Origin of the sequence: Dyella ginsengisoli LA-4 (assembly GCF_000334915.1) — a bacterium.
Classification (GTDB): Bacteria; Pseudomonadota; Gammaproteobacteria; order Xanthomonadales; family Rhodanobacteraceae; genus Dyella_A; species Dyella_A ginsengisoli_A.
Genome location: NZ_AMSF01000033.1, coordinates 110,282 through 167,281 on the forward strand (window position 1 = coordinate 110,282; position 57,000 = coordinate 167,281).

The 57,000-nt window shown below is 68.3% G+C and carries 54 protein-coding genes (2 of these 54 only partly in view); 32 read left to right on the forward strand and 22 right to left on the reverse strand.

All coding sequences use genetic code 11. The features are described 5' to 3' along the window. A protein-coding gene (gene zwf, locus C693_RS0109680; RefSeq protein WP_017462070.1) for a glucose-6-phosphate dehydrogenase crosses the window boundary here: on the reverse strand, window positions 1–760 show its 5' portion. It extends 662 nt beyond the left edge of the window; the window shows 760 of its 1,422 coding nt (coding positions 1–760); it begins with the start codon at window positions 758–760; its stop codon lies beyond the left edge, outside the window. A 189-nt stretch (window positions 761–949) separates the two neighbouring features. On the opposite strand from zwf, the gene C693_RS0109685 reads away from it, so the two are divergent. Further along, window positions 950–1,852: a cytochrome b/b6 domain-containing protein gene (locus C693_RS0109685; RefSeq protein ID WP_017462071.1), complete on the forward strand. Its 903-nt coding sequence runs from the start codon at window positions 950–952 to the stop codon at window positions 1,850–1,852. Beyond that, window positions 1,845–2,600 carry a molybdopterin-binding protein gene (locus C693_RS0109690; protein WP_017462072.1) on the forward strand — a complete coding sequence of 252 codons (756 nt, stop codon included), beginning with the start codon at window positions 1,845–1,847 and terminating at the stop codon, window positions 2,598–2,600. The genes C693_RS0109685 and C693_RS0109690 overlap by 8 nt, the downstream gene beginning before the upstream one ends. A 54-nt stretch (window positions 2,601–2,654) precedes the next feature. On the opposite strand, the gene C693_RS0109695 is transcribed toward C693_RS0109690, so the two are convergent. Then, window positions 2,655–3,128: a GNAT family N-acetyltransferase gene (locus C693_RS0109695; protein WP_017462073.1), complete on the reverse strand. Its 474-nt coding sequence runs from the start codon at window positions 3,126–3,128 to the stop codon at window positions 2,655–2,657. Window positions 3,129–3,135: 7 nt separating this feature from the next. After that, the gene (locus C693_RS0109700; RefSeq protein ID WP_017462074.1) at window positions 3,136–4,752 is read right to left on the reverse strand and encodes an alpha-glucosidase family protein; all 1,617 of its coding nucleotides are present in this window, start codon (window positions 4,750–4,752) and stop codon (window positions 3,136–3,138) included. 879 nt (window positions 4,753–5,631) lie between these two features. Here C693_RS0109700 and C693_RS0109705 point away from each other — a divergent pair. Continuing rightward, complete coding sequence (locus C693_RS0109705; RefSeq protein WP_017462075.1) at window positions 5,632–8,544, forward strand: TonB-dependent receptor; 2,913 nt, start codon at window positions 5,632–5,634, stop codon at window positions 8,542–8,544. A 109-nt stretch (window positions 8,545–8,653) separates the two neighbouring features. After that, window positions 8,654–10,165, forward strand: a complete 1,512-nt coding sequence (locus tag C693_RS0109710) for a tryptophan halogenase family protein (protein WP_017462076.1) — start codon at window positions 8,654–8,656, stop codon at window positions 10,163–10,165. Window positions 10,166–10,174: 9 nt separating this feature from the next. On the opposite strand, the gene C693_RS0109715 is transcribed toward C693_RS0109710, so the two are convergent. Further along, window positions 10,175–11,398 carry a cation:proton antiporter gene (locus C693_RS0109715; RefSeq protein ID WP_017462077.1) on the reverse strand — a complete coding sequence of 408 codons (1,224 nt, stop codon included), beginning with the start codon at window positions 11,396–11,398 and terminating at the stop codon, window positions 10,175–10,177. A 205-nt stretch (window positions 11,399–11,603) separates the two neighbouring features. Between C693_RS0109715 and C693_RS0109720 the strand changes: the two genes are divergently transcribed. The 4 genes from C693_RS0109720 to C693_RS0109735 all read left to right on the forward strand — a co-directional run bounded on the left by C693_RS0109720 (window position 11,604) and on the right by C693_RS0109735 (window position 19,878). After that, complete coding sequence (locus tag C693_RS0109720) at window positions 11,604–13,181, forward strand: alpha-amylase family glycosyl hydrolase (protein ID WP_017462078.1); 1,578 nt, start codon at window positions 11,604–11,606, stop codon at window positions 13,179–13,181. Window positions 13,182–13,216: 35 nt separating this feature from the next. Continuing rightward, entirely contained in the window at window positions 13,217–15,598 is a 2,382-nt protein-coding gene (locus tag C693_RS0109725) for a TIM-barrel domain-containing protein (RefSeq protein ID WP_026107310.1), read from the forward strand. A gap of 133 nt (window positions 15,599–15,731) precedes the next feature. Continuing rightward, window positions 15,732–17,765, forward strand: a complete 2,034-nt coding sequence (locus C693_RS0109730; RefSeq protein WP_017462080.1) for a glycoside hydrolase family 13 protein — start codon at window positions 15,732–15,734, stop codon at window positions 17,763–17,765. A 112-nt stretch (window positions 17,766–17,877) separates the two neighbouring features. After that, window positions 17,878–19,878, forward strand: coding sequence for a glycoside hydrolase family 13 protein (locus C693_RS0109735; protein ID WP_017462081.1), 2,001 nt, complete (start codon window positions 17,878–17,880; stop codon window positions 19,876–19,878). 58 nt (window positions 19,879–19,936) lie between these two features. On the opposite strand, the gene C693_RS0109740 is transcribed toward C693_RS0109735, so the two are convergent. Then, a complete protein-coding gene (locus C693_RS0109740) occupies window positions 19,937–20,644 on the reverse strand; it encodes a LuxR family transcriptional regulator (RefSeq protein ID WP_017462082.1) in 708 nt (235 codons plus the stop codon). 431 nt (window positions 20,645–21,075) lie between these two features. Here C693_RS0109740 and C693_RS0109745 point away from each other — a divergent pair, with 431 nt between their 5' ends. From C693_RS0109745 to C693_RS0109770, 6 genes are all read left to right on the forward strand, one after another. Beyond that, window positions 21,076–23,283: a Six-hairpin glycosidase-like protein gene (locus C693_RS0109745; protein ID WP_017462083.1), complete on the forward strand. Its 2,208-nt coding sequence runs from the start codon at window positions 21,076–21,078 to the stop codon at window positions 23,281–23,283. Further along, the gene (locus tag C693_RS0109750) at window positions 23,280–24,749 is read left to right on the forward strand and encodes an MFS transporter (protein WP_017462084.1); all 1,470 of its coding nucleotides are present in this window, start codon (window positions 23,280–23,282) and stop codon (window positions 24,747–24,749) included. The genes C693_RS0109745 and C693_RS0109750 overlap by 4 nt, the downstream gene beginning before the upstream one ends. Window positions 24,750–24,882: 133 nt before the next feature. Next, complete coding sequence (locus C693_RS0109755) at window positions 24,883–26,574, forward strand: alpha-amylase family glycosyl hydrolase (RefSeq protein ID WP_017462085.1); 1,692 nt, start codon at window positions 24,883–24,885, stop codon at window positions 26,572–26,574. Window positions 26,575–26,728: 154 nt separating this feature from the next. Beyond that, the gene (locus C693_RS22635) at window positions 26,729–27,292 is read left to right on the forward strand and encodes a tetratricopeptide repeat protein (protein ID WP_017462086.1); all 564 of its coding nucleotides are present in this window, start codon (window positions 26,729–26,731) and stop codon (window positions 27,290–27,292) included. 351 nt (window positions 27,293–27,643) lie between these two features. Beyond that, window positions 27,644–27,982 carry a zinc ribbon domain-containing protein YjdM gene (locus C693_RS0109765; RefSeq protein ID WP_017462087.1) on the forward strand — a complete coding sequence of 113 codons (339 nt, stop codon included), beginning with the start codon at window positions 27,644–27,646 and terminating at the stop codon, window positions 27,980–27,982. A 63-nt stretch (window positions 27,983–28,045) separates the two neighbouring features. Continuing rightward, window positions 28,046–28,549 (forward strand): YegJ family protein, encoded by a 504-nt coding sequence (locus tag C693_RS0109770; RefSeq protein WP_017462088.1) that lies wholly within the window; start codon window positions 28,046–28,048, stop codon window positions 28,547–28,549. A gap of 150 nt (window positions 28,550–28,699) precedes the next feature. Here C693_RS0109770 and C693_RS22640 read toward each other — a convergent pair whose 3' ends face one another. From C693_RS22640 to C693_RS0109785, 3 genes are all read right to left on the reverse strand, one after another. After that, window positions 28,700–29,854, reverse strand: a complete 1,155-nt coding sequence (locus C693_RS22640) for a GGDEF domain-containing protein (protein ID WP_017462089.1) — start codon at window positions 29,852–29,854, stop codon at window positions 28,700–28,702. Between the two features lie 143 nt (window positions 29,855–29,997). Beyond that, window positions 29,998–30,735, reverse strand: a complete 738-nt coding sequence (locus C693_RS21490) for an alpha/beta hydrolase (protein WP_017462090.1) — start codon at window positions 30,733–30,735, stop codon at window positions 29,998–30,000. Window positions 30,736–30,850: 115 nt separating this feature from the next. Then, the gene (locus C693_RS0109785; RefSeq protein ID WP_017462091.1) at window positions 30,851–31,858 is read right to left on the reverse strand and encodes a zinc-dependent alcohol dehydrogenase family protein; all 1,008 of its coding nucleotides are present in this window, start codon (window positions 31,856–31,858) and stop codon (window positions 30,851–30,853) included. 116 nt (window positions 31,859–31,974) lie between these two features. On the opposite strand from C693_RS0109785, the gene C693_RS0109790 reads away from it, so the two are divergent. Next, window positions 31,975–32,823 carry a LysR family transcriptional regulator gene (locus tag C693_RS0109790; protein WP_017462092.1) on the forward strand — a complete coding sequence of 283 codons (849 nt, stop codon included), beginning with the start codon at window positions 31,975–31,977 and terminating at the stop codon, window positions 32,821–32,823. Between the two features lie 12 nt (window positions 32,824–32,835). Here the strand turns inward: C693_RS0109790 and C693_RS0109795 are convergent, their stop codons facing one another. Both C693_RS0109795 and C693_RS0109800 read right to left on the reverse strand, forming a co-directional pair. Next, window positions 32,836–33,591: an anti-sigma factor family protein gene (locus C693_RS0109795; protein WP_017462093.1), complete on the reverse strand. Its 756-nt coding sequence runs from the start codon at window positions 33,589–33,591 to the stop codon at window positions 32,836–32,838. Next, window positions 33,588–34,103: an RNA polymerase sigma factor gene (locus tag C693_RS0109800; RefSeq protein ID WP_017462094.1), complete on the reverse strand. Its 516-nt coding sequence runs from the start codon at window positions 34,101–34,103 to the stop codon at window positions 33,588–33,590. Before C693_RS0109800 ends, C693_RS0109795 begins: the two co-directional genes overlap by 4 nt. A 134-nt stretch (window positions 34,104–34,237) precedes the next feature. Here C693_RS0109800 and C693_RS0109805 point away from each other — a divergent pair, with 134 nt between their 5' ends. The 5 genes from C693_RS0109805 to C693_RS0109825 all read left to right on the forward strand — a co-directional run bounded on the left by C693_RS0109805 (window position 34,238) and on the right by C693_RS0109825 (window position 37,647). Further along, window positions 34,238–35,326, forward strand: coding sequence for a catalase family peroxidase (locus tag C693_RS0109805; protein ID WP_017462095.1), 1,089 nt, complete (start codon window positions 34,238–34,240; stop codon window positions 35,324–35,326). 2 nt (window positions 35,327–35,328) lie between these two features. Next, on the forward strand, window positions 35,329–35,922 hold the full coding sequence (locus tag C693_RS0109810; protein WP_430536805.1) for a cytochrome b: 594 nt from the start codon (window positions 35,329–35,331) through the stop codon (window positions 35,920–35,922). Window positions 35,923–35,969: 47 nt separating this feature from the next. After that, on the forward strand, window positions 35,970–36,344 hold the full coding sequence (locus C693_RS0109815) for a hypothetical protein (protein ID WP_017462097.1): 375 nt from the start codon (window positions 35,970–35,972) through the stop codon (window positions 36,342–36,344). 64 nt (window positions 36,345–36,408) lie between these two features. Then, complete coding sequence (locus tag C693_RS0109820; protein ID WP_017462098.1) at window positions 36,409–36,921, forward strand: OsmC family protein; 513 nt, start codon at window positions 36,409–36,411, stop codon at window positions 36,919–36,921. A gap of 201 nt (window positions 36,922–37,122) precedes the next feature. Further along, a complete protein-coding gene (locus tag C693_RS0109825; RefSeq protein WP_198506856.1) occupies window positions 37,123–37,647 on the forward strand; it encodes an SRPBCC family protein in 525 nt (174 codons plus the stop codon). Between the two features lie 41 nt (window positions 37,648–37,688). On the opposite strand, the gene C693_RS0109830 is transcribed toward C693_RS0109825, so the two are convergent. From C693_RS0109830 to C693_RS0109845, 4 genes are all read right to left on the reverse strand, one after another. After that, entirely contained in the window at window positions 37,689–38,402 is a 714-nt protein-coding gene (locus C693_RS0109830) for a phytanoyl-CoA dioxygenase family protein (RefSeq protein WP_017462100.1), read from the reverse strand. Further along, complete coding sequence (locus tag C693_RS0109835; RefSeq protein ID WP_017462101.1) at window positions 38,399–38,734, reverse strand: hypothetical protein; 336 nt, start codon at window positions 38,732–38,734, stop codon at window positions 38,399–38,401. Before C693_RS0109835 ends, C693_RS0109830 begins: the two co-directional genes overlap by 4 nt. Window positions 38,735–38,745: 11 nt before the next feature. Next, on the reverse strand, window positions 38,746–39,210 hold the full coding sequence (locus tag C693_RS0109840; protein WP_017462102.1) for a DUF1348 family protein: 465 nt from the start codon (window positions 39,208–39,210) through the stop codon (window positions 38,746–38,748). Window positions 39,211–39,280: 70 nt separating this feature from the next. After that, window positions 39,281–40,210, reverse strand: coding sequence for an AraC family transcriptional regulator (locus C693_RS0109845; protein ID WP_017462103.1), 930 nt, complete (start codon window positions 40,208–40,210; stop codon window positions 39,281–39,283). 129 nt (window positions 40,211–40,339) lie between these two features. Here C693_RS0109845 and C693_RS0109850 point away from each other — a divergent pair, with 129 nt between their 5' ends. Continuing rightward, entirely contained in the window at window positions 40,340–40,876 is a 537-nt protein-coding gene (locus tag C693_RS0109850; RefSeq protein ID WP_017462104.1) for a carboxymuconolactone decarboxylase family protein, read from the forward strand. A 69-nt stretch (window positions 40,877–40,945) separates the two neighbouring features. Here C693_RS0109850 and C693_RS0109855 read toward each other — a convergent pair whose 3' ends face one another. Continuing rightward, a complete protein-coding gene (locus tag C693_RS0109855; protein ID WP_017462105.1) occupies window positions 40,946–41,695 on the reverse strand; it encodes an SDR family oxidoreductase in 750 nt (249 codons plus the stop codon). A gap of 117 nt (window positions 41,696–41,812) precedes the next feature. On the opposite strand from C693_RS0109855, the gene C693_RS0109860 reads away from it, so the two are divergent. Then, entirely contained in the window at window positions 41,813–42,727 is a 915-nt protein-coding gene (locus tag C693_RS0109860) for a LysR family transcriptional regulator (protein ID WP_017462106.1), read from the forward strand. A gap of 711 nt (window positions 42,728–43,438) precedes the next feature. Here C693_RS0109860 and C693_RS0109865 read toward each other — a convergent pair. Next, a complete protein-coding gene (locus C693_RS0109865; RefSeq protein ID WP_017462107.1) occupies window positions 43,439–44,233 on the reverse strand; it encodes an SDR family NAD(P)-dependent oxidoreductase in 795 nt (264 codons plus the stop codon). 274 nt (window positions 44,234–44,507) lie between these two features. Here C693_RS0109865 and C693_RS21495 point away from each other — a divergent pair, with 274 nt between their 5' ends. After that, window positions 44,508–46,070, forward strand: a complete 1,563-nt coding sequence (locus C693_RS21495; protein ID WP_017462108.1) for an ankyrin repeat domain-containing protein — start codon at window positions 44,508–44,510, stop codon at window positions 46,068–46,070. A gap of 58 nt (window positions 46,071–46,128) precedes the next feature. On the opposite strand, the gene C693_RS21500 is transcribed toward C693_RS21495, so the two are convergent. The 3 genes from C693_RS21500 to C693_RS0109885 form a co-directional block, all read right to left on the reverse strand. Continuing rightward, complete coding sequence (locus C693_RS21500) at window positions 46,129–46,443, reverse strand: antitoxin Xre/MbcA/ParS toxin-binding domain-containing protein (RefSeq protein WP_017462109.1); 315 nt, start codon at window positions 46,441–46,443, stop codon at window positions 46,129–46,131. Window positions 46,444–46,464: 21 nt separating this feature from the next. Further along, the gene (locus C693_RS0109880) at window positions 46,465–46,722 is read right to left on the reverse strand and encodes a hypothetical protein (protein ID WP_017462110.1); all 258 of its coding nucleotides are present in this window, start codon (window positions 46,720–46,722) and stop codon (window positions 46,465–46,467) included. Between the two features lie 175 nt (window positions 46,723–46,897). Next, entirely contained in the window at window positions 46,898–47,794 is an 897-nt protein-coding gene (locus tag C693_RS0109885; protein ID WP_017462111.1) for a LysR family transcriptional regulator, read from the reverse strand. A 113-nt stretch (window positions 47,795–47,907) separates the two neighbouring features. Between C693_RS0109885 and C693_RS0109890 the strand changes: the two genes are divergently transcribed. The 5 genes from C693_RS0109890 (at window position 47,908) to C693_RS0109910 (ending at window position 52,055) form a co-directional block, all read left to right on the forward strand. Beyond that, window positions 47,908–48,750 (forward strand): oxidoreductase, encoded by an 843-nt coding sequence (locus C693_RS0109890; RefSeq protein WP_017462112.1) that lies wholly within the window; start codon window positions 47,908–47,910, stop codon window positions 48,748–48,750. A 102-nt stretch (window positions 48,751–48,852) separates the two neighbouring features. Beyond that, on the forward strand, window positions 48,853–49,287 hold the full coding sequence (locus tag C693_RS0109895; protein ID WP_017462113.1) for a DUF6326 family protein: 435 nt from the start codon (window positions 48,853–48,855) through the stop codon (window positions 49,285–49,287). Between the two features lie 29 nt (window positions 49,288–49,316). Continuing rightward, entirely contained in the window at window positions 49,317–50,030 is a 714-nt protein-coding gene (locus C693_RS0109900; protein ID WP_241762656.1) for a DUF4386 domain-containing protein, read from the forward strand. 94 nt (window positions 50,031–50,124) lie between these two features. Continuing rightward, window positions 50,125–51,063 carry an alpha/beta hydrolase gene (locus C693_RS0109905; protein ID WP_043598609.1) on the forward strand — a complete coding sequence of 313 codons (939 nt, stop codon included), beginning with the start codon at window positions 50,125–50,127 and terminating at the stop codon, window positions 51,061–51,063. Between the two features lie 68 nt (window positions 51,064–51,131). Further along, on the forward strand, window positions 51,132–52,055 hold the full coding sequence (locus tag C693_RS0109910) for an alpha/beta hydrolase (protein WP_198506859.1): 924 nt from the start codon (window positions 51,132–51,134) through the stop codon (window positions 52,053–52,055). Window positions 52,056–52,104: 49 nt separating this feature from the next. Here C693_RS0109910 and C693_RS23665 read toward each other — a convergent pair whose 3' ends face one another. Next, window positions 52,105–52,662 (reverse strand): hypothetical protein, encoded by a 558-nt coding sequence (locus C693_RS23665; protein WP_157798589.1) that lies wholly within the window; start codon window positions 52,660–52,662, stop codon window positions 52,105–52,107. Window positions 52,663–52,690: 28 nt separating this feature from the next. On the opposite strand from C693_RS23665, the gene C693_RS0109920 reads away from it, so the two are divergent. Beyond that, window positions 52,691–53,146 (forward strand): ferritin-like domain-containing protein, encoded by a 456-nt coding sequence (locus C693_RS0109920; protein ID WP_017462118.1) that lies wholly within the window; start codon window positions 52,691–52,693, stop codon window positions 53,144–53,146. A gap of 128 nt (window positions 53,147–53,274) precedes the next feature. Here the strand turns inward: C693_RS0109920 and C693_RS0109925 are convergent, their stop codons facing one another. Further along, the gene (locus C693_RS0109925) at window positions 53,275–54,111 is read right to left on the reverse strand and encodes a transporter (RefSeq protein WP_017462119.1); all 837 of its coding nucleotides are present in this window, start codon (window positions 54,109–54,111) and stop codon (window positions 53,275–53,277) included. Between the two features lie 226 nt (window positions 54,112–54,337). Between C693_RS0109925 and C693_RS23670 the strand changes: the two genes are divergently transcribed. From C693_RS23670 to C693_RS0109935, 3 genes are all read left to right on the forward strand, one after another. Beyond that, window positions 54,338–54,712, forward strand: coding sequence for a hypothetical protein (locus tag C693_RS23670; RefSeq protein WP_017462120.1), 375 nt, complete (start codon window positions 54,338–54,340; stop codon window positions 54,710–54,712). 230 nt (window positions 54,713–54,942) lie between these two features. Continuing rightward, complete coding sequence (locus tag C693_RS23025; RefSeq protein WP_083868281.1) at window positions 54,943–55,107, forward strand: DUF2256 domain-containing protein; 165 nt, start codon at window positions 54,943–54,945, stop codon at window positions 55,105–55,107. Beyond that, window positions 55,104–56,630, forward strand: coding sequence for a cryptochrome/photolyase family protein (locus C693_RS0109935; RefSeq protein ID WP_017462121.1), 1,527 nt, complete (start codon window positions 55,104–55,106; stop codon window positions 56,628–56,630). Before C693_RS23025 ends, C693_RS0109935 begins: the two co-directional genes overlap by 4 nt. Window positions 56,631–56,643: 13 nt before the next feature. Here the strand turns inward: C693_RS0109935 and C693_RS0109940 are convergent, their stop codons facing one another. Further along, window positions 56,644–57,000: the 3' portion of a LacI family DNA-binding transcriptional regulator gene (locus C693_RS0109940; protein WP_043598611.1), read on the reverse strand. The gene runs 681 nt beyond the window's last position; 357 of the gene's 1,038 nt are visible here — the last part of the coding sequence; its start codon lies off the right edge, out of view; its stop codon occupies window positions 56,644–56,646.

A 57,000-nucleotide genomic window follows, 5' to 3' on the forward strand; every position in this document is an offset into this window, starting at 1 on the left:
GCAGCGAGGCGGCGTCGTGGCCGACCGGCGCGTCCATCGCCAGCAGCGCGGTCACCTGCAGCAGGTGGTTCTGCACCACGTCGCGGATCGCACCGGCCTCCTCATAGAAGCCGCCGCGACCCTGCACGCCGAAGTCCTCGGCCATGGTGATCTGTACGCTCTGCACGTAGTCGCGGTTCCACACCGGCTCGAGGAAGGTGTTGGCAAAGCGGAAGTACAGCAGGTTCTGCACCGCCTCCTTGCCCAGGTAATGGTCGATGCGGAAGATCGCCGACTCGTCGAACGCACCGTGCAGCACGCGGTTCAACGCCCGCGCCGAGGACAGGTCGCGGCCGAACGGCTTCTCCACCACCACCCGTGCGTCGCGCGTGCAGCCGGCTTCGGCCAGTCCCTGCACCACGGTCGGGAACAGGCTGGGCGGAATCGCCAGGTAGTGCAGTGGGCGCCGGGCATCGCGCAACGCCTCGCGCAGTTGCGCATAGGTGGTGTCGTCGGCGTAGTCGCCGTCGATGTACCTCAGCTGCCGGCACAGGCGGGCGTAGGCGTCCTCGTCCACCGTGCCGGCGTGCTCGAGCGACTCGCGCGCCCGCGCCTTCAACTGATCCAGCGACCAGCCGGCCTTGGCGATGCCGATGATCGGCATGTCCAGCTCGCCGTCCTTCAGCAGCGCCTGCAGCGCGGGGAAGATCTTCTTGTAGGCGAGGTCGCCGGTGGCGCCGAAGAAGACGAAGGCGTCGGCATGCGTGTCGGATCGGGTCATGCGGGCTCCCGGGATCGAAAGGAATTGCGTCATCGGCCGAGGAAGGCCGCAACGGCCCATCATGCCCGGCGTGGCGGCAAGCAGGCGTCAAGGTCGCGGCGCGGGTGTAACCTGCGCGGCGCGCCCGGCGAATGATCCGCCGGATTGCCCCGCACCGGGCAGCCAGCCCCTCCACGGAGAGTGCAACGGATGAACAGCCCGAGCCTGGTCGACACAACCCCCGACACCGCCATGACCGCGCCGAGCCGCGGCCGGCTGGTCTACCGTCACCGCTGGCCGATCCGGCTGATGCACTGGATCAACGTGATCGCGCTGTCGATCCTGTTCATGAGCGGGTTGCAGATCTTCAACGCGCACCCGAGCCTTTCGCTGGGCAACCGTTCCGATCCCGGCAAGGAGATCCTGGCGCTGGACGCCCGCATGGGTGCCGACGGCAAGCTGGTGGGCGTCACCCGCATCGGCCGCCACGAGTTCGTCACCACCGGGGTGCTCGGCGTTTCCGCCGGGCCCGACGGGCAGCCGCAGGTACGCGGCTTCCCCTCCTGGCTGACCATTCCCGGTCCGCGCTGGCTGGCGATGGGTCGCCAGTGGCACTTCTTCTTCGCCTGGGTGTTCGTGCTGAACGGGCTTTGCTACCTCGGCTACTCGCTGGCCACGCGGCACTTCCAGCGCGACCTGGTGCCGACGAAGCAGGACTGGCGCGGCATCGGCCGCTCGATCGTCGATCACATCAAGTTCAAGCACCCGCACGGCGAGGAGGCGCTGCGCTACAACATCCTGCAGCGGCTGGCCTACCTTGTGGTGATCCTGGTGTTCGGCATCGGCATCGTGCTGATGGGGCTGGCGATGTCGCCGCGGATGGATGCGGTGCTGTCGCCGCTGGTCGAGGCGGTGGGTGGCCGGCAGAGCGCCCGCACGATCCACTTCATCATCGCCTGGGGCTTCGTCGCCTTCGTGCTGATCCACGTGTTCGAGGTGATCATCACCGGCGCCTTCAACCAGCTGCGCGGCATGATCACCGGCTGGTACCGGATCGACGAGACACCCACTCCCGGCGAAGCCGGCGAGGCCACGGAGAACCGCCATGACTGACCGTCGCTCGTTCCTGCGCCTGGCCATCGGCGGCGCGGCCAGCCTGGTGCTCGCCGGCTGCGACAGGATCTCCGAAAGCAGCTGGGGCCCGAAGGTGCTGAACAAGGCGCAGGGACTCAACCGTCGCGTGCAGGCGCTGCTGGCGCCGTCCAGCGCGATGGCCAAGGAGTACACCGAGGCCGACCTGTCGCCGGTGTTCCGCTCCAACGGCACTGCCATGCCGACCACGCCGGCCTACCAGGCCCTGCTGGCCAACGGCTTCCGCGACTACCGCCTGCAGGTCGGCGGGCTGGTCGACCGGCCGATGTCGTTCTCGATCGACGATCTGAAGCAGATCGAGCAAGTGGCGCAGATCACCCGCCACGACTGCGTGGAGGGCTGGAGCGCGATCGGCAAGTGGCACGGCGTACGGCTTTCGCACGTACTGGACAAGGTCGGCGTACAGGCGAAGGCGCGCTACGTGGTGTTCCACTGCTACGACGAGATGGACCCGGGCGAGCCGTACTACGAGAGCGTGGACATCCCCGAGGCGCGCCACCCGCAGACGCTGCTGGCCTGGGGCCTCAACGACAAGCCGCTGCCGATCAAGAACGGCGCGCCGCTGCGCCTGCGGGTCAGCCGCCAGCTCGGCTACAAGCAGGCCAAGTACATCGCCCGCATCGAACTGGTCGACTCGTTCGCGCACATCGCCGGCGGCAACGGCGGCTACTGGGAAGACTACGGCTACGAGTGGTACGCGGGGATCTGAGCGCCCGCGAGGAGAGCGTCGGGGCTGAAGCCCCTCCCACGGCGAGCCAAGAGCTCACCTACCCCGTAGGAGCGCCAGCGTCATGAAACAGCTGTACGGATCTTCGACGTAACCGTTGAACGGTCCGCACGGCACGAAGCCGGCCGCCGCATACAGCCGATGGGCCGGCTCGAACGCCGCGGCGGTGCCCGTCTCCAGGCTCAGACGGCGATAGCCGCGGCGACGCGCCTCGGCGAGGATGTGATCGAGCATGGCGCGGCCCGCGCCGCGTCGACGGTGCGCGGCTGCGGTGCGCATCGACTTCACTTCGCCGTGCGCGTCGCCCAGCTCTTTCAGTGCCCCGCAGGCCAGCAGGTCGTCGCTATCCCACAGGGTCCAGAAGCTCATCCCGGATGCGCGCAGGCCATCGAGGTCCAGGGCATGGATGCTCTCCGGTGGCGAATGCCGGGCAATATCCGCCAGGTGCTCGCGCAGCAGCGCGTGCACCGACGCGTGCTGCAGATCGTCCAGCCGAATCCGGAAAGCCATCGACCGGTCAGTCGACGGTCGCGTACATCACCGCATGCGCCGGCAGGTGCAGCGTGCCGCCCCCGATGGTTCCCGACGCAAGGCCGTGACCGTCCAGCGGCGAGAGCACGCCCAGCACCGACACGTCGAGCGAGGCGGCCTGCGCCGAGAGGTTGAACGCGGCGAGCACGGTACGGCCATCCAGCGTGCGGGTGAACGCCAGCACCGGCTCGGCCGTGTCGAGGAAACGGATGTCGCCCCAGCACAGGGCCGGCTGCGTGCGGCGCCAGTGCATGAAGGTGCGGAAACCCTTCAATGCCGACACCGGCGCATCCTCCTGCTCCAGCACCGAGCGCGCCGCGTGGTCGGCCGGCACCGGCAGCCACGGCTTGCCGGCACTGAAGCCGGCGTTGGGCTGGTCATTCCACGGCATCGGCGTACGGCAGCCGTCGCGGCCCTTGAAGTTCGGCCAGAACGCGATGCCGTAGGGATCCTGCAGCGACTCGTACGGCACCTCGGCCTCGGTCAGCGCCAGCTCCTCGCCCTGGTAGACGCAGACCGAGCCGCGCAGCGAACAGACCATCGCGGTCAGCAGGTTGGCCAGCTTCGGCGAGGCATCGCCATTGCCCCAGCGCGACAGCACGCGCTCGACGTCGTGGTTGGATATCGCCCAGCACGGCCAGCCCTCGGTCATCTGCGCTTCCAGCCGCTCGACCGTGCCACGGATATAGCTCGCACTGAAATCGTCGGTAAGCAGTTCGAAGCTGTAGCCGAGATGCAGGCGCTTGCCGGTGGTGTACTCGGCCATGGTCGCCAGCGAGTCCTCCGAGGAGATCTCGCCCAGCGCCGCCACTTCGTCGTAGCGATCCAGCAGCGCACGCAGCTGCTCGAGGAACGCGAGGTTCTCCGGCTGCGTGTTGTTGTACCAGTGGCGCTGGAACGCGTACGGGTTGTCCGGGCTGAAGCCGCGCCCCACGCGCTCGTGCGGCGGCTTGGCCGGGTTGTCGCGCAGCAGGGCGTCATGGAAGCAGAAGTTGATCGCGTCCAGCCGCAGCCCGTCGACGCCGCGGTCGAGCCAGAACTTCACGCTGTCCAGGATCGCCTCGCGCACCGCCGGGTTATGGAAGTTGAGGTCCGGCTGCGAGGTGAGGAAGTTGTGCAGGTAGTACTGGCCCCGCCGCGGCTCCCACTGCCAGGCGCAACCACCGAACAGCGACAGCCAGTTGTTCGGCGGCGTGCCGTCCTCGCGCGCATCGGCCCACACGTACCAGTCGGCCTTCGGGTTGTCGCGGCTCTGTCGACTTTCCTGGAACCAGGCGTGCTCGATCGAGGTGTGGCTGAGCACCTGGTCGATCATCACCTTGAGGCCGAGGCGGTGCGCCTTGGCCAGCAGCCGATCGAAGTCGTCCAGCGTACCGAACAGCGGGTCGACATCGCGGTAGTCGGCGATGTCGTAACCGAAATCGGCCATCGGCGACTTGAAGAACGGCGAGATCCAGATCGCATCGACGCCGAGGCTGGCCACGTAGTCGAGCCGCTCGATGATGCCCGGCAGATCGCCGACACCGTCGCCGTTCGTGTCCAGGAAACTGCGCGGATAGATCTGGTAGATGACGCCTCCGCGCCACCACGGTTGCTTTTGCATGTATTGATCCCGGCGAACGCGCCCTGCCCCTGTGCGGGCTCGCGCGTGCTGCGTTGGAGTGCAGCGATGGCTGGGGAGCTTAAAGGTGCGTCCATCACCTTCCGATGGGTCTGCATACGTATTCATCCCGCGCACTCGCGCGCCACGCAGAGCGCTTGGCATGATGCATCGCGGCATCCGCCCCAGTCCCCGGCGTTGTCACGTTGCCGGCGAATGCATCGGAAAGTTCGCCCCACGGCCGTTTTGGACGCGCCAACGCCCTCGCCTCCCGACCTGCGCAGTTGCAACATCCAGGCGACCGCGTCGGCTCGGCCGATTTCGGCGGCGACTCGCGGGCAGACAGGCATCCGATCGTCCATGCAGGTGGCCTGTCCGGCCCCGCCCGATCACGCAGGAAGAGTGACCTTCGATATCGCGGAAGCCGCGCCACAGAAGGCGCAGGGCAATATCGTCGTCTGGACGTCCATACCGCTTCGACGGTGCCGCGCAGCCGGCATGCACGGCATTCCGAAGTCGTTCGAGGCCACTCTGCGCCGGATGCGCTGCCACCTGCCGTCGAGGCCGGCAAAGGCCATGGCCGCGACTCGACTTTGCGGCGACGCACCAACGCCCACAAGCCCAGCAAAGAAGCCACGCAAACGTTTTCCTGGATTCATTTGTATTGCATTGCCGCAAGGAAAAATATCAATTGCAACAAAGCGATAGAGGGGCGCCGGGTTGTTATGAATACGTATGCAGGTTTGCTCGCAAGCGAGTAGGGCAGGACTAACATCCCGCCCCGACGGCAAACCACAAATGTCGTTCGCAACGGGCAGACCGGATCACTCATCCAACGGTACTCCCGGCGAAATCAAATCGATTTTCCAAGGGGAGGCGTACATGTTGAATCTCAAGCGCAATCTGCTGAGCGCAGCGCTGGCATCGGCCATGTTCATGGTGGCCACGCACGCGCAGGCGGATGCAGCAACGGCCGCGGGCCAGCAGTCCAGCGACACTTCGCAGAGCTCGGACCAGGCCACCGGCAAGGACACCAAGACGGCCGATGGCAAGCAGCGCCCCAGCAGCGCCACCAAGCTGCAGTCGGTGGAAGTGAGCGGCTTCATCAGCTCCCTGGAGAACTCCACTGCGGTCAAGCGCAACGCCGACTCGATCGTCGAGGCGGTGTCCGCCGAGCAGATCGGCAAGCTGCCGGGCGTGTCGATCGCCGACACCCTGGGGCGCCTGCCGGGCCTCGCGGTGCAGACCGTCAGCGGTCGCCCGCAGGTGCTGACCATCCACGGCCTGGGTCCTGACTTCTCCACCGCACTGGTCAATGGCGGCCAGCAGGTGTCGACCTCCAACAACCGCGACGTGCAGTTCGATCAGTATCCGTCGAGCTGGTTCAACACCGTGGTGGTGCACCTGAGCCCCTCGGCCAACCTGATCGGCCAGGGCCTGGCCGGCACGGTCGACATGCAGACCATCCGTCCGCTCGAGAAGTCCAAGCCGGAAGCCGCACTCAACGCGCGCTACGTCTGGAACGACATGTCCGAGCTGTCCCCCGGCAAGGGCGTCAGCAACAAGGGCTACAACCTCAACGGCGTGTGGGTGAACCAGTTCGCCGACCACACCATGGGCGTGACCCTGGGCGTGGACTTCGAGTCCAACCCGGCGGAGATCCAGCACCAGGCTCCCTGGGGCTACCCGACCGACAATTCCGTTGCGGCCGGCAACGGCGTGGTGGGTGGCTCGAAGAACTACGGCATCTCCGACACGATGAAGCGCAACGGTCTGCTCGCCACGTTCCAGTGGGAGCCGAACGAGCACTACACCGGCACCATCGACATGACGTACGACAACTTCAAGGAAGTGCAGCAGGCCAAGGGCATGGAGCTGCCGCTCGCCTGGGGTTCGGCCACGCTGCAGCCGGGCTACACCGCCAGCAACGGCCTGATCACCAGCGGCACCTACACCACGCTGTCGCCGGTGATCCGCAACGACTACAACCAGACCAGCGCCCGGGTCTACAACCTCAACTGGGACAACAAGTTCCACATCAACGACAACTGGTCGGCCGACCTCGTGGGCAACTACTCGCGCGCCACGCGCCGCGACATCAACCTCGAGAGCTATTCCGGCCTGGGCTTCAACAAGTCCGGCCCGACCGACACCATCGGCTTCGTCGAGCAGGGCAACGGTCTGCTGTACGTCAACCCGTCGTATGACTACACCAACGGCATCGTGCTGACCGACCCGCAGGGCTGGGGCGGCGGCAACGACGTGGTGCAGGCGGGCTTCATCAATGCGCCGCACACGGTCGACTACCTGGCCAACCTCAAGCTGGCCGTCGAGCGTGACTTCGTCAGCGGCCCGTTCTCCAGCCTGGAGTTCGGCGTGGCGCACAGCGAGCGCCACAAGTCCTACCACATCGACCAGACCTTCCTGACCCTGGGCGGTGGCACCATCAGCGGCGGCAGTGCGGTCACCTCCGCGCCGTTCAGCGGCTCGACCTGCAGCCCGCTGGCCTGGATGGGCATCAGCCAGCAGCTCTGCTACGACCCGCTGGCCGAGATCGCCAACGGCACCCTGGTCGGCGTACCGACCTTCGGCTCTTCGCTGTCCACTCCGCCGGACTGGAAGACGAAGGAGAAGGTGCTGACCCCGTACTTCCAGTTCAATCTGGACACCTACCTGGGCAACGTCAGCCTGCGCGGCAACTTCGGCGTGCAGATGCAGCACACCTCGCAGAGCGCCGAGGGTGAGCGAGTGGCCCCGGGCAGCGCGGTCACCGGCGACGCGATCACCCTGATCCCGGTCAAGGGGAGCACCAGCTACAACAAGTACCTGCCCAGTGCGAACCTGATCTTCGGCCTGACCCAGGATGACGACTTCCGCGTCAGCGCGGCCCGCACCCTGGCCCGTCCGCGCATGGACCAGATGAACGCCAGTCTCTCGGTGAGCGGCAACATCACCCACCTGTCGTCGACCGATCCGAACCAGGCCTACTTCAGCGCGTCCGGCGGCAACCCGAAGCTGAAGCCGACCATGGCCGACAACTACAACGTCAGCTATGAGCACTACTTCTCCGGCGGCAGCAGCTTCCAGTGCGGCTCCAGTGACCAGAAGAACTCGGACCTGTGCCGCACCGGTGGCGGTGGCTACTTCGCGGTGTCGGGCTACTTCATCGCGCTGCATGACTACATCAACCCGAACTCGGCGTTCCTGTACGACTTCAGCTCGTTCCTGCCGTTCGGCCTGACCTCGGCCCAGCTGGCCCAGCTCGGCACCACGCTGGGCACGGTGTCCGGCCCGGAGAACAACGGCCGCGGCTACGTGAAGGGCGCCCAGGTCACGTTGAACCTGCCGTTCAACCTGATCGCCCAGCCGCTCGATGGCTTCGGCACGATCCTCACCGCCAACCGCACCAAGAGCTCGCTGGTCTACCCGGGCAACCCGAACCCGATCACGGTGCCGGGCCTGTCCAAGTGGGTCGCCAACGGCACGCTGTACTACCAGCATGCCGGCTTCGAGGCGCGCATCAGCGACAGCTACCGCTCCAGCTTCCTGGGCGAGGTGTCGGGCATAAGTGCCTCGCGCATCGAGCAGACGGTGGGTGGCGGCAGCACGTACGACGCGCAGGTCAGCTACACCTTCGACCACGGCCCGCTGAACGGCCTGACGGTGATCGCGCAGGGCTCGAACCTGTCGAACAAGATCTTCACCACCTATCAGAACAACGACCCGCGCCAGGTGCTGACCTGGGAACGCTACGGCCGTCGTTACGAGGTGGGCGTCTCCTACAAGTTCCAGTAAGCCGCAAGGCTTCCTCCCCGAGCCCCGTTGGTTTCCAGCGGGGCTCTTTTTTTGACAAGCCTGCGACGGGACGCTAATCAGCTTCCCGTCACGGCGCAGGAATTCCTCCATGCAAGCCAACCCGATCCAGCGCGTGGTCATCGTCGGCGGCGGCACCGCCGGATGGATGACCGCCGCCCTGCTTTCCCGGGCCATCGGCCCACGGCTGGCCATCACGCTGGTCGAATCGGACGAGATCGGCACCGTCGGCGTCGGCGAGGCGACGATTCCGCAGATCCGCCACGTCAACGCCTTCCTCGGCATCGACGAAGACGAACTGATGCGTGCCGTGAAGGGCACCTTCAAGCTGGCGATCCAGTTCAACGACTGGCACCGGATCGGCGACTCCTACCTGCATGCCTTTGGCGATATCGGGCTGCCGCTGGGCCTGGTACCGTTCCAGCACTACTGGCTGCGCGACCGGCAGGAACGCGGCCAGGCGGCGCCCGACCTCTGGTCGTATTCGATCAACGCGCAGGCCTGCGCCCAGCATCGTTTCGGCCGGCTGGACCGGATCGGCTCCAGCCCGATGACCGGCACCCGCCACGCCTACCATCTGGATGCCGGCCTGTACGGCCAGTACCTGCGCCAGCGCTGCGACCCGCGCCAGGTGCAGCGCATCGAGGGCAAGGTGGTCGACGTCAAGCTGCGCGCGGACAACGGCTTCATCGAGTCGCTGCAACTGCAGGGGGGCGTGCGGGTCGAGGGCGACCTGTTCATCGACTGCTCCGGCTTCCGCGGCCTGCTGATCGAGGGGGCGCTCAAGGCCGGCTACGACGACTGGACGCAATGGCTGCCGTGCGACCGCGCGGTCGCGGTACCGAGCGAGCGCGTGGCACCGATGCGGCCCTACACCCAGGCCAGCGCGCGCGCCGCCGGCTGGCAGTGGCGCATCCCGCTGCAGCACCGCAACGGCAACGGCCACGTGTTCTGCAGCCGGTTCATCAGCGACGACGAGGCCACCGCCACCCTGCTGGCCAACCTCGACGGCGCGGCGCTGGCCGAGCCCCGCGTGCTGCGCTTCACCACCGGCGCGCGCCGCCGCTTCTGGATCGGCAACTGCGTGGCGCTGGGCCTGGCCAGCGGCTTCATGGAACCGCTGGAGTCGACCAGCATCCACATGATCCAGTCCGGCATCAGCCGGCTGATCTCGCTGTTCCCGGACCGGCATTGCGACCCGGCGCTGAGCGAGGAATACAACCGCCAGACGCGCTTCGAGTACGAACGCATCCGCGACTTCCTGGTGCTGCACTACCGCGCCACCGAACGCGACGACACCGCGTTCTGGCGGCATTGCCGCACCATCGCCATGCCCGAGGGACTGGCCGAGCGCATCGAACTGTTCCGCCGCAGCGGACAGGTCTTCCGTCACGGCGACGAGCTGTTCACCGAGGTAGGCTGGCTGCAGGTCATGCTCGGCCAGGGCATCGCCCCGCAGGCCTGGCATCCGGCGGCCGACGCACTGCCCGCTGCGGAGCTGGAAGGCTTCCTCGGCAACATGCGCACGCTGATCCAGCGCGCCGTGGCCACCTTCCCGGAGCACGGCCAGTTCGTCGCGACGCACTGCCGCGCGACGTACTGAGCTCGCGCCCTACCCCGCAGCGCGCAGCCGCTGCAATCGCGGCGCCACCATCGGCACGGTGAGCATGGTGGAGGCCACGGCCATCAACAGCAGCGCGGTGAAGGTATCGCCGGTGATGATGCCGCGATCCAGCAGCACGTTGACGAAGATGATCATGATCAGCGCCTTGGTCTGCAGCAACCAGCCGACCAGCCAGGCCTCGCCACGGCTCCAGCCCAGCCAGCGCGCCGCAAGATGCACGCCGGCCAGCTTGCCCATGACCTGTGCCGCCAGCAGCAGGCCGGCCGCGGCGAACACCGCACCGCCGCCTACACTCCAGTGCGTGCGCAGGCCGGTGGAGAGGAAGAACACCGGCATCACCACCAGCAGCACGTGATGGCGCAGCAGGTCCAGCGCTGGGCCATCGAAACTGTCGCGGTCGGTGACCGCACCGGCGAGGAAGGCACCGACCATGAAGTGCAGGCCGGCACGATCCGCGGCCAGGGCGCAGAGCGCCAGCCAGATCAGTCCCACGTACCAGCGGTCGGCCGCCGGCAGCCGGCGCATCAGGCGGCGGAATACCCAGGCCACCGGCACGAACAGCGCGAGAAAGGCGAGCTGCAGGCCGATCCGCTGCCAGTCCACCAGGATCACCGCCAGCACCGCCCAGATCGCCACGTCGTCGAGGCTGGCGTAGCGGAGCACGCGCTGCCCGAACGGCTCGCGCAGGATCGCCAGCTTCTCCATCAGCAGCAACAGGATCGGCAGGGCGGTCACCGCGCAGGCCATGCCGACCCCCATGACGAACTGCCAGCGCGCGCCATGCGGACCGATCCAGCCGTCACGCCATTGCAGCAGCACCAGCGCGGCCAGGGCTCCCGCCAGCAATGGCACTCCGAGTGCCAGGCCAGCGGTGATCCCGCACTCGCGCCGCTGCCGCCATACCTGACCCAGGTCCAGCTCGATGCCGGCGATCCACACGAAGACCATGACCGCCCACCAGGCGATGCCGTTGAGCGCCTGGATCACGCCCGGGTCGAACACCGTGGCGTAGTAGGCGGGAAAGACCGCGCCCAGCACGCCCGGACCGAGCAGGATGCCGCAGACGATCTGCACCACCACCAGCGGTGCGACGTATTCCGTGCGTCCGATCCGCCACAGCAGATACGGCACGGCAAGGATCAGCAACATCGCCAGCAGGAACAGATCGGTCTGGTGCATGGAGCGCTTCGGCAGATGGCGAGCGGCGATCATCCCCGATCCATGCCCAGGCCGTGAAGAGCTTGCGAATCTTCCGCACTGCACCACGGAAAACCGCACAACCACGCCGATGAATACGTATGCAGCACGGCCGCACGGAGCGGGCACCGGCCTACCATGGGTGCCGCTTTGGACGTCCGAACGACATCACGCTTCGCGTCGTTCGCGCCGCCGTCCGTCGACCGCCGGGGAAACCGTCTTGATCCGTTCCGTCACGCTCTCGTCGCTGCTCGCATCCGCCCTGCTGCTGGGCGGCTGCGCCACGGCACCCGCACCGCGATCCCCGGTCGCGCAGGCGCACGCCCAAGCCGCATCCTCGCCGCGCTCCGGTGTGTACTACGAGATCTTCGTGCGCAGCTGGTACGACACCAACGGCGACGGCATCGGCGACCTCAACGGCGTCACCGCCAAGCTCGATTACCTCAAGTCGCTGGGCGTGAGCGGGATCTGGCTGATGCCGATCAACCCGTCGCCGAGCTACCACGGCTACGACATCACCGACTACGAGGCGATCAACCCGCAGTACGGCACGATGGCCGACTTCGAGCACCTGCTGGCCGAGGCGCACAAGCGCGGCATCAAGGTGATCATCGATCTGGTGATCAACCACACCAGCAACGAGCACCCGTGGTTCCAGGCCGCGCAGGATCCGCGCGACCCGCATCACGACTGGTACAGCTGGGCCACCCCCGGCACCGACCTCACGGCGAAAAGCGCCGCTGGCGACAAGGCGTGGCAGGCACTGCCGGACGGGCGCCACTACCTGGGCATCTTTTCCCCGGGCATGCCCGATCTCAACTACGACAACCCGGCCGTGCGCCAAGCGATGGTCGACGTCGGCCGGTTCTGGTCGCGCAAGGGCGTGGACGGTTTCCGTCTGGACGCTGCGCGCCACATCTACCTGAACTTCCAGTCGCAGGAAGGCGACCCGGAAGTTCTCAGGGAAAACCTCGCCTGGTGGCAGCAGTTCATGCGCGGGGTGCGCGCGGTGAATCCGGACACCTACGTGGTCGGCGAGGTCACCGAGAGCAGCTGGCAGCAGCTCGCTCCCTGGTACGGCGCGCTCAGCGCGGTGTTCGACTTCCCGCTCGCCACGCGGCTGATCGACGCGGCGCGCAGCGGCGAGGCCGGCGACCTCGCCGAACGGCTGCAGCAGCGCTATGCCGGCTTCACGGCCGGTGCCGGCCACGAAGGCGCCGATGCGCCGTTCCTGTCCAACCACGACCAGAACCGGGTGATGAGCCAGCTCGACGGCGACGCGGCGCACATGCGCATGGCCGCGGCGATGCTGCTCACCCTGCCCGGCCATCCGTTCGTGTACTACGGCGAGGAGCTGGGCATGCGCGCCGTGAAGCCCGATCCCGACCTGCGCGAACCGATGCGCTGGGAGCGCAGCCCGCACGCTGCGGGCGAGGCGACCTGGGAGCCCGGCAACGCCGCCAACGGTCCGGACGTATCGGTGCAGGCCGAACTGGCCGACCCCGGCTCGCTGCTGGCCGACTACCGCATGCTGATCCACTGGCGCGAACAGGTCGGCGCCCTGCGCGACGGCACGCTGACCGCATTCGCCAGCGGCAACACCCACGTGGCGGGCTGGCAGCTGCAGGACGCGGACTCGCGCGTGCTGGTGCTGCACAACCTGTCCGGCCAGCCGCAGTCGGTGGCGCTCGGCGCCGCGTCGCCGTTCCATGCGATTCGCCTGGCCAGCCGCGACGGCGTGCGACTGCACGACCAGCGCGTCGACCTTCCCCCCGACACGTCGGTGGTGCTCGAGTAAGCGCCCCGATCGTCGCCCCGCCCCACGCACAGAGGATGTCCGTCTTGACCCGTCGATCGCACCGCACGCTCGCTCCGCTGGCCCTGTTCGGCCTGATGCTCACGCCGCTGGCCAGCGCCATCGCGGCCACCGCTGCGCCGGCCACGGTGGACCACGGTCAGCTGCGGATCCCGCTGGGCGCGGACCGGGTGACGGTGGATTTCGTCGCGCCGGACGTGGTGCACGTGCATTACCTGCCGGGCGGCAAGGGCGGCCCGGCGACCCTGGTACTCGATCCCAAGGCACCGAACACGCCGCTCGCCGACGTGCGCGTGCAGAACGACAAGGACGCGATCACGCTGTCCACCGACGCGGCCAGCGTGCGCTACGACCGCAGCAGCGGCGCACTGCGCCTCGACGCTCCCGGGCACGCCGGGTTGCTGACCCAGGCCGATCTCGCCTCGCTCCGCAACGGCGCCATCACGCTGGCCCACGACGCGTCGGATCCGCTCTACGGCATCGGCGGCTACACCGCATTCCAGAAGGATGTCAGCACCGGCCTGCTGCGCCAGGGCAAGCAGAAAATCACGGCCGGCGAGCAGGGCCACGCCGGTGCGCCGCTGGTCTGGAGCAGCGCCGGCTACGCCGTGCTGGTGGACACCATCGGCGGCCAGTTCAATCTCGCCCACGGCCGCATCCAGGCCAGCGGCAGTTCGCGCAAGGACACCGACTACTACCTGATCGTCGGCGCGCCGAAGACGATCTTCCGCGCGGTGGCGGACCTCAGCGGCCACTCGCAGCTGTTCCCGAAGTGGGCGATGGGCTTCACCAACAGCCAGTGGGGCATCGACCAGAAGGAACTGCTGTCGATCGTCGACACCTACCGCGCCAAGCACATCCCGATCGACAACTTCACGCTGGACTTCGACTGGAAGGCCTGGGGCGAGGACTGGGGCGAGTTCCGCTGGAACACCACCAAGTTCCCCGACGGCCCGGACGGCAAGCTCAAGCAGATGCTGGACGCCCGCGGCATGCACCTGACCGGCATCATGAAGCCGCGCGTACATGTGGACACGGTCGAGGGCCACTACGCCACCGCGCATGATTTCTGGTCGCCGGCCAGCAAGGAAGGCCCGGACTACTTCTCGAAGAAGCCGATCCGCGAACTGGATTTCGACAAGCCGGCTGTGCGCGACTGGTTCTTCAACGACCACCTCAAGCACTCGTTCGACACCGGCATGATCGGCTGGTGGAACGACGAGGCCGACGACATCGGCAGCGACACCCAGTTCACCAACATGGAGCGCTCGCTATACGACGGCCAGCGCGCCTACTCGCCGCTGCGCGTGTGGTCGATCAACCGCAACTTCTACCTCGGCGCGCAGCGCTACGCCTACGGCATGTGGTCCGGCGACATTCCCACCGGCTTTCACAGCATGGCCGGCCAGCGCGCGCGCATGCTCAGCGCCATCAACGTGGGCGAGATGCAGTGGGGCATGGACGGCGGCGGCTTCAGCCACGGCACGCCGACGCCGGAGAACTACGCGCGCTGGATCGAGTTCGGCGCGTTCACGCCGATCTTCCGCGTGCACGGCGAGTTCGGCCAGAAGCGCCAGCCCTGGGTCTACGGCCCGGTGGCGGAGAAAGCCGCCACCGCGGCGATCCGCCTGCGCTATTCGCTGATTCCCTACATCTACAGCTACGAGCACACCCGCCACGTCACCGGCGTGGGCCTGGTGCGGCCGCTGGTGTTCGACTGGCCGAACGATCCGAAGGTGCGCAACGACGTCGCGTCTTGGATGTTCGGCGAGGGCCTGCTGGTCTCGCCGGTGGTCGACGAGGGCCAGACGGCCAAGACCATCTACCTGCCCGCCGGCCAGTGGACCGGCTGGTTCGACGGCAAGACCTACGCCGGCGGCCGGAGCATCACCGTGCCGGTGGATGCGAAGGGCTGGAGCGACATTCCGCTGTTCGTGCGCGCCGGCGCGATCATCCCGATGCAGCCGGTGATGGACTACGTCGGCCAGCGTCCGGTGCCGGAGGTGGCGGTGGAAGCGTTCCCGGCCAGCGCAGCGACGCACTTCACCTACTACGACGACCAGGGCGACGACTACGCCTACGAGCGCGGCGACTATTTCGCGCAGCCACTGGCCATCCAGCGCACCGGCAACGGCGCCACCGTGAGCACCTCGGCCGCCGAGGGCAGCTACGTGCCGCCGGTGAAGACCTATCTGTTCAAGGTGCACGGCGGCGCGGCGAGCGCCGTCACCGCCGGCGGCCGGGCGCTGCCGCACGCGGCCAGCCTCGAAGCACTCGAGGCCGGTCCGCAGGAGGGCTGGACGACCGGCACCGACCGCTTCGGTGCCGTGACCTACATCCGCGTGCCTGCGGCGCAGGCACGCCAGTTCGTGCTGGTTTGGGGGAACACGCCGGGATAAGCCCCGGCCGCACCCCGGGAGGGAGTGGTCGACAAACAGCATCGGGCGCCCCGGGGGGAGCGCCCGACGGGGTCGCTTGCTCCCGATTTGCCCCGGCCATGCCGGCCGGGGTCACCTTCGGAGGAGAAAGTCGATGTTCGGAAACACGAAGTGCCCGCATGACCGGCGGCGGCAACGCGCCCGCCGCATCCTTCCGCTGACGCTCGCGGCGATCCTCGCCGGGGCCTGCGCATCCCCCTCGGCCTCGGCCGCATCGAACGACAACAACGTGGAGTGGAACGGCCTGTTCCACGACCAGGGGCCGATGTTCGACAACCACGTCGAGCCCACCGCCAGCCAGTCCGTGACGCTGACCTTCCGCACCTTCAAGGGCGATGTCACCGGCGTCAACATCAAGTATTACGACAGTGCCGACAGCCAGTTCCACGTGGTTGCGATGCACTGGGCGTCGAACGATCCGACCGGCGTGTTCGACTACTGGCAGGGCACGATCCCGGCCTCGGGCTCGGAGAAGTACTACCGCTTCCAGGTCACCGACGGCACGGCGACCGCCTGGTACAACGCGGCGGGCATCAGCGCGTCCGAACCCGGTTCCGGCGACTTCTTCATCATCCCCGGCTTCACCACGCCATCGTGGATGAAGAACGGCGTGATGTACCAGATCTTCCCGGACCGCTTCTACAACGGGAACACCGCCAACGACGTGACCAACGGCCAGTACACCTACGCCGGCTGCGCCACCGAGAAACACGCCTGGGGTTCCAGCGTCTATGCCAACGTCAGCGGCTGCAACACGGCCGTGTTCTTCGGCGGTGATCTGGCCGGCGTCGACCAGAAGCTCGGCTACATCAAGAACACGCTCGGCGCGAACATCATCTACCTCAACCCGATCTTCCTCTCGCCGAGCAACCACAAGTACGACACCGAGGACTACATGACGGTGGACCCGGCGTTCGGCAGCAACAGCACGCTGCAGACGCTCAGCGCCGACATCCACTCCACCGGAAACGGTCCGAAGGGTTACCTGGTGCTCGACGGCGTGTTCAACCACACCGGCGACACCCACAAGTGGTTCGACCGCTACAACGGGTGGACCAGCATCACCGGCGCCTACGAGTCGCAGTCCAGCCCGTATTACGGCTACTACACCTTCCAGAGCTGGCCCAACACCTACTCGGCATTCTTCGGCTTTTCCTCGATGCCGAAGCTCGACTACGGCGCCAGCGGCTCGGCGGTGCGCAACGCGATCTACGGTGCGTCGACCTCGGTGGTGAAGACCTACCTGAAGTCGCCCTACTCCATCGACGGCTGGCGCCTGGATGCCGCGCAGTACCTCGATGCCGGCGGCGGCAACGGCAGCGACGCCACCAATCACCAGATCATGGCCGAGCTGCGCACCGCGGTGAAATCGGTCAATGCCAACGCCGACATTCTCGGCGAGTTCTGGGGCAACGCCGGCCCGTGGACCGACGACGGCGCCGAATGGGACGGCGCGATGAACTACGACGGCTTCACCCAGCCGGTGTCGGAGTGGATCACCGGACAGGACTACTCGGGCAACAGCGCCTCCATCCCGGTCTCGCAGTTCGACAGCTGGCTGCACGGCACGCGGGCCAACTACCCGACCAACGTGCAGCAGGTGATGAGCAACTTCCTCTCCAGCCACGACATCACCCGCTTCGGCAACCGCGCCGGCGGCGACATCTGGAAGACCTACCTCGCGCTGTTCTTCCAGATGACCTATGTCGGCACGCCGACGATCTACTACGGCGACGAGTACGGCATGCAGGGCGGTGCCGACCCGGACAATCGCCGCACCTTCGACTGGACCGTGGGCACCTCGACCAACAGTGCCGTGGCGCTGGCGCACAAACTGATCGCCATCCGCAACGCCTATCCGGCGCTGCGCACCGGTTCGTTCATGACCCTGCTCACCGACGACACCCACAAGCTGTACGCCTACGGTCGTTTCGACGCCAGCAACCGCATCGCGGTGGCGCTCAACAACGACAGCACTTCGCACTCGATCACCGTACCGGTGTGGCAGCTGAGCATGGCCAATGGCAGCACGGTGACCGAGCTGATCTCCGGCACCCAGTACACGGTGCAGAACGGCGCGGTCACGTTGACCGTCAACGGCCACTACGGCGCGATCCTGGCGCAATGAGCCATCCACCCGTGGCGGCTCCGGCCGCCGCGGTTTTCCGCGCGTGCCGGCGGGGGCCGGCCACGCGATCGCGCGGACGCGGGGGCGTCCGCACCACCGAGGGGGAACCACCATGCATCTGCACACATCCCGCGGCCTGCGCGCCCTGGCGCTGGGCATCTTCCTGGTGTTCGCCGGCACCGCCGGCAACGCCCGCGCGGCCAGCAACGACAACAACGTGGAGTGGAACGGCCTGTTCCACGACCAGGGCCCGCTGTTCGACAGCGCACCCGAGCCCACCGCCACGCAGCCGGTGACGCTGACCTTCCGCACCTTCAAGGGCGACATCACCAGCGCCAACATCAAGTACTACGACAGCGGCGACAGCCAGTTCCACTGGGTGCCGATGCACTGGGCGCGCAACGACGTCACCGGCACCTTCGACTACTGGCAGGGCACGATCCCGGCCTCCGGCTCGGAGAAGTACTACCGCTTCCAGATCAACGACGGCAGCAAGACCGTCTGGTACAACGCGCAGGGCATCTGGGACAGCGAGCAGCCGTTCGGCGACTTCTTCATCATCCCCGGCTTCAAGACGCCGGACTGGATGAAGAACGGCGTGATGTACCAGATCTTCCCGGACCGCTTCTACAACGGCGACCGCCACAACGACGTGCGCACGGGCGAGTACTGCTACAAGGGCCACTGCACCGAGAAGCATCCGTGGGGCGCCAGCGTGTTTGCCTCGCCCGGTGGCGACAACAACCTGGTGTTCTTCGGCGGCGACCTGGCCGGCATCGACAGGAAGCTCGGCTACATCAAGCGCACCGTCGGCGCGGACATCCTCTATCTCAACCCGATCTTCCTGGCGCCCACCGTGCACAAGTACGACGTGGCCGACTACTACCAGGTGGACCCGGCCTTCGGCACCAACGGCGAGCTGCACGAGCTGATCGAGAACGTGCACCGCCGGGGCAACGGCCCACGCGGCCGCATCATCCTCGACGGCGTGTTCAACCACACCGGCGACACCAACAGGTGGTTCGACAAGTACGGCGACTGGCCGACGCCGGGAGCCTACGAGTCGCAGGCAAGCCGGTGGTACCGCTACTACACCTTCCAGCAGTGGCCCAATACGTACAGCAGCTTCTTCGGCTACGACACCCTGCCCAAGCTGGATTACGGCGCGCCCGGATCGGCCGTGCGCCAGGCCATCTACGGCTCGCCGCACTCGGTGGTGCGGACCTACCTCGGACCGAAATGGCGCATCGACGGCTGGCGGCTGGACGCCGCCGAATACATCGATGCCGGCGGCAACGGCGGCGACGACGACACCAACCACCAGATCATGCGCGAGCTGCGCCAGGCGGTGAAATCGACGAACCCGGACGCCGAGATCCTCGGCGAGTACTGGGGCGTGGCCGGCCCATGGGTGGACAGCGGCGACCAGTGGGACGGCGCGATGAACTACAACGGATTCACCGACCCGGTGTCGCGCTGGATCACCGGCGAGGACGAGGGCGGCAACCCGAACGCGATCGACACCACCACCTTCGACGCCTGGCTGCACGGCACCCGCGCCGACATCCCCGGCAACGTGCAGCAGGTGATGACCAACTTCCTCTCCAGCCACGACATCCCGCGCTTCGCCACGCGGGCCGGCGGCGATGTCTGGAAGACCTACCTCGCGCTGATCTTCCAGATGACCTACGTCGGCACGCCAACCGTCTACTACGGCGACGAGTACGGCATGCAGGGCGGTCCGGACCCGGACAACCGGCGTACCTTCGACTGGAGCCAGGGCACGCTGGCCAACAGCGCGGTCGCCCTCACCCACCGGCTGACCGCGATCCGTGCGGCCTACCCGGCGCTGCGCACCGGTTCGTTCATGACGCTGCTCACCGACAACGCCGACAAGCTCTACGCCTACGGCCGGTTCGACGCCACCCATCGCATCGCGGTGGCGCTGAACAACGACAGCGTCGGGCATGCGGTCACACTGCCGGTGTGGCAGCTCAGCGTGGTCGACGGCAGCACGCTGACCGACCTGCTCAGTGGCCAGCGCTACACGGTGCAGGGCGGCCAGGTGACCGTGCAGGTGCAGGGCCACTTCGGCGCGATCCTCGCCCAATGACGCCCGCGGCGGCGATGGGCGGCCACCACGCCGTCCGTCGCCGCCATTCCGCGGGGCATCAGAGCAGTCCCAGCACCAGCGCCTTGGACACCGCCTCGGTTTTGTTGGCGGCGCCCAGCTTGGCGATGCAGCGGTTGATGTGGAAGGTCACCGTGCGCGTGCTGATCGCCAGGATCAGCCCGATCTCGTCGGCGGTCTTGCCGGCCGCGCTCCACAGCAGGACCTCGCGCTCGCGGGCGGACAGCGGCTCCATGACCGGCTGCGCCACGTCCGGCAGCAGCGAGGCGACGCCGTGCATCGTATGGGCCAGCCACAGCAGGCGCATCTCGCTCTGCTCCAGCTCCCCTGCCGACACCGCGACCCGTTCGCGGGCCACCGTCAGCAGCCCCACCGTGTGGTCGCGGCCACGCGAGCTGACCGCCCAGCCGTGGTTGATGCCGAACGAGCGCGCCTCCTCCCAGAACTCCGGCAGGCGCTCCACCGAGCGGTCGCTCCACACCACCGGCACGTCGCTGGCCAGGGCGTTCTGCACCAGCGGATCGCGCTCGAGGTAATTCTGCGCCATGTAGCGGTCGAGCCAGGCCTGGGGGTAGGTGCTGCCCCAGTAGACCGCCGGCTGCGCGATCGGCAGCGGCTGGCGCAGGACGTAGGAACAGTGGTCGAAACCGAGCTCGCCGGTGATGTCGCGCAGCACCTGCACCAGCGACTGCATCGACGACCGTGCATCGCCGAGCCGAACCATGCACTGCTCGCGCCACTGCGCCACCGTTGTCGCTCCGCGCCGATGCCGACGCCCTGTAAGAAATGACAGTTTCGCCCGAAAGGGTATCCGATCTCCAATAGCGACGGCCTGATCGTGCCCTAAGTCCGGGATCGGATTCCCGTCGACGCCGCAGGCCGTTACGGGGGAAGGGATCAGGGACCTAGATCCACGGATGGATACCCCTCTTTCCGCCGCGCCCCGCCTCCCACCCCGGTCGGCGCCGCCCGCCGGGCATGAATACGTATGCAAGCGCTGGCTGCTGCACCGCGATGCTACCTAGCATCGGGGGGTTCGGCCGCCCGCGGCCCGGGCGCATGTTGCATGCGCAGCATGCGGGGGATGCCGCGACGTGACATACCTGCCGGCGCGACCAACGCACGAGGAGAAACCGCCATGAAACCGATCCTCCCCCTCGCCGTGCGCGGGGTGTCCGCATGCTGACCACGCTGCTGGCCGCCTCGCTGGCCGCCGCTACCGCGGCCCCGGTCGGCCCCGTCTGGCACGACGGGCTGGACTGGCACGGCGTCCATGTCGGCATCCAGCAGGATGCGCAGGGCGCCTACACCCTGGCCTGGCCGTTCGGCCAGCGCGTGATCGGCCCGCAGCCCTTCGCCGCCGACACCGCCAGTCCGCTGTTCGACGGCCTGTACGCGATGGCGCAGGACGACCTGAAGCAGGACTCGGTCACCGCGATCCGTGACGGCGCCTTCGACCACGGCCAGCCGATCCCCTGCCACTGCTTCGAGACCGGCCTGAAGTGGCCGTACGTGTGGACCCGCGACCTGTCCTACTCGATCGACCTGGGCCTGTGGCGCTTCGACGCCGACCGCGCCCGCAACGGCCTGAAATTCAAGCTTTCCGACGTGCGCGTACCCAGCGCACCGCAGGGCCTGTACGTGATGCAGGACACGGGCTCCGGCGGCAGCTGGCCGATCAGCACCGACCGCGTGGTGTGGTTCCTCGGCGCGCAGCACCTGCTGGGTGACAAGGCCTTCGCTGGCGACGTGTACAAGGCGCTGGGCGATACGCTGGCGCAGGACCGCCAGTACGCCTTCGACCCGCAGCTGGGCCTTTACCGCGGCGAGACGTCCTTCATGGACTGGCGCGAGCAGAGCTACCCGGCCTGGACCTTCGACGAGGTCACCTTCATCGGCCAGTCGTTCGCGCTGTCCACCAACGTGCTGCACTACCAGGCGCTGCAGATGGCCGCGACGCTGGCGCGCCAGCATGGAGACACCCAGGCAGCCGGCCGCTTCGCCGACCAGGCGAAGTCACTCAAGGCCGCCATCAACGCCCGCTTCTGGCGCGCCGACCGCGGCATGTACATGAGTTTCATCGGCGGCGACGGCACCCCGAACGACACCTACGACCTGCTCGGCATCGCGCTGGCGGTGACCAGCGGCGTGGCCGATCCGGCCCGCGCCGCGCAGACTCTGGCCAACTACCCGACCTGGCCGGCCGGCAGCCCGGTGATGTGGCCCGAGCGCCGCGACCAGCCGATCTACCACAACCGCGCGATCTGGCCGTTCGTCAGCGCCTACGCCATGCGTGCCGCGCGCGAGGTGAACCAGCCCTCGCGCATCGCCCACGAGATCGAGTCGATCATGCGCGGCGCCTCGCTGTACGGCTCCAACCTGGAGAACTACGAGCTGCTCACCCAGGGCCAGCACGTCGACGAGGGCAAGCTCAGCGGCCCGGTGGTCAACTCGCCGCGCCAGCTGTGGTCGGTGGCCGCGTACATGGCTGCGGTCACCGAGGGCGTGTTCGGGCTGGAGCCGGACGGCACGCTGGTGCCGAAGCTGCCGGCCTCGCTGGTGCCGATGCTGTTCGGCGACCGCGACAGCATCTCGCTCGCCCTGCCCGGCCGCCATATCACGCTGAAACTGCCGTCCGCGCGCGACGGCAACCTGCTGGTCGCCGACCGCATCACCACGCAGGGTGACCACACGATCGTGCTGCTGAAGGCCGTCACCGTGAAGGACGCCCCGCTGCGTACCGACGCGCCGCTGTACGCGCCCGAGGCGCCGCCGGCGCCGACGCTCGTCGCCGGCGGCAAGGCCTGGAAGGTGCAGGCGGACGGCAAGGTCCGGCTCTACGTCAACGGCCACCGTGCGCAGGCGATCGACGGTTCCGGCACGTTGCCACGCACCGGCATGCTGACGTGTGTCAGCGCCACCCGCGTCGGCGATGACGGGCTGGAATCACTGCACAGCCCGGCCGTGTGCGGCGACGAAGGCAAGCCGGTGGAAGGCGCCTGGCCGCGCCACTGGACCGCGCCGGCCAGCGGCGCCTACCGCGTGTCGCTGGACTACTCGAACGACCACGGCCCGATCAACACCGGCATCACCGCCGCAGTGAAGATGCTGGCGATCCGCTGCGACGGCGCCGCCGAGCAGCGGGTGCCGATCGTGATGCCGCACAGCGTGCGCGAGCAGCGCTCCACCTGGGGCCAGTTCTCGGCCAGGGCCGGCGCCGCCTGCACGTTCACGCTGGATGACGGCTTCAACATGAGCTACCTCGGCCACTTCGCCCACTACACCGGCGGCGTGGGCGGCAGCGAAGGCCCGCTCAACGCGGCCGACGTGAAGGGGATGGTGATCGCGCCGCTGGGCGCCTCTGCGGACAAGGGCAACGCACGATGAGCAAGGCGAAACCGGAACTGTCGTTCTGGCAGATCTGGAACATGTGCTTCGGCTTCCTCGGCATCCAGTTCGGCTTTGCGCTGCAGAACGCCAATGTCAGCCGCATCTTCCAGACGCTGGGCGCGAACGTGGACCAGATCCCGGTGCTGTGGATCGCCGCGCCGTTCACCGGCCTGATCGTGCAGCCGATCATCGGCTACCTGTCCGACCGCACCTGGAACCGCTTCGGCCGGCGCCGTCCGTACTTCTTCGCCGGCGCCGTGCTGGCGACCATCGCGCTGATGGCGATGCCCAACTCGCCCACGCTGTGGGTGGCGGCCGGCCTGCTGTGGATCATGGACGCCTCGTTCAACGTGTCGATGGAACCGTTCCGCGCCTTCGTCGGCGACCAGCTGCCGCCGAAGCAGCGGCCGCTGGGCTATGCGATGCAGAGCGTGTTCATCGGCGTCGGCGCGGTGGTCGCCTCGTTCCTGCCCTACGTGCTCACCCGCTTCGGCGTCGCCAACACCGCACCGGCCGGCGAGGTGCCGCACTCGGTGATGTACTCGTTCTACGCCGGTGCGGCGGTGCTGCTCGGCGCGATGCTGTGGACCATCCTCAGCACCCGCGAGTATCCGCCGGAGCAGCTGGAATCGTTCGCCGACGCGCATGTCAACGAGACGCCCGTCGTGGTCGGCAGCGCCTGGAAGGTCGGCACGCTGTTCCTGGCGCTCGGCGCACTGATGCTGGGCTTGATCCAGCACTACGCGCTGGAGAAGGAGCTGTACCTGCTGGCCGGTGGTCTGGTCGGCTTCGGCGCACTGTTCGTGTGGCTCAGCCGGACCACGAGCCAGGGCGCGCTGCGCCAGATCATGGGCGACCTGTACGGTATGCCCCGGCCGATGCGGCGGCTCAACTGGGTGCAGTTCTTCTCCTGGTTCGCCATGTTCGCGATGTGGATCAACACCACGCCCGCGGTGGCCGAGCGTTTCTACGGCAGCACCGACACCACTTCGGCCGCCTACAACGAGGGCGCGAACTGGGCCGGCGTGCTGATGGGCACCTACAACGGCGTGGGCGTGCTGGCCGCCATCGTGATCCCGCTTCTGGTGCGTGCGATCGGCCTGCGCATGAGCCACCTGGTCAACCTGTGGCTGGGCGGCATCGGCCTGCTTTCATTCCTGCTGATCCGCGATCCGCACTGGCTGGTTGCCTCGATGGTCGGCGTCGGCTTCGCCTGGGCGTCGATCCTGTCGCTGCCCTACGCGATGCTCTCGGACAACCTGCCCGCCGCGAAGATGGGCATCTACATGGGCATCTTCAATTTCTTCATCGTGATTCCGCAGCTGATGGCCGCCAGCGTGCTCGGCGTGCTGCTGAAGCTGTTCTTCCACAACCAGCCGATCTGGGCACTGGGCCTGGGCGGCGCCAGCCTGCTGGTCGCCGGCCTGTGCACGCTGCGCGTGCCGCGCCCGGAAACGGCCTGATTTCGCCTGACCGCATGTAGGAGCCCGCTCGCGGGCGATGCTCTTGGCTTCTTGCTTCGATGTGGATCAGGAGCAAGAGCATCGTCCGCGGGCGGGCTCCTACAAAAAGACACCGCACCACGGAAACCGGACCATGATCGCCAAACGCCTGCTCCCCGCCCTCGTCGCCACCCTCGCCTGCGGGCTCGCCCACGCGGCCGCGCCGGCCAAGGCGCCGGTCTTCGTCGGCACGGACGCGCCGATGGCGTCCAACGCGATCTACTTCGTGCTGACCGACCGCTTCGTCGACGGCGACACCGCCAACGACCACCGCGACCAGGGCGGTGCGCATCCGACCTGGGACATCCCGGTGCCCGGTGCGCCGAAGGGCGAGAGCGCGAACATCGGCTACCTCGGCGGCGACTTCAGGGGCGTGCTGGACAACGCCGGCTACATCAAGGGCATGGGCTTCGGCGCGGTGTGGATCACCCCGATCGTCGACAACCCGGACGAGGCCTTCACCGGCGGCGACCCGGTGAGCTGGGGCTCGAAGTTCACCGACCGCGGCAAGACCGGCTACCACGGCTACTGGGGCGTGAACTTCTACAAGCTCGACGAGCACCTGCCGAGCAAGGGCCTGGACTACCGCCAGTTCACCGCCGGCATGCACAAGGCCGGGCTGAAGGTGGTGCAGGACATCGTGCTCAACCACGGCTCGCCGGCGTTCACCATGCCGGTGAAGCAGCCGCAGTACGGCCAGATCTTCGACAAACAGGGCAAGCTCGTCGCCGACGAGCAGAACCTGCCGCCTTACCAGCTCGACCCGGTGCGCAACCCGCTGCACCGCTTCTATCACGCGTACGACGACCTGGTGCAGCTGTCCAACAACGACGACCAGAACCCGGCCGTGCTCGACTACTTCGTCGGCGCCTACCTGCAGTGGATCGACGAGGGCAGCGATGCGTTCCGCATCGACACCATCAGCCACATGTCGACCACGTTCTGGAAGCAGTTCAGCGCACGCATCCGCGCCAAGCACCCGGGCTTCTTCATGTACGGCGAGGCGTTCGACTACAGCCCGGACAACATCGGCAAGTTCACCTGGCCACAGAACGGTGGCATCAGCGTGCTCGACTTCCCGCTGCGCGGCCGCATGGGCGACGTGTTCGAGCACCCGGACAGCGATTACGCGCAGATCCTCGACCGCCTCTACCTCACCAACGGCCCGTACCAGAACCCGTACGAGCTGGTGACCTTCTACGACAACCACGACATGGCGCGGTTGAACGCCACCGACGCCGGCTTCATCGACGCCAACAACTTCCTGTTCACCGCGCGCGGCATCCCGGCGATCTACTACGGCTCGGAGATCGGCTTCGAACGCGGCAAGGCCGAGCACCAGGGCAACCGCAACTACTTCGGCCAGCAGCGCATCGACAACGCGCCGAAGAGCCCGATCTACCAGCACCTCAAGCGGATCGCCACGCTGCGCGAGAAGATGCCGGCGCTGCAGCGGGGCCTGATGCTGCCGATCCGCTTCGCCGGCCAGCAGGCGTCGTTCTACCGCGTCTACCAGCAGGGCAAGGTGCACCAGATCGCGCTGGTGCTGCTGAACAAGGGCGACCAGCCGGCCAGCTTCCAGGTCGGCCAGTGGCTGCAGTCCGGCACCTGGCAGCCGCTCCTCGGTGGCGGCCAGCCGGTCGCCATCGGCGACGGCGGCACGCTCGACGCCACCGTCGCGCCGCATGACGTGCAGGTCTACCTGCTCGATGCCCGCGTCCGCCGCCCCGACCTGCTGGCCGAGCTGACCCGGCTGCAGGAAGAGCGTGGGCATCCGGCCCGGTGACACGGCATGCCGGAGATCGCCTTCCGGAGTGACAGCCAAACCCTCTTCATCACGCCATGCGGCGGCCGCAGAATGCGGTAGAACCCGGGCAACCGATGACCCGTAACCATCGCCGCCGACGCGGCGATGGTCTCTCCCAGCGAAAGGAGTCGCTATGCGTTTCGTCGTGCCTGTCCTTCTCGGCTGCATGCTCGTTCCAGCAATCGCATCTGCAGAGGACCTCGGCCTTTGCTACCGCGGCTGGGATGCCACCGAGGCCGGTCAACACCAGCGCGCCATTGAGCTTTTCCGCACGTGCATCAAGGAAGGCCACCTGCAGCAGGCGTCACTGGCCCAGACCTATCGAAACATCGGCATTGCCTATCGGCGCAATCATCAGCCTGCTGAGGCCGTCACCGCGTTCAACCAGTCGATCGCTCTGCATCCGGCGGATGTGGAGGAGGATTACATCAACCGCGGCAATGCGTACGACGATCTCGGCGAGACAACCCACGCCCTGGCCGACTACTCCAAAGCACTGGCCATCGCCCCGGCCAATGGCGAGGCCCACTACAACCGCGGCATTGCCTACGAGCGTATCCGGGCGTTCGACAAAGCGCGCGCTGACTTCATTGCGGCGTACCAGGCCGGGCTGAGGACCGATCTGCTGTTCGAGCGCCTGAAAATCTATGGGCTCGTCGAGACCAACCCTCACCCCGCGCCTTCACCGGTCCAATGACCAGGCTGGCTCGCCGAGGAGCTCGCAGTCAGTCAAGAACCGGACTTTCCTGAAATTCAGCTCAGTCAGGCATCGGTCTTGTCGGGGTCTAGCGGGGCCCCTCCCATCCACGCGGGCGAGCCATCATTCCCGCGCCGTTTTGCCGGACGAGCAGCGCCGCCGTGCGACTGTTCCGATCCTGCGTCGACCCGAGGCGAGGTCCCGACTGCGCCTTCCATGTTCCGGGAGGGTGCACGGAGCACCGGGCGTCCCGGCGGCCGCCGGCTTGTGGGCATGCGGAGCCTCCGCCCATACTCCACGCCCCGGCCTGCCCCGCGCCGCGCCCCTGCCACGTCCGACGAGCCCTGCCCGATGAGTACCTTCCCGCCCTGTCCGCAATGCCAGTCCGCCTATACCTACGAGGACCGCAGCCTGCTGGTCTGCCCCGAGTGCGGCCATGAGTGGAGCGCGGGTGAACCGGCCGCGGAGGCCGACACGCGCGTGGTGCGCGACGCGAACGGCAACGTGCTCAACGACGGCGACACGGTCACCGTGATCAAGGACCTGAAGGTGAAAGGCTCCTCGCTGGTGGTGAAGGTCGGCACCAAGGTCAAGAACATCCGCCTCGTCGAGGGCGATCACGACATCGACTGCAGGATCGACGGCATCGGTCCGATGAGCCTCAAGTCCGAATTCGTTCGCAAGGCCTGAGCCCGTCGACAGGGGAGCCCGTTTCAACCACAGTGCCCTCAACCGGGACGGGAGGATGGATCGGTGCCACGCACGCGCTTTTCGAAGGCTACGCTGTCAGGCCTGCTCCTCGCAGCCATCGCTGTGTTCGTCTGGCCCGCCCAGGCACGACAAGCCCGCGACCGTGCGGTCATCGTCGACCGCGATGACGCCGGGATGCTGGCCGCCATCGAACACGCGCGATCGACCCTCGACAGCTTCCTTGCGCTGCATGCCCACCCACCGGCCGGAGCGACCGGCTTCAAGCTGAAGGTGCGGTTCCCTTACGCCCAAGGCTCGGAATACATGTGGGTCACGCCGTTCACGGAGGTCCCGGGCGGCTTCGTTGGAACGCTTGCGGACGAACCGCGGTACGCGACCGATCTGGCGAACGGGCAACAGGTCCGCTTCACCCGCCGGGATATCTCCGACTGGGGTTACGTGCAGGATGGCCGGCAAAAGGGCAGCTTCACCGTGTGCGTCCTGTTCAGGCACATGCCGAAGGCCGAGGCCGACAACTACCGGCGGGATTACCATTTCGACTGCTGATCGCAGCCATCGGCCGGCATATCCGGGGCAAGGGATGCCGCAAACCGTCAACCGGACAGGCGCTGCACGCCCGCGACCTTCGTCGCGCCAGCCCTCACCGCAGCCGGCCCGGGGCCCCCGTTGCGGCAAAGGTCGCCCCGGCGAACCGGGCTAGCCGGACACCACGCGGTTTCGACCGGCGCGCTTGGCGGCATAAAGGGCGTGATCGGCCCGTCGCACCAGCCCCTCGAAACTCTCGTTGCCCTGCCATGGTCCGGTGGCGATCCCCACGCTGGTGGTGACGCCCACGTCGCCGACCTGGCTGGGCACCGGGCTGCCGGCCACGAGCGCGCGGATCTGCTCGCCGACCGCCCCCGCCTGGCAGCCGGAGGCGGTCCATACCAGCATGAACTCCTCGCCACCGGTGCGGGCCACCAGGTCGCCCGGACCGGACCCCGCGTGCAGGCGGCGTGCGACTTCGGCCAGCACCTCGTCACCCACCTGATGGCCGAAGCGGTCGTTGATTCCCTTGAATTCGTCCAGGTCCAGCACCGCCACTGCCATGTCGGGACGGGCGTGCTGGGGAAACGGCGCCTGCATGATCCGCTCCAGCCGGGAGCGCAGGCCGCGCCGGTTGAGCAGACCGGTGAGCGGATCGAAATCGGCCAGCTTCGCCACCTCGTCGCGCAGGGCGCTGTTCACCAGCACCAGCATGGCGAAGCCCTCGGCCACCACCAACAGCAGGGTTGCCATCAACCAGTGCTCGTTGGCCACGTCGAGCTGCGCCATCGACACGCCGACGGGCAGGATCGAAGCCGCCCGGGCCAGCGCGACCAGCGCCGCCATGCCGAGCACCACCCCCATCAGCACCAGCGCGCCGCCCCCGCCTGGTTGACGCGCCCGCCAGGCGATCCACGCGGCATGCGCCATCACCAGGCCAGAGACGGCCTGGGTGATCGACAACGACCACCACAGCGATTGCCCGGTCGCGAGCAGGGTGTAGGAGAACGCTGCCATGACACCGAACACCGACGCCATCGCAAGCCAGCGGATGCGCTGCCCCAGGAAAGCCTGCATGCCCGCCAGCACCAGCAGGGCGTGCACGACGCCTCCCAGGTGCCCGGGAGGTTTGGACGCCTGCAAGCCCCACAGCTCGGCGATGCCGGGCCGGACCGCCTGACTGACCAGCGATGCCATGAACGCCCCCGACCACAACCACAAGCCCGGTTTGCGGGTGGTCCAGCCGCCTGCCAGCGTGAACAGCGCGGTCAGCCCGGACAACGCCAGGTAGACGCTGAGCAGCGTGTCGGTATCGAGCGTTCCCAAGCGATTCCCCCCGGTCGAGGTACCGGCATCATGCCCGCAGTTTCATGGCGAAGGGAACGGTGCCGGCGCCGGTTCGCGCGGCCGGTCGAGACGCATCCCCGGCCGCACGACGATGCCCGGCAAGCCGGAGCGGCTCGCGGCGCCTAGCGTCCGAGACCGCGCAGGAAAGCCTCGAAGCTCTGCAGGTTGGCGGCGTAGCCTTCGGGATCGCGCGCTTCGACCAGGGTCGATGCTCCGTGGACGCCGGCCCTGGGACGGTAGTCGGTGATGTTGTCGCCGTGCGCCTTCCGCAATACCTCGGCCACGTTGCCGGCCTCGGCCGGGTCGGTGGTGATGTAGAACGGGACCGTCACCTGGGCCGCCGCGTCCTTGATCAGGTCGTGGTCGGCGAAGTACTCCCCCGGAGAGAAGCTGGCGATGGCGGTGAGCCCCGGCGGATGGCGGGCGGCCAGCAGGATCACCAGCGCCGACGAATACGAACTGCCGACGGCGATGATGGTGCCGTAGTGCCGCTCCCGCGCCCAGGCCAGTGCGGCATCCAGGTCGGGCGCGGCATCCAGGTAATCCGCGGACCGGCCCAATGCCTGCACCGTCTGGTTGTGGCCGCCGAACAGGTCGCCACCGGATCGCTGGTCGATCGCCAGCGTGTCGTAGCCGAGCCGGTTGAGCCGGGCAATCAATGGATCGTATTCGTGCCGGCTGCCGCGGGCCTGGTGGAACAACAGCAGCACCTTGTCGTTGTGCGGCCGGGCCGGGCTCAGCGTGCCGTAGACGCTGACGCCATCGGCGGCGCGCAGGGTCACCGCCTCGCCGGCGAGTGCGGAGCCCGATCCGAGCAGGAACAGCAGAATGCCGATGAGACGAACCGTGCGTGCGTGCATGGGCGGGCTTCCGTGAGGCGATGGGATCGGTCCGCCGCGGCTGGCGGCGGCGGGCCATGCCGAACTTACTCCAGTTGGAATGGCCGCGGCTTGCCCGGTCCCGTCCATTCGCTGGCTAGGCGGCCACGGTGACCACCACCTTGCCGTTCGCAGCGCCCTCCTCGATCAAGCGGTACGCCTGCTCCGCCGCGGCGAGCGAGAACTCGCGCGGATCCAGGCGGGTGCGCAGCTGGCCCCGGCCGGCCAGCCGCGCCGCCTCGCGCAGGATCTCGCCATGGTGCGCACGTCCCTCGCCGGTCAGCAGCGGACGCAGGGTGAACACGCCCGAATAGGTGGCGGCGCGGAACGACAGCGGCGCCAGCGCATGCGTACCCCAGCCCAGCGCGCTGACCACATGGCCGTGATACGGCTTCACCGCCTCGAACGAGGCATCCAGGGTCGCGCCGCCGACGGTGTCGTAGATGATGTCGAAGCCCTCGCCGCCGGTGTGCGCCTGCACGTAGTCGGCCACGGTCGTGGTGCGGTAGTCGATCGCCGTGGCGCCGTAGTCTTCGATCGCCTCGCGGCTTTCGGCAGCGCCGGTGGCGAACACCTGCGCGCCATGCGCCTGCGCCAGCTGCACCGCGAGGTGGCCTACGCCACCCGCACCGCCGTGGACCAGCACGCGCTGCCCGGCATGCACGCGGGCACGGTCGACCAAACCCTCGTAGGCCGTGATGAAGCCGAGCGGCAACGCCGCCGCCTCACGCATGGAGAACGACGCCGGCTTGGGCGCCAGCAGCCGGGCGTCGACCGCCGCGTATTCGGCCAGTGCGCCCTGCACGCCGCCGACGCCGCCGGTCATGCCGTAGACCTCGTCGCCGACGGTCCAGCCATCGACGTCGGGACCGACGGCGACCACCGTGCCGGCCAGGTCGATGCCGAGCACGGCCGGCAGCGGCTGACGCGCGTGGGCGGCCTTGCCGGCGCGGATCTTGGTATCCAGCGGATTCAGTCCGGCCGCCGCCACACGAACCAGCACCTGGCCGGGCGCAGGCACCGGCACCGGCAGGTCATGCAGACGGAGCGCGGCGCCGGCCTGCTCCTGCACGGCGGCTTTCATGGTGGCGGGAAGAGCGTTCATGGCGATGGGTCCGTGAGAGGGAGTGGCGCCAAGGTAGATCTGTAACTTATGAATGGAAATAGACGATTTTGTTCGACTTCCATGCAAAAATGCATGCATCACCAGAGAGCACCGCCATGGAATGGAGCGACGTCCGCATCTTCCTCGCCATCGCCCGCGAAGGTTCGCTCGGTGCCGCCGCCCGGCGCGTGGGCCAGACCCAGCCGACGATGGGCCGCCGCCTGCGCGCGCTGGAGGCATCGGTCGGCCAGACCCTGTTCCAGCGCACGCCCGACGGCTTCGTGCTCACCGACGAGGGCGCGGCGGTGATGGCCAGCGCCGAACGCATGGAAGAGGAAGCGCTCGCCTTCGAACGCCAGCTGGACGGTCGCGGCAGCACGCTCGGCGGATCGTTGCGGCTGGCCGCCTCGGACTGGTTCGGCAGCTACGTGCTCACGCCCGTGCTGGCCGAGTTCGCACGACACCATCCGTCGGTGACGGTGGAGCTGCTGACCGATAGCCGCCTGTACAGCCTGGCCCGGCGCGAGGCCGATCTCGCCTTCCGCATCCAGCCGTTCGACGAACCGGACGTGATATCGCGGCGCCTGCTGCGCATGCCCTACGCGCTCTACGCGCACCGCGACCAGCCGCGCCTGCGCAAGGGTGGGCGCGGCGCCCGCCTGGTCACCATGAATGCCGCGTTCGGCGGCATGCCCGACGTCGCATGGCTGAAGCAGCACCTGCCGGAGGCCAGCGTCGCCTTCACCAGCAACAACCGCGAGGTGCAGGCGCGCATGTGCGTGCAGGGCATCGGTGCCGCGGTGCTGCCCACCGCGCTCGGCGACGCGTTCGGCGAACTGAAGCGCATCGACCTCGGCGACCCGCTTCCCTCCCGCGACACGTGGCTCGGCTACCACAAGGACCTGAAGCGGCTCAGCCGCCTGCGCCGCCTGCTGGAGCTGCTGGCGGAGCGGTTCCCGGGCTGAACCGGTCGACGATCAGATCGACTGCTGCCGGGCGCGCGCGGCCACCTGCGCATCCGCCCCGTCGTCGCGACTGACCATGGCGTAGTTGTAGCCCTGGCCCGACCAGTACTGCGCCATCAGTCCGCCGTCGCTGCGCTGGCCGGTGGGCAGCAGGTGGTTGCGGGGGCCTGGCGGGCGCACGTAGAAGCTGATCGCGTGGCCGGCCGCATCCTCGTACAGCACCATCGCGGCCGGCCCCTGGTCGGTGGCGAACAGGCGGCCGCCCACGGCATGGAAGCCGGCGCTACTGAGGTCGGGCAGGCGCGCGGCGTGCTCGAAGTGCGCGTCCAGCCAGGCCTGCATGTCGCCAGCGCGCTGCGGCACCACGTCGGGGCGCGCGGCGTGGTCCAGCGCCACCAGCCGATAGGCCGCCATCGCGTCGGCCATAGGGGCAACGGCGGCTTCGCTGCGCATGCCACGCATCTGCCAGCCACCGACGCCGCCCAGCCCGAGGCACAGCACGGCGGCGGCGGCCAGTGACAGCCGCGCGATCCGGCGCTGGCGGCGACGTGCGCGCACCACGCCGGGATGCAACGCGTGATTGTCGGGCAGCAACTGTGTGCCGCCGATCGCCGCGCGGAGCCGCTGCGCATCGTGCTGCCAGGCCCGCACCTCGGCGGCGCGCTCGGGGTGGCGCGCGAGATACCGTTCCACGGCCTCGCGCGGCGCGCCTTCGAGGCGGCCATCGACGTAGGCATGGATATCGTGTTCGCTGGGAGGTGTGTTCATTTGAGTAACCGCAACGAAGGGGTGGGTTGTTCGCCGTCGCCGTGCCGGCGCATCGCCTGGCGCGCCCGCGACAGGCGCGACATCACGGTGCCGATCGGCACCTCCAGGATGTCCGCGACCTCCTGGTAGCTCAGGCCCTCCACCGTCACCCACAGCAGCAGGCTGCGCTGCTCGGGGGTGAGGTGTTCGAACGCGGCCAATGCGGACTGCGCCAGCAGCTCGCGCTCGGCCGACGGCCACTGCGGCTCGTCGTCCTCGCGCAGGCGACCGAGCAACCAGGCGTAGCGCTGTGAGCGGCGCCGCGCGTCGAGGAACTGCCGATAGAGGATGCGGAACAGCCAGGCGCGCAGGTCGCCGTCGTCGCGCTTGGCGGCGCGCGTGGACAGCGCACGTTCCATCGTGGACTGCACCAGGTCGTCGGCGCTGGACAGGTCGCGGGTCAGCCACAGCGCGAAGCGCCGCAGGCGCGGCAGCAGTTCGCTGAGCTGGTCGTCGAAGGCGTGGATGGACATGGATCGGGCCGCGGGTGGTTTCGCCATGCAGGACGCCGCAGGAAGGAAATTATTCCATGGCGAAGGAATAAATCCGCGCGACCGGCGTCTGGCTGGAGTCCCCACCAACGCCGACCCGGCCCGGAGCGCCTTCCATGCACGATCCCCAACCGCTTTCCCACCCGCCGCGCAACGGCCTGCGCTGGGCACTCATCGCCGGCGCCGTCGTCGTGGCCGGCGGCGCCTTCGCCTATGTTGGCGGCTGGCTCACGCCGCACCGGCTCACCGCGCAGCGCCTCGTCGACGAACTGCAGCGCAACGGCGGCGGCGTGCACCCCGGCTACCGCCGCAACCACGCCAAGGGTGTGTGCGTGGCTGGCTACTTCGAGGGCAACGGCAAGGCCAGCGCGTATTCCACCGCCTCGGTGTTCGCCGTCGGCCGCACCCCGGTGGTGGGCCGCTTCGCGATTCCCGGCGGCAACCCGTACGCGCCGGACGGCAGCGTGCCGATCCGCAGCCTGGCGCTGCGCTTCAACCTGCCGAACGGCCAGCAATGGCGCACCGGCATGAACAGCATGCCGGTGTTCCCAGTGGCCACGCCGCAGGCGTTCTACGCGCTGCAGGTAGCCGGCGAGAAAGACCCGGCCACCGGCAAGCCTGACCCGGCCAGGCTGGCCGCGTTCTTCGCCGCGCACCCGGAGACCGCCGCGTTCCGCGCCTGGGCGAAGACCGCCAGGCCGTCGGCCAGCTTCGTCACCGAGAGCTATTCCGGTATCGACGCGTTCTACTTCATCGATGCCAAGGGCCAGCGCCACGCCGTGCGCTGGCAGATGGTGGCGGACGCCGCCAACGGCACTCCTGCACCGGCCGGCGACGACAACTACCTGATCCCGGACCTGCAGCATCGCCTCGCCACCGGCCCGCAGCGCTGGCATCTGCTGGTGACCCTGGCCCATCCCGGCGACCCGACCGACGACGCCACCAAGGCGTGGCCGGCCGAACGCACCACCCTCGACGCCGGCACCCTGGTGCTCACCAGCGAGCAGCCGCAGGACAGCGGCCCGTGCCGCGACATCAACTACGACCCGACCGTGCTGCCGGCAGGCATCGCCATCTCAGACGATCCGCTGCTGAGCGCACGCTCGGCTGCCTACGCCGACTCCTATCTGCGCCGCACCCGCGAGGAAGCGCACGTCCCGGGCACCACCGCGCCCACCCGCACCCAGCCGGAGGCCGCCCGATGAGCATTACCCACACTACCTTCAGCCTGCCCGCGCGCGTGCTGCACTGGGCCATGGCCGTACTGATCCTGGCGATGCTGTTCATCGGCGTCGGCATGGTCGCCACGGTGAGCGAAAAGCACTCATGGCTGCTGGCGATCCACAAGCCGCTGGGCATCGCGATCCTGCTGCTGGCGATCGTGCGCCTGGTCGTGCGCCTGCGGAATCCGCCGCCACCGCTGCCGGGAGACCTGCCGGCGCTGCAGAAACTCGCCGCCCATCTCTCGCACTGGCTTCTTTACGCCCTGATGATCGCCATGCCACTGATCGGCTGGGCGATGCTCTCGGCCGGCGGCTACCCGGTGATGCTCTCGCACAGCCTGCGCCTGCCGGCGATCCTGCCGGAGAACGCCCTGGTCTTCGCCTGGCTGCGTACCGCGCATGGCGTGCTCGCCTATCTGCTGTTCCTCACCTTCCTCGCCCACATGGGCGCGGCGCTCTACCACGGGCTGATCCGGCGCGATGGGGTTCTGCGTAGCATGGCGAATGGCCGGGCCAGAGACCCGTCACCGCTGATGCCGGATGGCGCCTGTGTGGTAAACGAGAGACTGACCGACTGATCCACGGCAGGGGAGCGACCATGGGAAATCAGGGATCGACACCGCAAGTGACCTTCGATACCGGGTTCTTCGGGATCCGGCCCGACGAGGACGAGGCCACCCACCCCGGCCGCTACGGCGAGGCTCTTGCGCGATGGATGCAGCAACGCCTGGAGGCTCGCGGCGTGATCACCGAGGGCGTGATTGCCGAGGACTTCGGCTGGCTCGTCATCGTGACCCGCAAACCGTTCCTGCTCTGGCTCGGCTGCGGCAATATCGATGGATCGACCACCGAGTGGAGCCTTTTCCCCGCAGTCGAGTCGTCACTGGCAGGCCGGCTGTTCGGAAGGCAACGCCAACGTGAGGCGCTGGATGCACTGTGGCGTCAGGTCGAGGCGATCGTACCCGGCATCCCCGATGTCGCGAATATCCGCTGGGAGTAACCACCGGCCCCTTCGACACGCCTTCCGGGCGTAAGCTGCCGGCTCCATCCCGAGGAGCCGCCCCGTGAATGCCGACGAGCTGAAGGCCGTGCAGGCCCCGCTGAAGCAGCACTACCGGGAGTCACCCGGGGCGGCACGGATCACGCTGCGCGCAGAGGGACGACTGGGTGAGGGCGTGACCTGCCGGGTGGATACAGGCCGCGCCCTGGTGGAGGCCGGCCTGCATCCCGCCACTGGCGGCACCGGCGTGGCGGCGTGCTCGGGCGACATGTTGCTGGAAGCCCTGGTGGCCTGCGCCGGCGTCACGCTCAACGCGGTAGCCACGGCGCTGGGCATCGATCTGCGCGACGCCACCGTGCAGGCCGAAGGCGACCTCGACTTCCGCGGCACGCTGGGCGTGGACAAGACCGCGCCGGTCGGCTTTACCGCGATCCGCCTGCACTTCCTGCTCGACACCGACGCCGACGACGAGCAGTTGGACACCCTGCTCCGCCTCACCGAACGCTACTGCGTGGTGTACCAGACCCTGGCAGGGGGCACACGACTGACGACCACGCGGACACCACCGGGCGACTGACTTCATCTGGACGTCCATACGTCCACACGACCCGCGCGACGCAAACACTTGCAGTGTCGCAGTCTGCGACATCCGACCAAGGTCGGGGGCCGGATTTCACGCCACTCCCTTCGTCCTGTGCCAGATTCCACGGGCCCGGCGAATGGCCGACCCGCAGTGCATGGCCCATGCCGGCGTCCATCCATCGAGGGGAGGAACATCGTGAACCGTATCCGCATGCTTGCCGCCGCGCTCGTCCTGGCGCCCGGACTGGCGCTCGCCGCCGCACCCACGCTCAAGGTCAGCAAGAGCGTCACCATCCACGCATCCGCCGCCACGGCATGGGCCAGGGTGAAGGACTTCGGCGGGTTGAACACCTGGCACCCGGCCGTCAGCAAGGACGACATCATCGCCGGCACCGACAATCATCCGGGTGCCGAGCGCAAGCTCACGCTGGGCAACGGCGGCTGGGTGCACGAGAAGCTGCTGAGCTTCGACAACGCGCACCGCCGCTTCGGCTACACCATCCTCGGCGGCGTGCTGCCGGTGAGCGACTACCACTCCACCCTGCACGTGGTCGCCGTCGGCAAGGACAGCAGCAAGGTCACCTGGTCCGGCACCTTCAAGCGCAAGGACACCAGCGCCCACCCGGCCGCCGATGCCGACGACAAGACCGCCACGACCACGATCGCCGGCGTCTACCAGTCCGGCCTGGACAACCTGAAGAAGATCCTCGAGGCCAAGTAGCGCCACCGGATGCCGACGGCGGGAACCGCCCGCCGTCGGCGTCAGACCGTCTCGCGCCAGTGCAGCCCCAGCGGCAGTTCCGGCGGACCGAACAGGAGATGCAGCACCCGCCGCGCACTGAAGCCGCTCGCCCTGGACGAGGCGTGCAGCAGCAGCGGCCGCATCACCCAGGCATCACCGGTCTCCGCAATGCACTCGCGCATCGCACCGTGATCGCCCGACGACACAGGCCGGGCGACGATGCCCTGGTGATGCGAGCCGGCGGCCACCCGCAGCGGCCCGTCCTCCGGCCCGCAATCGTCGAGATGCAGGCGCACCGCGACCATGGACTCAAGGACATCCTGCGGCGCCTGCACGAACCAGGCGCCCTCCTTGTTCGACCAGCCGCGCAGACCGCCGGCAGCGACGCGTTCCCGCACCGGGATCGACACGTCCTGGTGCAAGGCCACCAGCCAGTTGTGCTCGACCGACTTGCGAAAAAAAGTGCACTGGACGGCCACTGCAGCAGGTGGCATCAAGGGGGCAATCGCCGGATGCAGACGCACCTCGTGCGCGATCTGGGCCACCCCGGGAAGCGACAACGCCTGGCGCGAGCCCACCCCGGCGGAGGCATCGTCGAACCAACGCGAGGTGCGCCAGCAGGTTTCACGATCGAGCACCGAACGCACCTTCAGGCAACCATCGGCATCGAAGGCGCCGACCGCCGACTGTATGCCCTCGGCCAACGCCTCCGATGCCGTGGCCGAGTCGCTCACGCGGAAACCACCGTATCGCTGCGCAACAGCGCGTAGGCATCGCGGGCATCCTCGTCCACCCGCACCACGGCCCGCTCAAGGGGGTGGACGTTGCTGCCCCGGCGCTTCACGCCCGAGACCCAGAACTCCTCACCGGTGGCCTCGTCGATGTAGTTGCCACGATGCCCATGCCCACCGAACGGGAGCAGCACGCGACCGCGGTAGCACACCGACCGGCCGCTGCGGGAAAACGTCACCCAGCCAATGCGGGCCGGCACCCCATCGATATGGCCGTCCTTGTTCTCGAGATACATCAACCGCTTCTTCAGGCCGCGGTTCAACTGGTTCTCCATAGGTCCTCCGGCTACAGCCCCAGCTCGCTCAGGCCCGGGTGATCGTCGGGGCGCCGGCCTTGGGGCCAGTGGTACTTGCGGTCGCTTTCGGCGATCGGCAGGTCGTTGATGCTGGCGATACGCAGGCGCATCAGGCCGTTCTCGTCGAACTCCCAGTTCTCGTTGCCGTAGGCGCGGTACCACTGGCCGCTGTCGTCGTGGAACTCGTAGGCGAAGCGCACCGCGATGCGGTTGTCTCGGAACGCCCACAGTTCCTTGATCAGCCGGTACTCCAGCTCGCGCTGCCACTTGCGGGTGAGGAAGGCTTCGATCTCCTCGCGCCCCTGGAGGAACTCGGCGCGGTTGCGCCAGCGGCTGTCCGGCGAGTAGGCCAGCGCCACCCTGGCCGGATCGCGGCCGTTCCAGGCATCCTCGGCCAGGCGCACCTTCTGCATCGCGGTCTCTTCGGTGAACGGGGGCAGCGGCGGACGTTGCATGGTGGATCTCCTGGGGGAAGAACTTCGCGAAAGTGTGCGCGTCCCGCCCCGCAGCCGCCACCCGTGCGGGCTAGACCTTGGTCGACGCCGCCTCGCCGGCCTGCCGACGGAACGCCGCCGGGCTGGTGCCATGCACCCGCTTGAACGCCTGCCCGAACGCGGCGCGCGACGCGTAGCCGCAGGCCTCGCCGATCAACTCGATCGGCCGCGGTGTCTCGTGCAGCAAGCGTGCGGCCAGATCCATGCGCAGCGCGGTCACCACATCCATCGGCGTCATCGCCGACAGTTCGGCAAAGTGCCGCGCAAAGCTCGCGCGCGACATGCGGCTGGCCTCGGCCAGCCGCTCCAGCGTCCACGGCTCAGCCGGCGCGGCGATCACCGCGGCCAGCGCCGGCGCTACGCGCGTGTCCGCCAGCAATGCGAGCAGCCCCTCGCGCACGGCGCCCTCGGCGATCAGGGTGCGTACCACCAGGGTGAACAGCGAGGCGGACAGGCTGGCGATGACGGCATCGCCGCCGGGCGAGGACTGCACGCTCTCGTGACGCATCATCCGCATCAGCGCGTGCAGGCCGGCGTAGTCGTCGCGGTCGCGTGTGGACAGATGCACCACCTCGGGCAACGCCTGCAGCAGCAGTGCATGGTGCTGGCCCAGCTCGAAGGTGCCACAGAGCACGTCGAACTCGCTGCGGGGTGCGTCGCTGGCTACCTCGACAATGCGCCCGAGCGGCCGACGCACCTCGTTGAAGGCGGCGGTGGCACCGTCGGCATGGCGCATGGTGTGCGCGCTGCCGCGCGGGAAAAGCACCAGATCGCCGGCGACGAACGGGCGCCGCTCGCGCCCGACCTCCAGCACGCCTTCGCCAGCCAGCACCACGTGGTAAGGCAATTGCCCCGGCGGCGCTGCCGGCTGCGGCACCGACCACTGCCCGGCGAACCGGCACAGCAGGTCCACCCGCCCGTGCAGACCCATCGATGTCACCAGCGCACTCAAACTGTCCATCGGCCACCCCGAGACGATCAAGACAAGGATCGAGACGCACGGAACACGCCGGCACACCCTCGATCCCTAGCATTTTCTCCACCGGCGGACGCCCACGGCAAACGCCATCATCCCCAAGGAGAGACCATCATGACCCGTCTGAACACCCCCGCGATCGACCAGGCCACCGGTCAGGCCGCCGAGCTGTTTGCCATCATCAAGCGGAATGTCGGCAAGGTGCCGAACCTTTACGCCACCATCGGCGGCAACACGCCGGACGTGCTGGCGCATGTGCTGTCCACCGGCGCCACGCTGGGACGGAGCACACTGTCGCGGCTGGAGCAGGAAGCCATCAACCTGGCGGTGAGCGAAGTCACCGGCTGTGACTACTGTGTCGCCGCCCACACCATGACCGGCAAGCTGGCCGGCTACAGCACCGAGCAGACGCGCGAACTGCGCGCCGGCGGCTTCGCCGGCGGCGCCCGCATCGATGCGCTGGTGAAGTTCGCGCTGGGGCTGGTGCAGCAGCGCGGCACACTGGAGTCCGGTGCGGTCGACGCGCTGAAGGAGGTCGGCTTCACCGATCGCCAGCTGATCGAGATTCCGCTGGTGGTGAGCGCGATCCTGTTCACCAACATGGTCAACCGCATCAACGACACCACGGTGGACTTCCCGAAGGCCGCATAAGTCAGCCGCGACAGACGAGGAACCCGGGCATCGAGCGATGCCCGGGTCTCGTTCGTTCAAGCCTTTCGCCTACAGCTGGCTCATGCCGCCATCGACGATGATCTCGCTGCCGACGATGAACGCCGACTCGGGCGAGGCCAGATGCAGCACGGTGGAGGCGATCTCCTGCGACGTACCGAAACGACCCAGCGGCACCTGCGCCTGGATCTGCGCGGCCGTGGCGTCCAGCGCGGCCTGGTCGAGCCCGAGCTTGCCGTACAGCGGCGTGGCCACCGGGCCCGGACTCACCACGTTGACGCGTGCGCCACGCGGCAGCAGCTCGGCCGACAGGGTCTTGGCCAGGGTGATCAGCGCGGCCTTGCTGGCGGCATACACCGACGAATTCGGCATGCCGATGTGCGCGTTGATCGAGCCGTTGATGACGACCGAGGCGCCCTCGTTGAACAGCGGCAGCAACGCCTGCAGCTGGAAGTAGGCGCCCTTCACGTTGATGTCGAAGGTCTGGTCCCACAGGGCCTCGTCGACGTCGGCGAAGGCGGCGAAGCGGGCGACGCCGGCATTGATGAACACCGCATCGAGCTTGATCGACTGCGCGGCCAGGTCGCTGGCCAGCTGCCGGGCCTGGGCCACCGAGCCGGCGTCGTTGCGCAGGGCGATGGCCTTGGGACCCAGTTCGGCAAGCGCCGAGGCCAGCGTGCCGCTGTCGCGGCCGGTGATGATCACGCGACCGCCTTCGGCGGCGAAGGCCTTGGCCGCAGCCAGGCCGATGCCGCTGCTGCCGCCGGTGACGAGGATGGATTTGTTGGCGAAACGGTTCATGTCGGACTCCTGATGTGAATGACGTTCGGGTTGGGGTTCGAACGTGAGCCCATGCTGCGCTGCCACCAGCGCCATGCCGTACCATCCCGTCGACGAACTCGTTCGAAGAGGTTGCACATGTTGACCGAGGACGAACTGGCCCTGCTGGAAGCCATCCGCGAGACCGGCAGCCTGTCCCGCGCTGCGGCGCGACTCGGACGCGCGCCGTCCACCATCTCGCACGCCGCACGGCAGCTGGAGGCACGCTTCGACGCCCTGCTGTTCGACCGCCGCCGCTACCGCCTGCAGCTCACCCCGGCCGGCCAGCTGCTGGCCCAGGAAGCCGCACGGCTGATGCACGACGTGAACCGTCTCACCCGCCGCGTGAAGCAGGTCGCCGGCGGCTGGGAAGACCGGCTGCACATCGTCACCGACGAGCTGCTGGAGTTCGAGACACTGCTGCCGGTGATCCGCGCGTTCGACAAGCTGGATTCCGGCGTGAGCCTGCGCCTCACCCACGAAGTGCTTGGCGGCACCTGGGAGGCACTGCGGGAAGGACGCGCCGACCTGGTGGTCGGCGCCACCAATGAACCACCCGCGATCCCGCAACTGCGCTGGTTCGAACTGGGCCACATGGAATGGGTGTTCGCGGTATCGCCGCGGCATCCGCTGGCGAAGGCGGGCGAACCGCTGACGCAGGACGTGGTCAGTGCGCATCGTTCGGTGGTGGTGGCGGACTCCTCGCGCGGCAGCAGCCGCGGCTACGGCGTGCTGGGTGGCCAGGCCACGCTGGCGGTGCCGACCATGCACGCCAAGATCCTCGCGCAGCGCGATGGCCTCGGCGTCGGCTGGTTGCCGCGCCATCGCGTCTCGGCGCTGCTCAAGAGCGGTGCACTGGTGGAAAAGACCATGGCCGACCCACGCGAACCCAACGTGCTGTTCGCCGCGTGGCGCGGCGACCATGACGGCCGCGCGCTGGCCTGGTGGCTGGAACAGATCCGCCAGCCGCGGTTGGCCAGGCGGTTGATCGATGGGGTGCCGATTGGCGGTTGAGGGCTGGTACGCCCCTTGTGGTTTCAATCAGGCGGCGCAACAGCTTGTTGCTTATCACATCGTTGAGGCTATTCGATGAAGAGCGTTTCGTCCTCCTACGGAGACCGAGTCACTTCTCTTTGTTTGGCCAAAGAGAAGTAACCAAGAGAAAGGCCACCCGGCCGCCGCTGCAGAGGGGCCCGGGAAGAGCAGCGCGCCTGCGGCGCGCACTTTTCAGAAGGGCAACAGCCGAAGCAAAAGCCAAAGCTAAAGCGACCGGTGCTGCGCGCCGCGCTTGGCTTTTGATCCGGCTCTTCTGAAGAGTGCGGGCCGACGCCCGCTGTGCTTGTGCTCTTCCGGGGCCCCTGTGCGGCGGTGAGTCGGGGACGATCAGGCCCGCAGGGGCATCGGCAGGGATGCCGATGCCTTTTCGTCAGGGCAGGAGGCCCTGTCGAAAAGCCCGGCCCCGACTCACGGACTTGCCGGGCCATCGGCCCGGCAAGCGCCAAGCGGGGTGGCCTTCTCTTTGGTTACTTTCTCTTGGCCACGCAAGAGAAAGTGACTCGGCCTCCGAAGGAGGGCGAAACGCCTTTGTCCGAACCGTCTCAGCTAAGCGACGAGCGACGCCCAAAGAGCAAAGAGCAAGATCAAAATGGATGACCGGCATTCGCCGTTGAAAGGCGCCTCCCGCTTTCGCGGGAACGACGGCGAGGCGAGATGGCCGCGCCACCATCAAACAATCGACCGCACCACCCCACCATCCACCCGCACCGCCGCACCGGTCGTCGCCGAAGCCTGCTCGGAGGCGAGGTACACCGACAGGTTGGCCACCTCGTCGACCGACGCCAGCCGCTTGATCAGCGAGCTCGGCCGATGCGTGGCGATGAACTCCTGCTCCACCTGCGCCTGCGGCACGCCGCGCTCGGCAGCGATCTTGCCGAAGAACTCGCCCACGCCCTCGGACAGGGTCGGGCCCGGCAGGATCGCGTTCACCGTGACGCCGGTGCCGGCCAGGGTCTCGGCCAGTCCGCGCGACACCGCCAGCTGCGCGGTCTTGCTCATGCCGTAGTGGACCATCTCGGCGGGAATCTGCACGCCCGACTCGCTCGACACGAACTGGATGCGGCCCCAGCCACGCTGCGCCATGCCCTGCGCGTAGTGGCGCGACAGGCGCACGCCGCTCATCACGTTGACCTCGAAGAAGCGCTGCCAGTCCTCGTCCGGAATATCGAAGAACGCCTTCGGCTCGAAGATGCCGAGGTTGTTGACCAGGATGTCTGCCTCGGGCATCACGGCGATCAGGTGGGCCGCGCCTTCGGGGGTACCGAGGTCGGCGGCGACACCGCTGAGCTTGGCGTCCGGCTGCGTCGCGCGGATGGCGGAGAGCGCCTCGTCGACACGTGCCTGCGTGCGGCCGGTGATGACGACGTGGGCGCCGGTGCCGGCCAGGCCCTTGGCGATGGCCAGGCCGATGCCGGCGGTGGAGCCGGTGACGATGGCCGTACGGGAGGACAGGTCGATGTGCATGAGGGAGCTCCGGTCGGGGAGGAGAAGCAGGTGCGGGTCAACCGGTCATCGCGGTCGCCGGGATCACGGGCGGAAAATGTCGACGTGGGTGCCCTGCCGGCGCTTTCAAGCGAGTGGCGGCACATCCGTCCGTTGCTCTATGCTCGCGCCCCGGCGTCGCAAGCCGCCTCCGGGTCCGCGGAAAGGGTTCAACCCACTTGTCGAACGCTTGCCACCATCGACCTTTGTGCAGCCGGGATTGCGGACCTTCGGCATTCATTGCATGGAGGTTGTCATGAATACCCTGCCCGACCGTCCGCACCTGGACCATCTGAAGAAGCAGGCCAAGAGCCTGCTCGACGGCATCCGCCGCGGCGATCCCGACGCGCTCGAGCGCATCCGCCTCGCGCTGCCAGCCGCCGCCCGGCTCGACCACGCCGCCATCGCCGTGATGGGCCTGCGCCTGCACGATGCGCAGTCCTGCCTTGCACGCGAGTACGGCTTCGATTCGTGGTCGCAACTGAAGGACTATGTGGCCCTGCAGGCCGTCTCGGCCGACGCCGCCACCCGCAAGCGCCAATGGCGACAGTGGGCCTTTGGCCACGGCTACCAGGAGGCCAAACCCGCACTGGCCGAGCGCCTGCTGCGCGAACACCCGAACCTGCTGGACGGCGAGCCCGCGCTCGCCTGCGCCATTGGCGACGTCGCCACAGTACAAGCCACGATCGCCGCCGATCCTGCCTGGGTCAACCGACCGCACGCCGATAGCGGCATGCCGCCGCTGGCCTGTGCCAGCTTCTCCGGCCTGATCGCTCTGCCCGCCTACGCGCCGGGCATCCGCGCCTGTGCCGACCTGCTGCTCGCCGCCGGCGCCAACCCGGATGCGCGCTGGACCGATCCGGAGCTGCAGGACGATCCGCTCAGCGTCCTGTACGGCGCCGCCGGTCGCAATCACGACGCCGCGCTCACCCGGCGACTGCTGCAGGCGGGCTCCGATCCCAACGACAACGAATCGCTCTACCACGCCACCGAGATCGCCGACGCCACCATCGTCCGCCTGCTGCTCGACGCCGGTGCGCGCGTTGTCGGCTGCAACGCACTGTTCCGCGCGCTCGACTACGAACGCCCGGACACGGTGCGCCTGCTGCTCGCCCGCGGCGGAGATCCGAACGAACCCGGCCCCAGCGGCTTTCCGCTGCTGCATGCGATCCGTCGCCGCCGCTCGCCCGCGATCATCGGCCTGCTGCTCGACGCCGGCGCCGATCCGTCGGTGCGCAACGGCCACGGCACCTCGGCGTACCGCATGGCGCGCTGCTTCGGCCTGACCGAGGTGGCCGAGCAGTTGGTACGAGCAGGTGCGGTTCCCGACGACCGGCCGGGCGACGCCTTCCTCAACGCCTGCGCACGCGGCGACCGCGCCGGCGTCCAGGCGATGCTGGCCGACGATCCCGAGCTCATCGGCAAGCTCTCGCCCGCCGCGCTGCGCCTGCTGCCGGAACTGGCTTCCGCCAACGCCGAGGAGGCCGTGCGCACGATGGTGGAAGCGGGCTGGCCGATCGCCACGCGCGGCGGCGACATCGACGGCAGCGCGCTGAACTGGGCCGTGTTCCGCGGCAACGCGTCGCTCGCCCGTTTCCTGCTCGCCCACGGCGCGCGCTACGACGAGCGCCACGGCTTCAAGGACAACGTCTACGGCACGCTCAGCTTCGCCTCCATCGCCGAGACCACGCCCGGCGGCGACTGGCTGGCCTGCGCGAAAGCGCTGATCGACGCCGGCTCGCCATTGCCGGCTGAGCACTACGTGTTTCCCGAGGACATCGCGGCGTATTTCGACGAGCTCCGCCATCGCAGCCCCTGAGCACGGCCCACCTGCATCGCCGGCGCTGGGCTCCCCGCGCCGGCGATGCAGGCTCCGTTCAATAGGCCATGCGGGCATCGGCGGGGCGCAGCGTGGCGTGGCTTCCCTCGCTATCGAGCAGGTGATCCCAGACCCGTTCGATATCGCCATCGGCCAGCACCTGGTAGGCCGAGCGGCCGGAGAATACGCGCTGGGGCATCGACATCCATCGCGCTGCCCGGCGGCGCTCGCCGCTGTGCTGCAGCGCCATCGCGGCGAGTTCCGGGTCCTGCGCCTCCAGCGCGGCGAAGGCATCGAGCATCGCCGCCTCGCGCGCGGCCTCAAGGCGATTGAGCTCGGCGACGATGGCGAAGAAGCGGGATGGCCTGGCCATGGAGGCTCCTTGACGACGCGCTCAGTCGCGCTCACCGCTGCGGATCGATTGCAGGAAGGCGACCACGACTGGCGCGCGCCCCATCCCGACCAGTTGCCCGGCGGTGAGGTAGCCGAGTTCGGCGATGCATTCGTGGCGATACCAGGCCAGCATCCGCTCCGGTTCCGGCTCGATCCTGGCGGCCGCGTGCAGCACCGCCAGCGCCGAGGGAATGACCCGGGGGAGCGCGGTGTAGCCGTGCTCGCCCGGCGGCGCGATCGGTTCGCCGCAGGGGTCCACGGCATAGGCCTCGAACAGCAGCTCGCGCAGCGCGCAGACGGGGGGGCGGGACGAATCGGGTGGATGACCGGCATGACGGGTGCCTCGCGACCGACGACCGCTACACCCTAGTGCCCGCACCCGCCGCATGACTTGTCCAATAGTGCCCCGGCTTGCCCGTTACGCGCTGCGCGGCTCAGCCCAGACGCTCGCGTGCCGCGTCGATCAGTACACGCAGCTTGGGCGCTTCGGACGCACGCCGCGGGAAGTACAGGAACAGCCCCGGCTCCGGCATCGCCGCCTTCGGCAGCACCTGTACCAGTCGACCGGCGCGCAGGTGCCCCGCGACCAGCGGCTCGAACAGGTAGGCGATGCCCACCCCGGCCAGCGCCAGGTCGATGGCGAACAGCGAATCGGACACGCGCGCCGTGCCGCGCACCGCCACCGTCACGTCCTTGCCGCGCTCGCGCAGCTCCCAGGCGTAGGTGCCGCCGGTGCTGGCCTGGCGATAATTGATGCAGTTGTGCGCCCGCAGGTCGGCCACGCGCGCGGGCGTGCCGTATGCGGCGAGGTAGCCCGGCGCCGCCACCATGATCGCCCTCACCGGCGGAGTGAGCCGCACCGCCACCATGTCCTCGGCCACCATCTCGCCCAGCCGCACGCCAGCGTCGTAGCCCTGCGCGACGATGTCGGTGAGCGCGTCGTCGCAGGTCACGTCGACGACCAGGTCCGGGTGGCGCGTGGCCAGCGTTGCGACCAGCCCGGTCAGCGCCATCGGCAACGCCACGCGCGGCGCGTTGATGCGCAACGTGCCACTGACCACCCCCTTGAGCGCACGCGTCGCCTCGGTGGCCTCGGCCAGTTGCTGGAGCGCCGGCAAGGCGCGGGCAAAGAAATCCTCGCCCGCTTCGGTGAGCGCCACGCTGCGCGTGGTGCGCGCGAACAGCGGCGACTTCAGCCGGTCCTCGACCAGCCGTACGGCGTGGCTCACCGCCGACGGGCTCATGCCGAGCTCCGCCGCGGCCGCGGCGAAGCTGCGCCGCCGCGCCACGGCAGCGACCACCGGCAGATGGGTCAGAACATCTCGATCCATTGCTGCACGATATCGAATAACCCATGCGGAAAAAACAGGATTATCAAACAGTACCCCGGCGCGCATCGTGTCTCCCGAAGGCGCCATCCCGGTGCCGCATCAGGAGCATTCCCATGGCAACGTCCCAGGTCTGGTTCATCACCGGCGCATCCAGCGGCTTCGGCGAGGCCTTCGCCCAGTACGCGCTGGCGCAGGGCCACCGCGTGGTCGCCACCGCGCGCGACACCGGCAAGCTCGCCGGCCTGGCGGCGCTGTCACCCGAGCGCGTGCTGGTGCAGCCGCTCGACGTCACCCGCGACGGCGATGCCGAAGCCGCCGTGGCGGCCGCGGTCGCCTGCTTCGGGCGGATCGACGTACTGGTCAACAACGCCGGCTACGGCATCGTCGGCGCGGTGGAGGAGACGCCGGACGGCGAACTGCGGGCGCAAATGGACACCAATTTCTTCGGCGCCGCGGCGGTGATCCGCGCCGTCCTGCCGCAACTGCGCAGCCAGGGGGCGGGCGCCATCGTCAACATCTCCAGCATGGGCGGGCAGCTGTCCTTCGCCGGCTTCGGCGCCTACTCGGCGAGCAAGTTTGCGCTGGAAGGCCTGTCCGAGGCACTGGCCGCCGAGGTCGCGCCGTTCGGCATCAGGGTGCTGATCGTCGAGCCGGGCGCGTTCCGCACCAACCTCGCCGGCACGGCGATGAAACACATGCCCGAGCTGGACGCCTACCGCGACACCGTCGGCGCCACGCGTACCTTCGCCCATGCCATGCATGCCACCCAGGCCGGCGATCCGGCGAAGGCTGCCGCAGCGATCGACCAGGCGCTGCGCGCCGAACACACGCCGCTGCGCCTCCAGCTGGGCCAGGATGCCCACGACGCAGTGCGCGCACACGCCGAGCAGATGCTGCGCGAGCTCGCGGCGTGGGCGCCAGTCGGTACGGCGACGGCGTTCGACGACGCAGCTTGAACACGACGCCAGGCACATGACCTCCGCCACATCCGGCCATCGGACCGGCGGGCCTACGCTGACAGGTATTCGGAACCTCCGACCCTGCCGCAGGACGCCGCCATGCCCCACCCGCCACGCCCCCCGCTGCACGACCCGCCGACGAGCCCGCGCCTGAAGCTCGCCGGCCTGTGGGCCTCGCTGATGTTCTGCTACGTCTACGGCGATTATTTCGGCCTGTACGTGCCGGGCAAGCTCGGCGGGATGCTGGCGGGCCGGATGGAACCGCTCGGCGCAGTCACCCAGGGCGTGCTGCTGGGCACCTCGGCGATGATGGCGATCCCGGCCCTGATGGTCTGCGCGGCGCTGCTGCTGCCGGCGGCCGTGGCGCGATGGGCGAGCGTGCTGTTCGGGCTGGCCTACGCCGCGATCATGCTGCTGACGATGCCCGGCGCCTGGCGGTTCTACCTGTTCTTCGGCGTGATCGAAGTGCTGCTCTCGCTGGGCATCGTGTGGGTGGCGTGGTGCTGGCCACGACGCGCCCCCGCGGCGGCCTGATCGCCTTCTTCGTGCCTCGGAGCCCCCGCATGGTCATGGATGAAAGCCCCCGGTCCACCCGCCGACTGGCCCGCATGGCCGGGGCGGCCTACCTGGTCAACGTGCTCGCCGGCATCTTCAGCCTGATGGTCGTGCCGTCGATCACCGGCGGCCACGGCGATCCGGCAGCCACCGTGCAGAACATCCTGGCGCACGAGACGCTGTACCGCGCCGGCATTGCCGTCGCCCTGTTCTGCTACGTCGAGTTCCTGCTGCTGCCGCTGCTGCTGTACCGGTTGCTCGGTGCGGTGAACCGGAATGCCGCCGCGCTGATGGTGGTGCTGGCGCTGGTGAGCGTGCCGCTGTCGATCGCCTCGCTGACGCACAAGCTCGATGTGCTCGCCCTGCTCGGCCATGCGGCCTGGCTGCACGCGTTCGATGCCGGGCAGTTGCAGGCACAGGTGTTGCTGCAGTTGTCGGGCTATGCCAACGCGCTGCTGATCGCACAGATCTTCTGGGGGCTATGGCTGATCCCGTTCGGCTGGCTGGTAGTGCGCTCGGGACAGCTCCCCCGTGTGCTCGGCTACCTGCTGATACTGGGCGGCCTGTCCTACGTCGCGGACTTCGCCGGGCAGGTGCTCGTCGCTGGCTACAACGACATGGACTTCGCCGGCTATGTCACGCTGCCGGCCGCGCTGGGCGAGATCGGCACCTGCCTGTGGTTGCTGGTGATCGGTGCGAAGGTGCCACGCCAGCCGGCCTGACGACACGTCTGCCCGAAAAAGCCACCATCCGGTCCGGCCGGCTCCACGGAATGGGCGCATGCTGCGCCTTTCCGTCCTGTCCGGTACATGCCTGATGACACTGCCACGCCTGGCCCTGTTCGCCCTCCTTGCCCTGTGGGGCATGGCCGCCCATGCCACCGTCTGGCAGCCGGGACACGGGCTGAAGCAGCAGCCGGTCTGGCCCGGCACTCCCCCGGGAGCGCAGGCGCTGCCCGGGCCCGAGTCGGTGAGCGCGGTGACCACCGAGCGGGTGGCGGGCAAGCCGTGGCAAGCGATCCACAACGTGTCCCGGCCGACCTACACCGTGTACCCGCCGAAGGGGAAGAACACTGGCGCTGCCGTGGTGGTGTTCCCCGGCGGCGGCTTCGAGATCCTGGCGATCGACCTGGAAGGCTCCGAGGTCTGCGACTGGCTCGCAGCGCGCGGCATCACATGCGTGCTGCTGAAGTACCGGGTGCCGGGCCTTCCGTACGACTGGCACTGCGACTGCCGCGCGCACAACTTCGCGATCCCGGTGCCGGCCCTGCAGGACGCGCAGCGCACGATCCGGCTGGTGCGCCAGCAGGCGTCGGCCTGGCACATCGACCCGCACCGGATCGGCGTACTCGGCTTCTCCGCCGGCGGATACCTGGTGGCGCAGGCCAGCACGAACTACGACCTGCCGGTTTACAAGCCGGTCGACGCTGCCGACCGGCTCAGTGCACGCCCTGACTTCGCCGTCGCGGTCTACCCCGGTCACCTCGCCGCCCCGGAAGGCTTCAACCGCAACGTCCCCGTGAACAGGCGCACTCCACCGACCTTCATCGTGATGGCCGAGGACGATCACGTCGACGGCGTGGAGCAGGCACAGGCCTACTACAACGCGTTGAAGGAAGCCGACGTGCCGGTGGAGATGCACCTGTATGCGCACGGCGGCCACGCCTTCGGCCTGCGACCGACCAAGCTGCCGATCACCCACTGGCCAGCGTTGGTGGAGACGTGGCTGGTGACCGAGGGTGTGCTGTCGCCCTGATCATCTGCCGCCATCCGATACCCGAACCCGCCACGACCGAGGTCGACAGGATGAAAACCCCGGCGCTGCTGCTGTCCGCCCTGCTCGCTCTCGTCGGCGCCGCCCTCCATGCGACCACCTGGCAGCCAGGCCCCGGACTGGAACAAGTACCGATCTGGCCGGGCGACGTGCCCGATGCCCTGCCCCACCCGCCGCCCGAATCGGTCGGCTCGGACTGGCCGAAGGTCAGCCACGTCAGCGTACCGACGATGACGCGCTATCCGCCAAAAGGACACAACACCGGCGCGGCGGTCGTGGTGTTTCCCGGCGGCGGCTACCAGATCCTGGCGATGGACCTTGAAGGCACCGAGATCTGCGACTGGCTGACCTCGCGTGGCATCACCTGCATCCTGCTGAAATACCGCGTGCCGAATTCCGGCCCCACCTGGGTCGACAACCACCGCTACTACCCGAAGGTGCAGACGGCGCTGCAGGACGCCCAACGCACCATCGGCCTGGTACGCGAGCATGCGGCCGGGTGGGGGGTCGACCCGCACAAGGTCGGCGTCATCGGCTTCTCCGCCGGTGGCCACCTGGTGGCGGCGGTCAGCGCGCACTTCCAGCACCGCACCTACACGCCGGTGGACGCCGCCGACCGGCTCTCCAGTCGCCCCGACTTCGCCATGGCGATCTATCCCGGCCATCTGTGGGTGCACGAGGACGAGGACCACGCCACCCGCAACGAGAACGACCTCGGCCTGCGCCCGGACATCCACCCCACCGCCGATACGCCGCCGACCTTCATCGCGATGGCGGAGGACGACCATGTGGATGGCGTCGAACAGGCGCTGGCCTACTACGTCGCCCTGCACAAGGCCGGCGTACCGACCGAGATGCACCTGTACGCGCAAGGCGGCCACGCGTTCGGCCTGCGCAAGCCCAACCTGCCGGTCGGGCGATGGCCGGAGCTGGCAGAGCGGTGGCTGCGCGCGATCGGGGTGCTTTCGCACTGAAGACGGCGCCGTGTGGAGCTACGCCGCGGCGCCGGCCAGGCCGGGTTCGTCAGGGTTGTTCCGGCACCCGCACATAGATGGACTCGATGCGGTCCGACTCGTCGTAGAGGCGCAGCGTGTCGTGCTTCAGCCCGAGGACGCGGAACCGTAGCGTGCCGACCCCATCATCCGGCGATTCGACGATCAGCCTGCAGTCGACCAACTTCCAGCTCGCGCCGGTGATGTCGGGCCTCTGATGCAGCCATGAATCGAGCACGTGCCTGCCCGCCTCGACCTGCAGGGAAAACTCTTCGAAGAAGCCCGCGTCGCCACGCTGCTGCCACGCACCCGTCAGCGCCTGTTCCGCAGCGGGGCAAGCCTTGGCTGCATGCGCCGGGCCAAGCACACCGACAACATCAGGACGGCAACGATCGGCTTCATGACTCGCATCACCTCGATTGGGCCGCGCAGCGGCTCCGGCGGGGCGGAAAAGCAGTGCAGCTTCACCATTCGCACAGAGAATAGCCGGGGCAAGCGGCGATCGACCCGGTCGGATCACCGCCACCGGAACGACCGCCCTGCCGGAAGAGTAGGCTAGGACGTTGCCGCGACCGGCGGCGACCGCCATCCATCCTGTCGACAAGGAGGAGCCCGCCATGCAACCGCAGGACAAGGAACGCGCCATCGCGCTGCTCAACCGCATTCTCGAACTGGAACTGGCCGGCGTGGTGCGCTACACGCACTACGCGCTGATGATCTACGGCTACAACCGCATCCCGATCGTCAGCTGGCTGTCCGGCCAGGCCGACGAGAGCCTGCTGCATGCGCGGCGTGCCGGCGAGCTGATCACCCAGTTCGGCGGCCATCCGTCGCTGGGCATCGGGCCGCTGCTGGAGACCCACCAGCACGACATCGGGCCGATCCTGCGCGAGTCGCTGGAGCACGAGAAGCTGGCACTGGCGGCCTACTACGAACTGCTGGAACTGGTGGCTGGCAAGTCGGTGCTGCTGGAGGAATACGCGCGCGAACTGATCGCCGCCGAGGAACTGCACGCCGGTGAGGTCAACAAGATGCTGCGCAAGCCCGGCGATATCGCCGAATTCACCGGCTGACGGTCGCGTCGCCGTCGCCCCTGCGTCCGCGGCGACGGCGATCGGGCCGCCAGGCGGCGGGGCGGAAACGGGAGTCGCGCCCCCGGCCCGCAAGCGAAGCGGATCGGGGGCAAGGAACGCGATCGTCGCTAGAACGAGAACCGCGCCGACATACCCGCACCATAGTCGGGGCTGCCGTCCGCAAACCCGCCCAGCACGTATCCACGCAACCCCCAGTGCTCGCTGACCTTGTGGTTGAAGTAGAGCGATGCTTCGCGGCGCGCGTAGGCGGTGTCGGCAGCGCGCTCCTGGTAGAACAGATACAGCCCCGCGCTGTCGCCCTGGCCAAACGCATGGTCGATCCCTGCATTGGCGCTCCAGACATTGTTCAACCGGATGTAGCTGGAGCTGCCGAAGTCGGTATAGGCCACGCCGCCGAAGGCCGTCCATGCCGCGCCCAGTGTCTTGTAGATGTCGACGGCACCGGTGTAGTCGCTCTTGCCCGTTCCCAGTCCCTTGTCCGCGCTGGCCGTGCCGAACTTGATCCTGCCGGTGAGATCCAGGCCGAAACCCGCATCCTGGTTCTCGATGGCATGGTAGGTCGCCTGTGCAACCACGTCGCCGATGCCCGACGCCGATCCCGAGACCGTCGTGGAGGGCGTGACGCCCCCACTGCCGCCACGGCCGCGACCGCGCCCCTGCGGATTGGAGTTGCTGACGACGCCGATGCCCGGAATGACGTTCGCGGGACCCGAGACGTGCAGATACGGCACCGTGAGGCTGGCCGACCATGCACTGCCCTTGTAACCGACGCTCAGCGGGACATCCCAGATGTCCGTGCGGGTATCCAGCCCGTACTTGCCGCTGCTGTAGTCCGCACCGATGCTGACATAGGGGCTGCCTTCATCGGCCGCGCTCGCCAGCGGAGCCGCGCCGGCCAGCAGGCCGGCGATGAGAGCCAGAGGGATTGCCTTGCCGTATTTCATGACGGAAGTCCTTCTTCTTATGGATAGATGAGCGGGGCATGTAGCTGCGTGCCTCCATGGCGCGGCTCGCGCAGGACGAACTCGTGCATGGGGAAACCCGCGTGAGGTTAGTGATCGGCGAACACGTGCCTTTGATCGATATCAAGATGCGCGGATGCCGGCTTCCTAGACTTCCGTTGCCGCGACATGTCGCGGACATCCACCTGACCCACCGAGGATCGTCACCATGCGCATCTCCACCATGTCCGTCCTGGGCGCCTCGCTCGCCCTGGCCCTGGCCTCTTCCGCCGTCGTGGCCCAGAACAGGGGCGGCAACGCACCCCGCGCCCCGCAGCCGACGACCGCTCCCCGGGGCGACCAGCTGCACACGCAGGACCGCCTGAAGGATCAGGACAAGCTTCATGACATGGACAAGCTGAAAGACCAGGACCGCCTGAAGGACCAGGACAAGCTGCACGACCAGGACAAGCTCAAGGACCAGGATCGCCTGAAGGATGAGGACAAGGACCAGCTGAAGGATCAGGACAAGGACCAGCTCAACGACCAGGACAAGCTGAAGGACCAGGACCGCCTGCACGATCAGGACGGCCAGTCGATCTGAACGATCGACGCACGGGTCGGAGTGGCGGCTTCCGCAGCACGTCCGAAAGGCGGAATGCCGCACTCCCTCCGGACCCCGCGCTGCGCCCAGTGCATCTGGCGGGATGAGTCGCGGGCCGAACCGTGCCGGACCGCGAATCCGGAGGCCCATCGAACCGATGAAGCCCGCCCGGCCTGCGAAGCGGGCAAAGCCGGACAGATCCGTTTTCGCGCGTGACGCGTAATGCGCCCATGCGCCGCAAGCCTGATCTCCCAAGCAAGACCTGCCCCGTCTGCCAGCGCCCGTTCGCATGGCGCAGGAAGTGGGCGCGCGTGTGGGACGAAGTGCGCTACTGCAGCGAGCGCTGCCGTCGACATCGCAGCGCCGCAGATCGCGCTTCCGAGGCGCTCCGTTGAGCTGCCTTCGGCTGATTCTCGGCGACCAGCTCAATGCGCGGCACAGCTGGTTCCGCACCGTGGACGACGACGTCGTCTACGTGCTGATGGAAGTGCGTGGCGAGACCGACTACGTGCGCCATCACGCGCAGAAGGTGCTGGGTATCTTCGCGGCGATGCGCCGGTTCGGTGAGGCGCTGGCGAAGGCGGGGCACCGGGTCGAGTACCTGCGCATCGGCGACACCCGCAACCGCCAGGACCTGGCCGGGAATATCCCGTGGCTGGTCGGGCAGTTCGCGGCGACGCGGCTGGAACGGATGGAAGCGGACGAGTGGCGGGTGGAGCAGGCACTGGATCAGGCGTTCGCCGCCAGCGGCCTGCCACACGCCGTGGTGAGCGCCGAGCACTTCCTGCTGGAGCGCGCCGACGCGGTGAAGCGCATGGAAAAGAAAGTGCCACGGATGGAGTTCTTTTACCGCGAGCTGCGCCGGCGCGACGGCATCCTGCTGGAGCCGGACGGCTCGCCGCGCGGCGGGCGCTGGAACTACGATGCGGAGAACCGCGAGAAGTGGCCGGGCGATCCGCCGGCGCCGGCGTGGCCCTGGCACAGGCACGACCTGGGCGCGCTGTGGGAAGAGATCGTTGCAGCCGGCGTGCAGACGATGGGCGAGCCGTCGGCCGAAGCCTTCGGCTGGCCGCTGAGCCGGCGCGAGGCGCAGGCGTGGCTGCGCGATTTCGTGGAGCACCGCCTGCCCCATTTCGGCCGCTTCCAGGACGCGATCAGCGGGGCCTCGCCGACGCTGTTCCACGCGGGCCTCTCCTTCGCCCTGAACCTGAAGATGCTGCATCCGCGCGAGGTGATCGACGCGGCGCTGGAGGCGTTCGAGCGCGGGGAGGTGGAGCTGGCCGCGACCGAGGGCTTCGTGCGGCAGATCCTCGGCTGGCGCGAGTTCGTCCGCGCGATCTACTGGGCGCGCATGCCGGGCTATGCCACGCTCAACGCGCTGGGCGCGGAACGCCCGCTGCCGCGCTGGTACTGGGATGCCGACACGAAGATGGCCTGCCTGCGCGGGGCGATCGGCCAGTCGCTCGAGCTAGGTTACGCGCACCACATCCAGCGGCTGATGGTCACCGGAAACTTCGCCCTGCTCGCCGGCTGCGATCCGGACGAGGTGGACCGCTGGTACCTGGGCATCTACGTCGACGCCTTCGAATGGGTGGAACTGCCGAACACCCGCGGCATGAGCCAGTTCGCCGACGGCGGCGTGCTGGGCAGCAAGCCGTACAGCGGCTCGGCTGCCTACGTGAACCGGCAGTCGGACCACTGCAAGGGCTGCCACTACCGCCACACACTGCGCCACGGCGAGCGCGCCTGCCCGCTCAACAGCCTGTACTGGCACTTCCACGCGCGCCATCGCGAGCGCTTCGCGCGCAATCCGCGGCTGGCGATGGCGTACCGCAGCTGGGAGCGGATGGACGCCGACGAGCGCGCGGCCACACTGGCGCAGGCCGAAACCTACCTGGCCGATCTCGACGCCCTGTAGGCGGGCCGCGGGGCTACTTCGCGGCGCGCAGGCTGGAGCGGCGCACGGTGAGCTTCACCGGCAGGATGGTGCTCTCCACCTTTTCGCCGCGGATCATCCGCAGCAGGGCGTCGACCAGCATCTCGCCGGCCTGGCGGGTGTCCTGCTGCACGGTGGTCAGTGCCGGATTGACGAAGCGCGCCATCGGGATGTCGTCGTAGCCGGCCACGGCCACGTCCTCGGGCACCTTCAGCCCGTGCTCGTCCAACGCACGCAGGGCGCCGAAGGCGATCAGGTCGCTGGCGGCAAACACGGCGTCGAACGGCACGCCGCTTGCGATCAGCTGCCGGGTGGCTTCGTAGCCGGACTGCTCGGTGGTCTCCGCGTCCAC

Bases quoted from the DNA above. Each gene is read 5' to 3' on its own strand.
- C693_RS21500 (WP_017462109.1), bottom strand. From the start codon at position 46,443: ATGGCCAGGCCATCCCGCTTCTTCGCCATCGTCGCCGAGCTCAATCGC.
- C693_RS22635 (WP_017462086.1), top strand. From the start codon at position 26,729: ATGCGTTTCGTCGTGCCTGTCCTTCTCGGCTGCATGCTCGTTCCAGCA.
- C693_RS23670 (WP_017462120.1), top strand. From the start codon at position 54,338: ATGCGCATCTCCACCATGTCCGTCCTGGGCGCCTCGCTCGCCCTGGCC.
- C693_RS0109855 (WP_017462105.1), bottom strand. From the start codon at position 41,695: ATGAACCGTTTCGCCAACAAATCCATCCTCGTCACCGGCGGCAGCAGC.
- C693_RS0109860 (WP_017462106.1), top strand. From the start codon at position 41,813: ATGTTGACCGAGGACGAACTGGCCCTGCTGGAAGCCATCCGCGAGACC.
- C693_RS0109840 (WP_017462102.1), bottom strand. From the start codon at position 39,210: ATGCAACGTCCGCCGCTGCCCCCGTTCACCGAAGAGACCGCGATGCAG.
- C693_RS0109805 (WP_017462095.1), top strand. From the start codon at position 34,238: ATGCACGATCCCCAACCGCTTTCCCACCCGCCGCGCAACGGCCTGCGC.
- C693_RS0109750 (WP_017462084.1), top strand. From the start codon at position 23,280: ATGAGCAAGGCGAAACCGGAACTGTCGTTCTGGCAGATCTGGAACATG.
- C693_RS0109705 (WP_017462075.1), top strand. From the start codon at position 5,632: ATGTTGAATCTCAAGCGCAATCTGCTGAGCGCAGCGCTGGCATCGGCC.
- C693_RS0109710 (WP_017462076.1), top strand. From the start codon at position 8,654: ATGCAAGCCAACCCGATCCAGCGCGTGGTCATCGTCGGCGGCGGCACC.
- C693_RS0109795 (WP_017462093.1), bottom strand. From the start codon at position 33,591: ATGAACACACCTCCCAGCGAACACGATATCCATGCCTACGTCGATGGC.
- C693_RS0109800 (WP_017462094.1), bottom strand. From the start codon at position 34,103: ATGTCCATCCACGCCTTCGACGACCAGCTCAGCGAACTGCTGCCGCGC.
- C693_RS0109890 (WP_017462112.1), top strand. From the start codon at position 47,908: ATGGCAACGTCCCAGGTCTGGTTCATCACCGGCGCATCCAGCGGCTTC.
- C693_RS21495 (WP_017462108.1), top strand. From the start codon at position 44,508: ATGAATACCCTGCCCGACCGTCCGCACCTGGACCATCTGAAGAAGCAG.
- C693_RS0109695 (WP_017462073.1), bottom strand. From the start codon at position 3,128: ATGGCTTTCCGGATTCGGCTGGACGATCTGCAGCACGCGTCGGTGCAC.
- C693_RS0109900 (WP_241762656.1), top strand. From the start codon at position 49,317: ATGGTCATGGATGAAAGCCCCCGGTCCACCCGCCGACTGGCCCGCATG.
- C693_RS0109850 (WP_017462104.1), top strand. From the start codon at position 40,340: ATGACCCGTCTGAACACCCCCGCGATCGACCAGGCCACCGGTCAGGCC.
- C693_RS0109765 (WP_017462087.1), top strand. From the start codon at position 27,644: ATGAGTACCTTCCCGCCCTGTCCGCAATGCCAGTCCGCCTATACCTAC.
- C693_RS0109885 (WP_017462111.1), bottom strand. From the start codon at position 47,794: ATGGATCGAGATGTTCTGACCCATCTGCCGGTGGTCGCTGCCGTGGCG.
- C693_RS0109905 (WP_043598609.1), top strand. From the start codon at position 50,125: ATGACACTGCCACGCCTGGCCCTGTTCGCCCTCCTTGCCCTGTGGGGC.
- C693_RS21490 (WP_017462090.1), bottom strand. From the start codon at position 30,735: ATGCACGCACGCACGGTTCGTCTCATCGGCATTCTGCTGTTCCTGCTC.
- C693_RS0109925 (WP_017462119.1), bottom strand. From the start codon at position 54,111: ATGAAATACGGCAAGGCAATCCCTCTGGCTCTCATCGCCGGCCTGCTG.
- C693_RS0109685 (WP_017462071.1), top strand. From the start codon at position 950: ATGAACAGCCCGAGCCTGGTCGACACAACCCCCGACACCGCCATGACC.
- C693_RS0109715 (WP_017462077.1), bottom strand. From the start codon at position 11,398: ATGATCGCCGCTCGCCATCTGCCGAAGCGCTCCATGCACCAGACCGAT.
- C693_RS0109845 (WP_017462103.1), bottom strand. From the start codon at position 40,210: ATGGACAGTTTGAGTGCGCTGGTGACATCGATGGGTCTGCACGGGCGG.
- C693_RS0109725 (WP_026107310.1), top strand. From the start codon at position 13,217: ATGTCCGTCTTGACCCGTCGATCGCACCGCACGCTCGCTCCGCTGGCC.
- C693_RS0109920 (WP_017462118.1), top strand. From the start codon at position 52,691: ATGCAACCGCAGGACAAGGAACGCGCCATCGCGCTGCTCAACCGCATT.
- C693_RS0109745 (WP_017462083.1), top strand. From the start codon at position 21,076: ATGCTGACCACGCTGCTGGCCGCCTCGCTGGCCGCCGCTACCGCGGCC.
- C693_RS0109690 (WP_017462072.1), top strand. From the start codon at position 1,845: ATGACTGACCGTCGCTCGTTCCTGCGCCTGGCCATCGGCGGCGCGGCC.
- C693_RS0109865 (WP_017462107.1), bottom strand. From the start codon at position 44,233: ATGCACATCGACCTGTCCTCCCGTACGGCCATCGTCACCGGCTCCACC.
- C693_RS0109790 (WP_017462092.1), top strand. From the start codon at position 31,975: ATGGAATGGAGCGACGTCCGCATCTTCCTCGCCATCGCCCGCGAAGGT.
- C693_RS0109785 (WP_017462091.1), bottom strand. From the start codon at position 31,858: ATGAACGCTCTTCCCGCCACCATGAAAGCCGCCGTGCAGGAGCAGGCC.
- C693_RS0109755 (WP_017462085.1), top strand. From the start codon at position 24,883: ATGATCGCCAAACGCCTGCTCCCCGCCCTCGTCGCCACCCTCGCCTGC.
- C693_RS0109730 (WP_017462080.1), top strand. From the start codon at position 15,732: ATGTTCGGAAACACGAAGTGCCCGCATGACCGGCGGCGGCAACGCGCC.
- C693_RS0109895 (WP_017462113.1), top strand. From the start codon at position 48,853: ATGCCCCACCCGCCACGCCCCCCGCTGCACGACCCGCCGACGAGCCCG.
- C693_RS23025 (WP_083868281.1), top strand. From the start codon at position 54,943: ATGCGCCGCAAGCCTGATCTCCCAAGCAAGACCTGCCCCGTCTGCCAG.
- C693_RS0109735 (WP_017462081.1), top strand. From the start codon at position 17,878: ATGCATCTGCACACATCCCGCGGCCTGCGCGCCCTGGCGCTGGGCATC.
- C693_RS23665 (WP_157798589.1), bottom strand. From the start codon at position 52,662: ATGGCGGTCGCCGCCGGTCGCGGCAACGTCCTAGCCTACTCTTCCGGC.
- C693_RS0109835 (WP_017462101.1), bottom strand. From the start codon at position 38,734: ATGGAGAACCAGTTGAACCGCGGCCTGAAGAAGCGGTTGATGTATCTC.
- C693_RS0109700 (WP_017462074.1), bottom strand. From the start codon at position 4,752: ATGCAAAAGCAACCGTGGTGGCGCGGAGGCGTCATCTACCAGATCTAT.